This window comes from Acinetobacter sp. NIPH 542 (genome assembly GCF_000369825.1).
In the GTDB taxonomy this organism is placed as follows: domain Bacteria; phylum Pseudomonadota; class Gammaproteobacteria; order Pseudomonadales; family Moraxellaceae; genus Acinetobacter; species Acinetobacter oleivorans.
Map to the genome: position 1 here is coordinate 2136488 of NZ_KB850206.1, position 57671 is coordinate 2194158.

Consider the following 57671-nt stretch of genomic DNA (forward strand, 5'->3'; position numbering starts at 1 on the left):
GAACTGGGAAGTAACCGCCTTTAACACGTGGACGGTGACCAGAGTTACCAGACTCGTAATCTTTACCAGTAGACCAAGCAGCTTCTTCAGCGATTAATGTATGACGAGCGCCAGACATATCGATGTCCCACTTCACTTCGTCAAATACAAAGAATTCTGGTTCTGGACCAAAGAATGCAGTATCACCGATACCTGTAGATTTTAAGTATTCTTCTGCACGGCGAGCAATCGAACGTGGGTCACGCTCATAACCTTGACCAGTTGAAGGTTCAATAACGTCACAAGTCACAACTACAGTTGGTTCAGCAAAGAACGGGTCGATGAAACCAGTTTCTGCATCTGGACGTAAGATCATGTCAGATGCTTCAATGCCTTTCCAACCAGCGATTGAAGAACCATCAAACATTTTACCGTCTTCAAAAGTATCTTCATCAATAGAATCAGCTGGGTAAGTTACGTGCTGTTCTTTACCCTTAGTATCAGTAAAGCGAAAATCGACCCATTTTGCGCCACTTTCTTGTATGAGTTGAAGGACCTTGTTCGCCATGCTCATTTTGCTCCAATGAAATTTTGTTGCACTTGTTAAGTGCGTGTTAATTGCTGGTATTTATATAGCAATTCTCATACCAACTTTATAAGACTTACCTAAAACATTGAATTGCTTATAACTATCCATGATTTAGGTCCCTTGTCTTGAACCCATTATACTGTTTGCATAGTTAAATGCACCATATTCAGACATTTTCAAATTATGGCATACAAGAATAGCTCGCAATCGCCCTAATTTAGTGCAAAATTGTTGCGCCAATATGAATCATCGCATCAATATCTAACAGTCATTCATGATCATAATACTTTCTAATATATAAAGCTGACTTTCTTATTACAATGAATGAAAATAATAAAAGATGACTTATAAAATTTTAACCTTTAGCTGCCTCTTCTATATCTATTCATGCCTTTGCCAAAAGTTCTAATGCAAATATCTCTTCAAAAAATACTTCTCAAAAATTTAAAAAATTCACCGATCGAATCATTCCTTACCTCAATAAATACTGAAGTTTTATAAAATTAGTTTTCTTTCGCTTATCAAGTTCTCTGCCGTGAAATAGGTTTTGGTCAGCTTTGGTGCAGTAAGAAACCAAAGTTTTTTTACCATTTGTTATATACCTTTTTTATACATGACCAACTTGCTTTTCAATTTAAAAAAATCTAAAAAATAAAACATAACTTTTTTTTATAACTAAACAAACTAAAAGTTTGGCTTATTAAACTACAAATATCTTCAAAGGATTTGAAATGAAGCATGAACTCGAACAATGTGACACCGCTTTTTTCGGCCATCCAAAACCCTTAAAAACTTTATTTTTTACAGAGCTATGGGAACGCTTTTCTTACTATGGAATTCGCCCCTTACTCGTTCTTTATATGGTCGCGATGGTCAATGATGGGGGTTTAGGTCTTGATCGTCCTACTGCCGCCGCAATTGTTGGGTTATTTGCAGGCTCTATGTATTTAATGACCGTTTTAGGTGGTTGGATTGCCGACAACTGGTTAGGTCAAGCACGATCCGTCTGGTATGGTTCCCTCATTATTGCATTCGGTCATTTATCAATTGCGCTTACACCCATCTTCGATCAATTCTTTTTTTATTTCGGTTTAGTCCTTATTGTTCTTGGATCAGGTTTATTTAAAACCTGTATTTCAGTGATTGTCGGAACATTATATAAAGCTCAGGATAGTAGACGAGATGCCGGCTTCTCCATTTTTTATATGGGGATTAATATGGGGTCGTTTATTGCCCCGCTTATTACAGGTATATTGGCTCGCGATCATGGCTGGCACTTAGGTTTTGGGATTGGCGGCCTTGGAATGTTGATTGCATTACTTCTCTTCCGTGCATTAGCCATTCCTCAGCTACAATCATTCAACCAATTGCGTCAGCAAACTGACAATTGGAATAAACCTGTCGTAGAAAATAGAAATGCGCCAAAAATTGCTTTCTCCTTTTTACTATCTGTTGCATTCGTTATTGCTCTTACTTTCTTTGGCGTTATTCATATCAATCCAGTCGCGGTAGCAACTTATTTAACAGTCGGAATCGGCGTTGGAATTATCGCTTATTTTATCTATTTATTATTTTTCCTTGGTTTAGAAAAACATGAAAAATTTAAAATTATTATCTGCTTTGTCTTATTAGCAACATCAGCTCTTTTTTGGTCTGCCTTTGAGCAAAAACCAACATCTTTTAACCTATTTGCGCAAGATTACACAGACCGTATTGTTTTCGGATTTGAGATTCCAGCAGTATGGTTTCAATCAATTAATGCTCTGTTTATTATTATTTTTGCCCCAATTGCAGCATGGCTTTGGGCTAAACTTGGTAAGTCAAATAAAGACCCAAGTTATATCAGTAAATTTATTATTGCACTTTTACTGGCAGCAGGCGGTTTCTTGTTGATGTCATTTGCAAGCCGTTTTGCTATTGCAGGTGGATTAGTTTCACCATTTTGGTTAGTAGGTACTTTATTTCTACTTACTATCGGCGAACTTTGCTTAAGCCCGATTGGCCTATCTACCATGACTAAACTTGCACCTGATGTTATACGTGGTCAAATTATGGGTCTATGGTTCACAGGTTCAGCTTTAGGTAATCTTATCGCTGGTTTAATTGGCGGGCATGTATCGGCAGATGGCATTAATCATTTACCTACCTTATTTATGCGATGTGTTTTAGCGTTAGTGATTGGCGCAATCGTGTTATTTTTATTAAAGAAACCTATCAATAGATTAATGAACAAAAGTACCAGTAAAGTTCAACCTGAGTTGGAAACTATATGAGCGTTTTAACTGTTCCAGAAAAACTTGAGAAACTTCGTGAACTCATGCGCAATCAGCATGTAGATGCTTTGATTGTGATGAGTGCCGATCCACATATGTCAGAATATTTACCAGACTACTGGAAAGCAAGGCAGTGGTTAAGCGGTTTTAGTGGTTCGGTTGGTACGCTCGTCGTGACCCAAAACTTTGCTGGCCTCTGGGCAGATGGTCGCTATTGGGTACAAGCTGAGCAACAACTTGTTGGAACTGGCTTTGATCTTCAAAAATTAACAAGTGATGAATCTTCAACACATCTCGCTTGGATTGAAAAAAATCTACAACCAGAATCAGTCATTGTGGTAAATGGGCATACTTTATCAATTCAGCAATTTAAGGCACTCGAACATACTGCACGAGTTAATAATTATAAACTCGAAACCCAGCAAGATTTAGTCGGAGAGATTTGGTTAAACCGCCCAGAACTTCCATCAAAGAAAATTCATTTCATGCCTGAAGGGCTAAATGCCCTATCTCGTAAAGAAAAAATTCAGGCTATTCGTGAAACTTTACATAGCAAGAATATTGCGGGTCATTTCATTTCATCTTTAGATGATATTGCATGGATCTTAAATGCACGTGGGCAAGATGTAGAATATAACCCTGTGTTCCTTTCACATTTATATATCAGTGCAAAACAAACTGTTCTTTTTATTGATGCTGAAAAAGTTGATGTAAGCATTCAGCAAGCTTTGGCAACCGATGGTATTGAAATTCGTAACTACGAAGATACAGCTAAGTTTTTAGCAAATATTTCAGATGCCTCGGTACTGTTAGATCCAGCCAAAGTCTCGATTTTTCATGAACAAACCATCGCAAAAGATATTCGGGTTATATATGACATCAACCCGAGTACGCTTTTTAAATCGCGTAAACATGAAAGTGAAATTACTCATATCCGTCATGCAATGGTTAAAGATGGAGTCGCGCTTTGCCACTTTTTCCATTGGTTAGAGAAAGCACTTCATCACGGTGAAAGTATTTCAGAACTTAGCATTGATGAAAAGATTACAGCTTTCCGTGCTCAGCAAGAGGGTTTTATAGGGCCAAGTTTTTCAACGATTGCTGGCTTTAATGCTAATGGTGCTCTACCCCACTACCGTGCAACTGAAGAGCACTACTCATTCATTGAAGGTGATGGTCTATTACTCATTGACTCAGGTGGGCAATATGTAGATGGAACAACGGATATTACTCGTGTTATTCCTGTAGGCACGCCAACAGTGCAACAAAAACGTGACTACACCTTGGTTTTAAAATGTCACATTGCTTTGGCAAAAACGATTTATCCAGAAGGTTTAGCTGCTCCTCTACTCGATTCAATTTGTCGTAATACTTTATGGCAATATGGTTTAGATTATCGACATGGAACAGGCCACGGCGTAGGCTTTGCGCTTAACGTTCATGAAGGTCCGCAAGTTCTTTCTTATTACGCGCCTATACATGCTTATAGTAAGTTGCGTGAAGGAATGATTATTTCTAACGAGCCGGGCTTATACCATGAGGGACAATATGGTATTCGCATTGAAAATCTGGTTGCAAACAAACTTCACTCTGGATTTGAAAAAACTTACGGTGAATTCTTGGAATTTGAAACGCTGACCCTTTGCCCGATTCATTTAGATTGTATCGTTGTTGATATGCTAACGAATGAAGAGAAAGATTGGTTAAATCGTTACCATCAAACTGTTCAAGAAAGACTAGTTGAACACTTGTCTGGCGATGTTTTAGACTGGCTGATTTATAACACTAGAGCGATTTAATCTTCTTTTTTAACTCAGGCAGAATAATTTTCTATTTCTAATAACAATCTTATTTTGCCTGAGTTGTAGTTATCTTTATTTTCCAACAAATTAAGATGTATCAAAGCTGATTGAGTTAAATAAAGTTCTAATAAGAAAGTGCCGTTTTTTTCTAAAAAATAAAGTGAAGCGAAATTTTTCATCAATAGCCCTTCAACTATTAGCCATCAAGCAATTTTTAATTTTTATTAGTGATTACGAAACATAATGGTAACTATAAAGAGGTAGTTTGAAGAAAACTTTGTAAGCACTATGCTATTTTTAACCGTATTCAATGTTTCTTTGAATTAAAGGGTTTCCCTATGCAGGTATCCAATTTCGCAGTCACACGTGATGATCATTATACTGTTTCTACAGATCCTTCTAAGCTAGACATAGAAGTGATTCATTCTTTTTTATACCATTCAAAATGGGCAAAAGGGATTGATTTAGAAACAATACAAACCGCCATACAAAACAGTTTATGCTTTGGGTTATATGATCCGAACAACCAACAAATTGGTCTTGCTCGAATCATTACAGATTATGCAACCTTTGCTTATGTAAAAGATGTTTTTGTGATCGATGAATTTCAAAAAATGGGCTTAGGGCTATGGTTAATGGAATGCTGCTTAGAACACTTGCAAACACTTAAACTTCGCAGAATTATGTTACTTACCAGTACAGCCTCAGGTTTCTATAAACAAATGGGCTTTACTCCACTGAATCAAGAAAATTTTGTGTGGCAACTTTTGCCTGATAACACGGAGGCAGTTTCAAATTAAATTATCGATTTTCCCTACTCTTTTTTAGTTTAAGAAATACATCAACTTATAATTATTAATATGCTTTTGCTAGCAATAGAGCATGAAGTTATTACAAGACAAGGAAATTCTGGTACATTAGCCGCTTAGATAGCGGCTTTATTTTTACCCAAAATTTTAGTGAGATACTAAAAGCGGGTAATTAAACGGGTAAAAATTTAAACTGTTATTTAAATAAATACCATATATCAAGAGGTTAGACTCAAAATGCTTCTAATGATCGACAATTACGACTCTTTTACCTACAACATCGTCCAGTATTTTGGCGAGTTGGATCAGGAAGTAAAAGTTGTTCGCAATGATCAAGTCACATTAGAGGATATTGAACGATGGCAACCAAAATACCTCGTGATTGGTCCTGGTCCTTGCTCTCCAAGCGAAGCAGGTATTTCAATTCCTGCAATTAATCACTTTGCCGGAAAAATTCCTTTGCTTGGCGTGTGTTTAGGACATCAAAGTATCGGGCAAGCTTTTGGCGGAAAAATTGTAAGAGCCAAAACGGTGATGCACGGACGTTTATCTGATATGTACCACAGCAATAAAGGTATTTTCAGTAATCTGCCTAGTCCATTCTCGGCAACTCGTTATCATTCATTGGTGATTGATCAGCAAACACTGCCTGATTGCCTTGAAGTAACGTGCTGGACCAATGAAGCAGATGGCTCAATGGAAGAAATCATGGGTGTTAAACATAAAACACTACCTGTTGAAGGTGTGCAGTTCCATCCCGAGTCGATCTTGAGTCAACATGGCCATCAAATCTTTAAAAACTTTTTAGATATTTATGCATAAGACAGCCGTAAATAGATTATTTTAAAAGTAATTTGATAAGAACCCTGAATAAAAAAAGCCAACTGCGATCAGTTGGCTTTTTTCATGGCTGAATCAATTACAACTTTAACTGTTGCACAATTGATCCATCTTGTTTAGCCACCAAAGATTCGCAGAGTTGAATACGTTCTTTGGTTTGTTTCAATCCTCTTTCTACCCCAACCAATTCTTTAGTTCGTGGTGCAAAAAAGTCATTTAACTGTACTGCCTGTTGTTGGGTACATGCTGCCCCACTGAACATTGCAGGAAAACGCCCAGCCGAAGATTTACCTAAACGATCAAATACGGCGTCATGATTTACCTTAAACCAAGACCATAAGCCACCTTGTTCATCTCCATAATTATTGATGGAGTTAACCACAGTACGAACTTCACCGACTTTAACACGCGGGTTCAAAATCAACTGTCGTGCTTGTTGGCGTGTTGCTTCTTGATTTGCTGAACCTAGGGCTGTAAGAATCGCAAGACGTTGTGTCGGTTGAGTCACGCGTTGTAACTCTCCCGATAAACGATCAAAAGCAGCTTGGCCTTTTTCTTGTACACGAACAGCTAAAATGGTTGGTAATAATTCAGGTGTTACTTGCGCAAAGTTAAGCTGCTTTTGAGCAAAGAGTGCATCTGACTGTTTTAACAGTTGTGTACGGACTTCGGGAACTTGAATATCTAAAGCAAGAAACTTAACTAACTCGCTACGCCATAAACTGTCTTCGGCTGATTCATCTTTTTTGTTTACATAACCCAACTGATTTAATTTTGGTAAATATAAATTGGCCAAGACTTTTCTAAAATGTTCACGTTCAGCTTCCGTTTTCAACACATGACGATGAATGGTACTTAACTGAGAAAACAGCGCTGTACTAATTTGTCGGCTATTTGAATTGGCAAATTTCTTGGCAGCATCTACGACAGCCAATAAATTAATATCGCCATGGTTAAATGCCGCTGAAATCGCGTAGGCGTAGGCCAACTGTTCACTGTTAGAAAGCTTCTCTGTAGCGGCAGTTAGACGAGTAAACTCTTTTTGAGGCAAACTGAATTGGTAATACCCTGCCGCATCTGCATTTGGAATATACCAACTGCCAAGGCTAGCACCTTTGAGTTCAATCTTAGCTTCTGCTTGGTCTACCAGCTCACACTGGACCTTACTGGCTGCATTTGGAACTTCATAACGTACACATAACGGTACGCCCCAGAGGCTTCTTGCATCACCTTTTGAGCCCACAGGTAAATAACGAGTTTGCTTCACATTTAAAAAGACTTTATTGCCTTCTTGCTGTAGTGAAGTATTAATTAAAGGTACACCCGGTTGATCAAGGAAACTTTTCATCGCTTTGGCAAAGCGCTCACCTTGCTCAGACTGCTCTGCTAAAGCGCTAATTAAATCATTGGCTGTCGCATTACCATATTGGTGCTTATTAATATAATTGCGTACGCCTTGTTTGAATTTTTCTTCGCCCAAATAGCTTTCAAACATATTTAAAACAGCCGCACCTTTTTGGTATGTAATGCCATCAAAAGCAGTTTGAATATCGGCATTGCTTAAAATAGGCTGACGAATACGACGTACACTCACTAAACTATCACTTTTCATCGCATCAGCAGTATCTGCAATACGTTCTAGGTCAGCATTAAATTCGGGATGTAGTTTTTGAGTGATTTTACTTTGCATCCATGTGGCAAAGGATTCATTGAGCCACAGATCATCCCACCACGGCATCGTGACCACATCACCGAACCATTGATGTGCCAGCTCATGTGCATTGACATTAAATGAATTCTGTACAAAAGAGACTGGTGAGTCCTTATCTAATAACATTAGATAGTCTCTAAAAGTAATTAGCCCCGGGTTCTCCATGGCTCCAGCTGCAAAGTCTGGTGCTGCAAGTAAATCTAACTTGTCAAATGGATAACCAAAGGCAAAATAATCTTCTAAAGTTTTTAAAATGGCTGGCGTTTCAGATAAGGCATGCTGCATTTTTTCAGCTTTAGCATCAGGCGCAATACCACGTAACTGGATTGGCTGCTTACGCCATGAGGTCGCCCCAATATCTGGCCCTTTTTGTAATTGCCACGGTCCAACAGCCAGTGCAAGTAAATACGTTGGTAGTGGTTTGGTTTGTGCAAAACTGAGTGTTTTCCAACCCGACTTTTCTGCTTGCTCTGACGTTTGTTGGGTATTGGCAAAACCTGAATATTTGCTTGGAATCGTCAAACGAATATTAAACGGCGTTTTAAAACGTGGCTCATCAAATGACGGAAATGACTGGCGTGCACTAATTGCTTCCATTTGTGTCATCACATAAGGCTTGCCTTCAAACTCGATTTTATAAATACCGTCGAGCTGTTGGTCATACGCCGCATTAAAATCTAGAACGAGTTGATACTGGCCTGCTGGCAAGGTCTTGGCAAATTTAATTTTACTCACCCCATCAACCTCGGAGGCTTGCTCATATTTTGCTTTGGTTTTAGCACCCTCTGCCGATGTGATATTCACATCTTTCACCGTCAAAGATTTACCATGAATCCAGATGTGATCTGTGGCTTGAGCCAGCTTTAAATGGATAGTGGTTTTACCGGTATAGCCTTTTTGTGCGGGATCAATCTTAAAATCTAAATCATAAGATTCGGGTATAACCCACTCGGGTAATTTACCAATCGGGATTTGTTCACTGTTATTCGATGCAAAAATCTGTGTTGCCGATAAAGATAATAATGTTGTAAGTAGTAATCTTTTTTTAAATGAAGGCTTGACCAACATAAGGGGTTTTATCCTCTGTAGTTTTAAATAAAAAGATGCAGCAATTGCTGTACCACTTCGCTGCATCCATACATCATTCTTAGAATTTATAGTTAAACTCCAACCAACCTTGACGGCCGAATGGCGAATATGATCCTACCGGATAATACGGCCAACCGCCTGTGTCATCTCGTTTCACTTTGTCAAACAAGTTATTAATAATGATTGAAGCAGAAGCTTTTGGAGAGATTTGATAAGTACCGCTCCAGTTCACCAAATACGTTGGGCTTAAGTAAACAGTTTGGTCGCCGTTTGGAATTTTGCCATAACGATTAACTAATACTGTTGATGCCCAATCACCAAAGCTCCAGCTGAGACTGGTATTAAAACGGTCACGCCAATCCGGAATAGTTAAATCTTTTAAGTAATCATCTTTCTCGCCATCTTTTGATTGTTGATATTCATGTTCTAGTACACGGCTATAATTGATTGTCCAGAGAAAGTTACCAAAGCTGTCTGTTTTCCAGCGCCATCTGCTAGTGAAATCAATCCCACGGGTATGGTCTGATGCAGCATTAATCGGAACGATATTTATATTCTTAATCACATTTGGGTCGACAACTGCATTTGCAGGGTTACGCTCCACACGTGCTAATGCATCAATACAGGCTGCAGAGTTAATATCTTGGTTGCCTAAACGACAATCTGCTTCTAAGCGTAGAATTTTGTCCTCACTTAAGTTGGTCACAAGATTATCAATTTTGATATCCCAGTAATCGACGCTGATATCAAATTTATTGGTTGGTGACCAAACAAAGCCTGCACCATAAGATTTACCCTCTTCAGGTTTTAGCTCTTTGTTTCCGGTTAAAGTGTAGTTCGCCCCAGGTGCGTAATCTTTAAAGCTACATTTATCTAAAGGTTGTCCCGTTTGGCTACAACGTAAATAATCGGTCGTACTTGGGAAATAACCTTTTTGCTTATTTAAAAACAAATAGTTCATATCTGGTGCACGAAAGCTGGTCGCGTAGTTACCACGCACCAATAAAGTCGGATGTGGTCTAAACTCGAGACCCGAACCGAAAGTTAGCTTATCAATACTGTTATCTGACAAAGCATAACGGTCATAGCGTCCAGACAGGGTTAAATTTAACGGTTTTGCTAAGGGTAAGAATAATTCTGCGCCAAGTGCTTGGCGGGTACGTGTACCGCCATATTCGCCACTAGAGCTTAAATTATAATATTCACCATTTTCGATCGCCTCATCTGGCTTAATCGAGAAGCCTTGACGCCCAATTTCAGCCACAGCCGCAAGTTTGGCAGTTCCTGCAGGTAGCTTAAATACGTCACCATTCGCGCTTAAGGTTAAACTTTGTGCCCACGACTTATCTTTTTCTTTTGTTGTGCCCGAAATACTTTCAAATTCACTTGCTGTGAGTGGTCGACTTAAACGATCTAAATGAGGTGAATAAATAGGAATGCCATCTGCATCTGTACCAAGTTGCTGACCTAAGAAATATTCATCAACATTCGAGCGTAATAAGCCTTGACGGCGTAGCTGACTGGTATAAATAGAACCATTATAGGCTGCTTCATAACTCCAGCTCGTCTCTCCAATATCGCCTCGAATTCCAAAATTTAAGTTAGAAGAAAGTTCTTTCCATTTTTTATTTATTCGTTCTACCCCACCTAATTCTTCAGGTGCAAAACGGCGATTCCAAATTTCATAATTTCCCGAATCTTGATTTAGGAAATAACCACTCGTTGCAGCTAAAGAAGTCCATGTCGGACTACGGGTATTGTTTTCAATTTGATTTGCCCCAATCAAAAAATCTGCAAATAATTGAGTTTTATCATTTAACTCATAATCTAAACCGAGATAACCATTTTGACTGCGATTTTGAGTTTGAACAGTCCAATAAGTCGGTCGAGCCAAACCACTGGCACAATTGTCTGCCCCTGCTTGTCCAATATTATTGACTGATCCGTTAAATAAACCATTAAAGGCCTGACACCCACCAATTGAAAGATATTTACCAGTATCAGCATTTTTACGACCCACAATAGTGTCTGGTTTTTCTCCTAAACGAGTTCGGCTCTTCATAAAATCTCGATCGGCTGCCCATATCGGTTCACGGCCGCTGAGTTCAATCCCATATACGAGACTAAGCTTGTCTAAAGTTTTACTACCACTCAGTTGTAAACGTAAATTTTCACCGCCTTCTTTGGTTCCGCCTGCCTTGATATTAAATTGTGTGCCGTCTGTTTTCTTTTTCAGAATAATATTCACCACGCCTGCAATCGCATCTGAACCATAAATTGCAGAAGCGCCACCGTTTAATATTTCAATACGATCAATAATCGCAGTTGGAATATTGGCTAAATTTACGAAATTGACAGAGCCATCATAAGGTACAGGATAGTCTGCAACCCGATGTCCATTAATCAAAGTTAAAGTATGATTAGGCCCTAAGCCTCGTAAACTAATGGCATTAGCCGCAGGTGTAAAAGTATTTCCATAATCGGCACCTTGTACAAAACCCGTGTTCTGCGTCAAATTATTGAGTGCATCAAATGCATTACTAAAACCTTGTTTTTCAATATCGGCTGCGGTAATTACGGTGACACTGGTCGGGCCATCTTTTTGTGCTTTTGAAATCCTTGAGCCTGTTACTGCAACACGAACTACTTTATCTGGTTTAGCTTGGTTTTGTGGTTGCTCTACAGTTTCTTGTGCATAGCTTTCTAATGGATGAAAAAGTGCAATAAATACAAAAATAAATGAGCGCTTATTTTTTAACGTCCCTAGATATTTCAAGTTATTTAAATACATATTTATTAGTAGACAAAATAAAGATTGCCCTAATATATCCACTTTAATTTGATTGATTTATACACATTTTTCCTAGGTATATTTGCGTTTAAGATATACCAAATGGTTAATTATTTATCATAAAAACTCACAATAAACTAAAACCTTTTTCCATAAATAAATTCTGTTTATTAATCAAACTAAAGTAAGAAACGAGCAAAATTTTTAAAACTATGATCGAACAACAAAAATCTTTGATTATTTTCTGCTAACATAGCTCCCCGTAGCTAGTGAATCATGGAACGCAACAAGCCGAACCTTCCACTCTTGATCAACTTCACCTAAAAATTTCAATCATTAATGCTGTAAATCATGACTATGAATATCCAACAGGCGCTCAACCACATTACCAAAAACATTCATTTGACTCAGCCTCAAATGGAAGACATCATGCGCAGCATCATGCAAGGTGAGGCAACTGAAGCACAAATTGGTGCTTTAATGATGGGCTTACGCATGAAGGGTGAAAGTATTGATGAAATGACTGCAGCTGCACGTGTCATGCGTGAATTTGCGATTAAAATTGATGTCAGTGATATCAAACATTTAGTTGATATTGTGGGGACTGGCGGCGATGGGCAAAACTTATTTAATGTCTCTACGGCTTCAAGCTTTGTGATTGCGGCAGCCGGTGCAACCATTGCAAAACATGGTAACCGTGGTGTTTCGAGTAAATCAGGCTCATCAGACCTACTTGAACAAGCAGGTATTCATCTTGATTTAGATATGCAACAAACCGAACGCTGTATCCGTGAAATGGGTATAGGTTTCTTGTTTGCACCAAACCATCATAAAGCAATGAAATACGCTGCTGGGCCACGTCGTGAGCTTGGTGTCCGCAGTATTTTCAATTTACTGGGGCCGCTTACGAATCCAGCGGGCGTGAAACGCTTTGTGATTGGTGTATTTTCAGATGAACTTTGCCGCCCAATTGCTGAAGTTATGAAGCAACTCGGTGCTGAACACGTGATGGTCGTTCATTCAAAAGATGGTCTTGATGAAATCAGTCTTGCTGCTCCTACTGCTGTTGCCGAACTGAAAGATGGTGAAGTTACTGAATGGACGCTTAATCCTGAAGATGTCGGAATTGAGTCACAAACCTTAAGTGGTTTGGTGGTTGCTGATGCATCGGCAAGTCTAAAATTGATTAAAGATGCTTTAAGCAAAAATAAATCCGATATTGGTGAAAAAGCAGCAAACATGATTGCGCTTAATGCAGGTGCAGGTATTTATGTAGCTGGCATTACCAAGACTTATGCTCAGGCTGTTACATTCGCGCAAGATATTATTTATGGCGGACAAGCTTTAGAAAAAATGAGTGTTTTGGCTGAATTTACCAAAACATTAAAACAATGTCAGGCAGATTAAGGACTTCTCATGATTAATATTCAAAATACCATTTTAGGTAAAATTGTTGACCGTAAACATGAGGAACTTGCTGCGCGTTTAAAACAACGTAATTTGCAAGATGTTGAAGAATTAGCAAAAGCTGCGACTCCAGTGCGTGGCTTTGCAAATGCTTTAAAACATAAACGTCCGGGTGTGATTGCTGAAATTAAAAAAGCGTCTCCATCAAAAGGAATTATTCGCGCAGATTTTAATCCTGCTGAAATTGCAGAGCAATATGAACAAGCTGGAGCAGCATGTTTATCGGTATTGACCGATGTTGATTTCTTTCAAGGTGCAGATGAAAATATTGCGATTGCCCGTAATCATTGTGCCCTACCTGCTTTACGTAAAGACTTTCTGATTGACCCATATAATGTAGTTGAAGCACGTGCTTTGCATGCTGACTGTATTTTATTAATTGTTGCATGTTTGTCTGACCAGCAACTCGAAGAAATGTCTAAAACTGCGTTTGAACATCAACTCGATGTATTAGTTGAAGTTCATGACGAAGAAGAAATGGAACGCGCTTTAAAGCTTTCTGAGCAATGTTTATTAGGTGTGAATAACCGTAATTTAAAAACGTTTGATGTGGATTTAAATACATCCATTCGATTGAAAAAATTACTTCCGGCCTCACGTTTATTAATCACTGAAAGCGGTATTGCGACACCAGATGATGTGCGCATGATGCAAGAGCATGATATTCATAGCTTCTTGGTCGGCGAAAGTTTTATGAAACAACCACGTCCAGATCAAGCTTTTACTGCCCTTTTTGGACAACCTCAAACGGTTTAATGAAGATATATGAGTAATAAAGATTCATCGCTTTCTAAAGAGCAACAAAAGTTATTGAAGCAATTTAAAAAGCAAATCTCCAATCCTCATTCAAGCAAAATCGCAAGTCAGCCTGAGACCAAACAACCTCAGGCTGAGTCTGAAGAATTGGAAAATGCAAATCTGTTTCAAAGCGCTGTAGCAGGTGTTAAGCCCATCAATAATAGTAATATTGCTGATGTTAGAGTTCCTCGCGCCAGAAAAGTTGATGCTCAAACATTAGCTAAACGTGCAGCTGCCGAAGGTGGTCGTGACACTGAGCATGCCGAACTATCTGATACACAAGCTGCTTTAAATCCTGTGGCAAGCCAAGCAACGTTAAGTTATCGCATTGCGACTCTTCAACATAAGGTTTTTGAAGACTTAAAAGCAGGCAAGATGCGTTGGTTTGAAGCTGTAGATTTACACGGCTGTACCATTGAGCAAGCACGTGACGCAGTTTTACAAATTATTCAGATGGCAAAAGATGAAAATCAAAATGTCATCAAAATCGTGCATGGCAAAGGCCCAGAAGCAGTCTTAAAAACCTATGTCAACGGATGGTTACGTCAACACCGCGATGTTTTGGCTTTTGTAAGTGCGCCAGAAAATCAAGGTGGCACAGGTGCCGTTCTCGTTCTGCTTAAACGTGCAGAAAAAAATCCAAAATTCGAACAAAAGAAATGATCTTAAAAGATCATTTCTTTACATCAAACACCTGCAATAATTGAGCAACTACTGCAACAGCAATCATTGCAGGTTGTTTCGCTGAAATTCCTTCTATCCCGATCGGGCAAACCAAACGTTGTAATGTTTCCTGAGTATAACCACGTATTTGCATACGCTTTTCAAAAATAGCCCTTTTACTTTTTGAGCCAATCATCCCAACATAAGCAAATGGTTTTGCCTCAGGTTTCAAGGCTGTAAAACACAGTTGCAAATCTAATTGATGATCATGAGTTAAAATTAAAACTGCACCTGAACGGTCAAAATGCTCAATTTCGGCTTCAAGCGTATCAGTCGTTAAACATTGCACCTGTTCCAGTAAGTCTGATGGGAAAATATCATCCCTCGAATCAATCCATTTCACCCGAACACCAATAGGCAATAAACAACGGACAATTGCTTCCCCCACATGCCCTGCTCCACAAATCAGTACTTGCATGGCATAAGGTTGAATCTGCTGCCCAAATTGCCATTCTTCACTACTGCCAGAATGAAACTCGAAACTTAGGTGTTGTTCTATATTCATAGTCTGCCAAGTGGACGCATATTGATGCGAGACCGTACGCCATACATGCTTTCCGGCTCGCCATGCTTGCAAACTCACAGATAAATCCGATGCGATCTCAGCGGATGATATTTTTTCAAACAATAACCACATTACTCCGCCACAACACTGTCCCAGCCGAGCACTGAGGTTAAAGCGTTCAATACGCCTCACATAAGTTTCCGTTTCTTTTAACATTGCTTTAGCAATATCAATAGCCTGAAATTCTAAATGCCCACCACCAATCGTATCGGACTGCTGCCATTGCTGTTGCAAATTAAACCGTAATAACATGGTTGCACCAACTTCTCGTGGTGTTGAACCATCAGCGCGGACCACTGTGACCAATACCATAGGTAGAGCATCGACTTGCCACGCTACAAAATCAGTCCACCATTGTAAATGTTGCATAATCTTCTACATTTTAGCTTGTGGGCGAGCAGCCAAAGCTTGTCCCCGTCCAATCGCAATTGCACGTAAAATTTCTTCGGCAGTTGCTGGAGCATTGAGTACGAGCGGCGCATTTTCTGGAATAGCTGCCTGTACCGCCTGACGAATTGCAGAAAAAACAGATAATGCCAACATAAATGGAGGTTCACCTACCGCTTTGGAACGGTAGATAGTGTCTGCCTGATTTTGATTATTAAACAGTTTGATATTAAAAATATGAGGAATATCCACACTGGTTGGGATTTTATAAGTTGAAGGTGCATGGGTAAACAAGCGGCCTGCGTGTGGTCCTTGTGGCTGCCAATATAGCTCTTCTGTCGTGAGCCACCCTATCCCTTGTACAAAACCACCTTCAATTTGCCCAATATCAATTGCAGGGTTAATTGACCGTCCGACGTCATGCAAAATGTCGGCACGTAATACTTTCATTTCGCCAGTTAGCGTATCTATTGCGACCTCACTGACCGCTGCACCATAGGCATAATAGAAAAATGGACGCCCTAAATGGTTGACCTGATCATAGTGAATTTCTGGCGTTTTATAAAAACCGCTGTCCCATAGTTGTACACGCGCCATATATGCCCGTTGAACCAAATCAGGAAAGGTCCATGAATGACCATTCGCTGTTGAAACCATACTATCTTCAAACTGGACTTGGTCAGCATCACTGTCACTTATTTCAGCTGCAAGTTTTGCCAGACGCTCACGAATTTTAATACAGGCATTTTGAACCGCTTTACCATTTAAATCTGCTCCACTCGATGCTGCAGTTGCCGAAGTATTTGGCACACGAGAAGTATCGGTTGCAATTAAGCGAACACTATCGATTGGTAGACCCAGCTCATGCGCAGCAACCTGACGTACTTTGGTATATAAACCCTGTCCCATTTCTGTACCGCCATGGGTAATAGAAACAGTACCATCCATATATACATAGACCAGTGCACCCGCCTGATTGTAATGCACGGCGTTAAACGAAATACCGAACATTAATGGGGTTAACGCAATACCACGCTTAATGATGTCATTGCTCTGATTAAAGGCATGAATGCTCTGTTTGCGTTTCGCATAATCACTACTTTGCAATAATTCGGCTACCAATTTTGGCGCAACATTATCACGGACTTCTGCCCCATAGTGCATACGGTCACGTCCAGAACCGGACTGCTCGGCAAAGAAATTACGCTGCCGAATTTCAACTGGGTCACAACCTAAATAACGAGCAATATCATCAATAATATTTTCAATCACAAACATGCCTTGCGGTCCACCAAAACCACGGTATGCGGTATTGGACACAGTGTTGGTTTTACAACGTAAGTTACGTAGCTCAACTGCATTTAAATAATAGGCGTTGCCAATATGGCAAATCGCACGTTCATTTACTGGCCCAGAAAGATCAGCCGAAAACCCACAGTTTGAAGCCAGTTGTACCTTTAAGCCTTGTAAAACACCACTGTCATCAAAGGCCACAGACCACTCATAAGCAAAACCATGACGTTTTCCTGTAGCACTCATGTCATCATCACGATCTAAACGTAATTTACAAGGACAGCCTGTTTTTTGTGCTGCCAAAGATGCAATGCATGCCCACTGCGCCGACTGTGATTCTTTACCGCCAAAACCACCACCCATACGGCGACTTTCCACACTGACCTGATGCATATTCATGCCTAATGCATGACAAATCAGCAGCTGCATTTCGGTTGGATGTTGTGTCGAGCAATAGACTTTTAAGCTCTGATTTTCTTGTGGAATCGCATAGGAAATCTGACCTTCTAAATAAAAATGCTCTTGGCCGCCAAGCTCAATCGCACCTGAAAGTTGATGGGCTGCATTTTGAAATGCCTGTTCAACTTCACCATGACTAAATTCAACAGGCGGTAACACCCACGATTCTTTTTCAATCGCATCATGAATCGTTAAAATTGGAGTTTCAGGCACATACTCAATTTTTGCTAAGCGAACTGCCTGACGGGCTTGCTGATAACTCTCAGCCACAACCACAAACAAGGCTTGGCCATAAAACTCAACCTGCTCTTCGGCAAAAATTGGATCATCTTTTACAATGGGTCCCCAATTATTTTCAACCTCAATATCCTTTGCCGAAAAAACTGCATGGACACCGTCAGCCTGACGTACTGCATCCAAATCAAACTTACTGATTTTACCTTTAGCACAATTTGAAAATCCGACCGCCAGATGCAGGGTATTCTCAAGCTCTGGTAAATCATCGATATAGGTCGCCTGCCCAGTCACATGTAAATGGGCGCTCTCGTGTGGAATCGAGTCGCCTGCTTTAGCGGATTTTTTAGAAACTCTTAAGTCAATGGTTTGGTTCATGTTAGATCTCCACCATAGCAATCAAGTCATTCACACGAGTAATCGTTTTAGACAGGACTTTTTCTACATAAAAACGCTGTAAACAGTTTTTCGCGACGTGTAACCGATATGCCGAGCTAGCACGTCCATCATCTAAAGGTTGATAGTCTTGCGATAATGCCTCTTGAGCCTGAACGATCAATTCTGCTGTAAGTTGCTGACCTTCCAATATGGCTTCTGCATATTTTGCACGTTTGGGAATAGCAGCCATGCCACCAAAAGCAATTCTGATATTGTGAGCGACATGATAAGTATCTAACTCACATGAAATGGCCGCACATACCGCAGAAATATCTTGCTCAAAACGTTTAGCAATTTTATAGCTAGCAAATTTAAAACGCGTCTGTCCTTCGCGAAGCGGAATAACAACTGCTTCAACAAACTCACCAAGCTGTAATGCTGATTTTTGATAATCTAAATAAAAGTCTTCCAGTCCAATTTCACGAGTCTGTTCACCTACGCGCAAAATTAAGTGTGTACCTAGCGTAATTAATGCTGGCATTGAGTCACCAATAGGCGAACCATTGGCAATATTTCCACCTAGGGTTCCTGCATTTTTAATAGGCATTGAGGCAAAACGACGCTGTAATTCTTGAAAGTCAGGATAAAACTCTGAAATTTTGATGAGTGCATCACTCAAACTGACATTTGCCCCAATCGTTAAAGTATGGTCTGTGACTACAATCTTTTTCAGCTCTTCCACCTGACCAATATAAAGCATATCGCCCAAATCACGGCCCTGCTTTGTTACCCACAAACCGACATCTGTACTACCTGCAACAATTCGTGCTTGCGGTAACTGCAAACGTAATGCGGCAAAATCCAGCAAAGTCTTTGGTGCAAAGAATTGTTGACCATGATCATTTAAATGTAATGCAGGTAATATTTTGATCTCTTTTAATACATCAATTATTTTTTGGCGTTCTAATACAACACGTGGATAGTCATAAGCTTTTTGTGCTGCATCTAAAATAGGACGATAGCCTGTACAGCGACATAAATTTCCAGAAAGATAATCACTGATTTTATCTTTGCTTGGAGAATGTTGTTCATTTTCGTACATTGACCATAGCGACATGATAAAACCGGGCGTACAAAAACCACATTGTGAACCATGCATATCCACCATTGCCTGTTGTACCGGGTGAAGTGTTCCATCTTGTGCAGGCAATAAATTATGCAGATCTTCTACTGTAAATAGGGCTTTACCATCTAAAGTCGGTAAAAACTGAATACACGCATTCACACTGCGCAATTGCAGATTGTCATTGACCAACTCACCAATCACTACGGTACATGCACCACAATCGCCCTCAGCACAGCCCTCTTTTGTACCAGTCTGCCGAGTCTTACCCGATTGAGTATATTCTCGCAAGAATTGTAAGACTGTCATTGTGGGTAATACATTTTCTACTTGTTGCTGACTACCACGAAAAAAAAAGGTGATTGGACGTTCTGACATGTTTTATCCTTATGCTCTATAGTACGGCATATTTGCAAATATGATGCCATCAGGCGATCATTTATAACTTACCCATATTAGTTGCACATTTCATGCTCAAATAATTGACTATTAACGATAAAAAACATGAAATTTATTCACCATTTATCTAATGTGCGCCGAACAGGATAAATATAGTGCGACGAGTTATGAACATCAGGGCATGTTTCTGATACAATGCCGAGCTTGTCTAATAGAGTAAATTTATACGCCTTATGTCAATGCAGCAATCGTACGCAAACATTCTGACTGCCGTCGGTGAAGACCTTAATCGTCCCGGCCTTAAAGATACGCCTGTGCGTGCGGCTAAAGCTTTTTCATATTTAACTTCTGGCTATAGTAAAACTTTAGAAGAAGTCACCAATAATGCGGTTTTCCCATCAGATAACCATGAAATGGTATTGGTGAAGAATATTGAATTCTATTCGCTTTGCGAACATCATCTCCTCCCGTTCTATGGCCGTGTTCATGTTGCCTATTTACCAGAAGGCAAAGTTCTTGGCTTATCTAAATTTGCACGTATTACCGAGATGTTTGCTCGTCGTTTGCAAATTCAAGAAAATTTAACTCAGCAAATTGCTGAAGCTGTCGCTGAAGTGACTGGCGCACGTGGTGTTGCTGTCGTGATCGATTCAGCACATATGTGTATGATGATGCGTGGTGTAGGTAAACAGGAATCTACAACTCGTACAGTTTCTTTTGTCGGAGATTTTAAAACTGACAAAGAAGCACGCCGTGAATTTTTAAGTGCAGTACCAGAAAGCTATTAATCTGGTAACTACTGCAAAAAAGCCCGACTCAGTTGGGCTTTTTTTATATTTAGATAAAGCACTTACTCTATAAAACATAACAATCAAATTATGTGATTTTTGTTATAAAAGTACACATCTTTAATTTTAAATAATTTATGAGTTAATCATGCAATTTAACAAAATTTCTTGCTTACTTTTATCCCCTCTTTTTATTTTTAATACCTCAATTTATGCAGGGAATACACCAAAAGAGCAAGAAATTAAGAAACTGGTTGATCAAAATTTTAAACCGTTATTAGAAAAATATGATGTGCCTGGGATGGCTGTTGGCATCATCCAAAATAATAAAAAGTATGAAACGTATTATGGTCTACAATCCGTTCAAGATAAAAAAGCCGTAAATAGCAGTACCATTTTTGAGCTCGGTTCAGTTAGTAAATTATTTACTGCTACAGCTGGTGGATATGCCAAAACAAAAGGAACAATTTCTTTTAAAGACACACCCGGAAAATATTGGAAAGAATTAAAAAACACACCGATTGACCAAGTTAACTTACTTCAACTTGCTACTTATACAAGTGGCAACCTTGGCTTACAGTTTCCAGATGAAGTCCAAACAGATCAGCAAGTTTTAACTTTTTTCAAAGACTGGAAGCCTAAAAACTCAATCGGTGAATATCGACAATATTCAAATCCAAGCATTGGTTTATTTGGAAAAGTTGTTGCTTTGTCTATGAATAAACCTTTTGACCAAGTCTTAGAAAAAACCATTTTTCCAGATCTTGGCTTAAAACATAGCTATGTAAATGTGCCTAAAACTCAAATGCAAAACTATGCATTTGGCTATAACCAAGAAAATCAGCCGATTCGAGTTAACCCCGGCCCGCTAGATGCACCTGCGTACGGCGTTAAATCGACCTTACCTGATATGCTGAGTTTCGTTAATGCCAACCTCAACCCACAAAAATATCCGGCAGATATTCAACACGCAATTAATGAAACACATAAAGGTTTCTACCAAGTAGGTACGATGTATCAAGCATTAGGTTGGGAAGAGTTCTCTTATCCAGCACCGTTACAGACTTTATTAGACAGTAATTCAGAACAAATCGTGATGAAGCCTAATAAAGTGACAGCTATTTCAAATGAACCTTCAGTTAAGATGTTCCACAAAACTGGTTCAACCAACGGTTTTGGAACCTATGTCGTGTTTATTCCAAAAGAAAATATTGGTTTAGTCATGTTAACCAATAAACGTATTCCCAATGAAGAACGCATTAAAGCAGCGTATGCAGTGTTAAATGCAATAAAGAAATAATCTTTTGCTAAAACAAAAAAGGGAGAAATGATTTCATTCATTTTTCCCTCTTTTTATTCGTAATGCTATTTAAAAGAACCAAACGTAGCCTAAACTAGATTTCATCCAGTCTTGATGATTTTGTTGTTCATAATCCCAGTTTAATCGAACGGCATTATTGCTATTAATCACATATTGCCATTGAGTATTTACTCTCAAATTCCATTGATTTTGGTCTTCCCAATAGGGCAATTCAATTTGCACTACAGAGTTGAAGTGTTCAAACCATTGATTCATACAACCTAAAGTTGGCCCCATTCCTACGCGCCATCCTTTATCTAGATTTGAGCCTGCTTGTAGGTAGGTTTGTAGTTGCCCATAGCAAATATGTTTGCGCTCATAGTCAGCAAAGCTATATCCAACCTGAGCATTAAAATTCGCTACGCCATGCTGTTTTTCTTCACTAAAAGTACCATCATGAATCGCTTCCTGACGCCAACCTAAATTAAATCCCCAACTCAGCGGCGTTTTAAAAGGTTGAATCGGGTTATAAGAATTTACTTCTAGCAGATCAAGATGTTCTAGCTTTAAATGATCATCTCGCCACTGTGCATTACCATTTAAAAAGAGTAATTGAGTTCCCGCACGATATCCGCCTTGAGGATCTATCAAGTCATGATAGGCTTGGCGATGACCAAGTTCGATAAACTTGTCTCCTTGCACCTCACCTGCTTTGACTGAAATATTACGTGCATTGTGACCTTGAGTTGGCTCTTTTGTTGGTCTTTTAGGTTCTTGACGCTGTTTGTCTAAATCAATCTGGCTTCTGAGTGCTAAAAGCTGGCGCAACTGTGGCTGAGCAACGCTTTCTTCTATTTTACGGCTCGTAAATTGAAGATATAAATCATCATAAGCCATCTCTAAAATTTTAGCCTGATCTTGCTCACTAAATGATTTTAAAATCTGAGAAGACTGCTGAGTGGGCATCATCGCAATTTGATGGGCCACTTTTGCTAATGAGGCACCATGCTGATGAGCTTGTGCCAATAATTGGGTTTCCAAAGCTGGTCGATATACAGGAGCTTTGGTGAGCCCTTGCTGCTGCATCGATTTAATGGTTTCCATCGGGATGGAAGCATGAGTGAATTTCTCTTGCAGGTGAGACTCAGGTTTTACTAAATCAACCAACCCTAACAATCGATAGGCGCAGTTATCACTCACAAAGTAATAAGGAAAGCTCACATGTTGCATTTCCCAAATATGGCTTACTAAAAACCGTGTTTCTTCAGGTGTTAAATTTAGCTCATATTCCCATAAATCACGGCTTTCAAAATCGCCGTACTCTTTTACTTTACGGTAATAAGGCATCAGTGAATATTCACCCGGATATTGCCCTGTTAAGCCTTTCCATGCATATGACCAGTTGTCGTTTCCAGCCACAGTTGCTGCATAATTTACAGCGTAGGAAACTAAATTTAATTGTTGCTGATCTTTCGGGTCTAAACGCAATAAAGTATGCCCAAACATGGAGCTCGGATTCCCCATAAAATCTGTCGCATAAATTAATGTCGCTTTATGAGGCTTAATCTGTCCAATCCAGTTTTCAAGTTCTAAGCACTTCACTTGAGGCAATTCACTTTCTTGAATGCCTACTTTTTGTATGAGCCATTGACTGCGTGCTGGAAATTTACAGCGAATCGACTGATTATCTTGAGCAGGCATGAATAATGCCGAGATGTCAGCTTTCAGTTCTTCTTTTAAATTATTTTTCCCATTTTCTGCCATGAAATAGCCAGAATAAGTGACATCACTTTTATGGTCTTTATTGGCATACATGAGCCGTTGCCATGTAATGTCTTGATCTAAGTTTTTCTGTTCTGCAATTGACCAATATTTTTGAATAGATGGATTTATATCTGCTGAATATGCAGTATTCACTGCCAAAGAGGCAAAAACTAAAACAACTGACTTCATTAAGCTCATCAATTTTTATCATTAAATATAAGAAAAACCCTGCCAGACGACAGGGTTTTCAGTTTCAAACTTATACGTAAGCTTTTAAAACGTCGTCTTTAGCCATTACAGTTTGCAGTGATGCTAAAACTTGAAGGGTATTTTGGTTATTTGCAGAATAGATTTCACCAAAGTTTGCTTTTGAAACTTTAAAGAAACGGTCTTTGTCTTGAGGTTTGATTTGCATTAACTCAGCAAGTACGTTCAGGCTTTCACCTTGGCCTACAGCCATATCACGTGCTAAAGCTTCTGCATTTTCATTTGTGAATGTTACAACTTGCGCTGTTACTGTCCCGCCTTGACGGCAGCCTAAAGTACCGAAAGTGATCCCTAATAATTGGTTAGTAAAAATACCGTTTGTTGTTGCAGCAAGAATTTTAGGCGCTACTCCTTTTTTACCAGCCCATATTTGTGTACCTGCACCACAACCCACATCGTTGTCAGCCATTGCAACACTTGAACCAGCTGCTAATAACGCAGCTAAAGCTAATTTTTTTAACATAGATGTAAATCTCCAAAAATCATTATTGATTGTTTCTTATGTGTTGTATTGTTATGTGTAATTCTTATTACACGATATTAAAGATAACGAGAAGGCTGTGATTTAGCAATTAAAAAATAAACAATATGATAAAAAGTGCAAAAGAAAAATTATCTTAAATTCCAGTTACCTTGATTATCCCTGTTGCCTAGTATTTTAAGCACCAGTACTAAACTTAAAAGTAATAATAAATACCACGACCCTAGCTTGCCCCAACCGACCATATGCCAAGCATCGACCTGACTTGGATAAAGCCAGATTTTATAAAATGTACTTATATTTTCAGCAATCCAGATCAGAAACGCGAGTGTAAACAAAACAGGTAACATCGGGATTTTAAATTTATGTTCATTTAACTGGAAATAAAGTTTTGTTTTCCAAAAAATAAAAATACTAATCGCGAATAAAATATAGCGAATGTCTGGAACAAAAAATTTACTCATAAAATTTATATATGAGAAAAATGCCAGTAACAGCATAGCTCCAAAACTTGGAAGTTTTTCAAAAGACACTTGAAACAGTCGTATTGAACGTGCAAAAAAACTACCTACAGCCGAATACATAAAACCTGCAAATAAAGGCACAGTTAAAATTTTAAATACGGCGGGCTGTGGATATTGCCACGATGCAATCGCAGGATGCGTTAGAAATATTTCCATAACCATCGCCATAACGTGGAATAAAGCGATGACCTTGGCTTCTTCCCATGACTCCAGTTTTAAATAGAGTAAGCAAATCTGAATTAAAAGTGCATAAGTCAGTAAATAATCATAACGATAGAACCCCATGTATTCATGGCTTCCCATCGGTGCTGTTAAAGCAAAAGCAATTAAAAGCAAAATACCAAACAAGGCTGCCGAAACAGCCTTGCCGATAAATTGAAACGGTAAAGTTAGATATTGCACAAAAACTATCCTAGATATTTAGCACTATACTCATGCACTGTATCTACAAAGATTTTTGGTTGTGCAGGATCTACCCATTGAGTAATCCCATGGCCCAAGTTAGCAATGTAACCGGTCTTTTCGCCATTTGCGTAGGCATCGTCTATCATCAATTTCACTGCTTTCTCAATTGAAGCAGCTGAACCGTATAAAACAGCCGGATCAAGATTCCCTTGCAGAGCGACACGTCCAGCCACAGTAGTTCGAGCCGTATTTAATGGTGTCGTCCAATCTAAACCTAAAGCATCTGCACCTGTGGTAATCATTGGCTCTAACCATTGACCACCACCTTTCGTGAACACGATGATAGGAATACGTCGACCATCTTTCTCACGTTGTAAACCTGCAATGATTTTATTCATGTAGTTTAAAGAGAATTCGACATATTCACGGTGTGCTAATGCCCCGCCCCAGCTATCAAAGATCTGGATGGCCTGAGCACCTGCATCAATTTGAGCATTTAAATAGTCAATGACTGAGTCTGCTAAATGATCAAGCAAAGCATGCAAAACTTCTGGTTGAGCGTACATCATCTGCTTGGTAAAACGGAATTCTTTACTTGAACCACCTTCAACCATATAAGTTGCTAGCGTCCAAGGGCTACCAGAGAAACCAATCAGTGGAACTTGACCACCTAAAGCAGAACGAATTGTGCTTACCGCATTCATCACATAATCAAGATCTGATTTTGCATTTAACTTTGGTAAATTTGCGACATCTTGTTCAGTACGTACAGTCTTTTGAAACTTAGGGCCTTCGCCAGTTTCAAAATAAAGTCCTAAACCGAGTGCATCTGGAATAGTTAAAATATCTGAAAATAAAATTGCTGCATCTAAATCATAGCGACGCAAAGGTTGTAAAGTCACTTCACAGGCAAAATCTGTATTTTTACATAAAGATAGGAAATCACCTGCTTGTGAACGTGTTTCGCGATATTCAGGCAAATAACGCCCTGCTTGACGCATCATCCACACTGGTGTGGTATCTACAGGTTCGCGTAACAAAGCACGGAGGAAACGATCATTTTTCAAAGTCGTCATTACCAATCTCTATCTTCTTTATGTGGCAGCATCATATCAAAAACAGAGACATTTTTATAATTTCAATTTCACACAAAAAACTCGTCAATCTACTAAAAAATGCATATTTACACAAAAGTCTACTGCAAGCCTTGGGGTTTTCTGCAATACTTGCAACATGTTACATTGGGGTCATTGGATATTCTTTTAATCACTAAATTACCAATCTTGGGCTCATAGAAATGAGTTATTGGTAATTTTATGCACTTTGAGATTAGATCAATCCCCTATTGCTTATATGAAAATTCTTAAGGTTGAATTACATGTTTGTTCGCTCATTACTCGCTATGAGTTTAAGTTGTATTATTGCTAATGTTGCTTTTGCTGCTTCAACAACTGAGCAACCCCTGAACCCTAAAAAGGTATCAGCTCCTGTAGAAGATCCGATTGATCCTTTAGCAGTAGATGCAGCTTCAACTGTAAAAGCTCAAGCTTCGACACAAATTACCGCTCAAGAACAAAACGACTTAAATCGAGCGTCAACAACATTACAAAATTTACAGAAAACTGAAGATCCAAATGCTGAATCAGGCATCGCGGCGTCTACTCCAGCTGTTGCTAAAAGCACTGCTGCGTCTACGGCTCCTGCGACAACCGCTGCATCATGGACTTTAGATAGCTTAAATTCGGCAGAATGGTCTGAAAATATTGGTAAAGGCCAACTTCCAGTTTATGCGCGTGCACATGTAATGCTCAATAATGCACATGCTTCGCCAGGTGCAATTGACGGCATGAGCGGTAAAAATACATTAAAAGCAATTTCTTCATTCCAACAAATGAATGGTTTATCACCTACTGGTGACCTGACCAAAGAGACTTGGGATGCATTGGTTGCTAAACAAACCAAGCCAGCATTTATTGAATACACGATTTCTGATGCTGACTTAAAAGGCCCATATGCTGAGTCGATTCCTTCTGACTACGCATTACAAGCTAAAATGAAAGGTCTGTACTACACACGTGTAACCGAAATGTTGGGCGAGAAGTTTCATATTGATGAAACTTTCTTAAAGAAAATTAACCCAACTGCGACATTCAAAAAAGCGGGTGAAAAAATCATTGTTCCAAACGTACGCAATGATTTACCAGAAGATATTCATTTGATTATTGCCCATAAAGGTGCAAAACAATTGTATCTCTTCAATAGCCGGAACCAAATGATTGCCTCATTTCCTGCAACAATTGGCAGTACTGATACGCCTTCTCCGGCCGGTACTTACAAGGTAGTTGGTGTGGCTCGTAACCCTTGGTACAGCTACTCACCTTCGAACTTCGTACAAGGTAAAAACTTAAAACCTCTTTCTTTACCACCTGGCCCGAATGCTCCAGTAGGTAATATCTGGATTGGTTTAAGTAAAAAATCTTTCGGTATTCACGGAACACCAAATCCATCTTTAATTTCTAAAACAGCATCACACGGTTGTATCCGTTTAACAAACTGGGATGCAAACGATTTAGGAAATAAAGTACGCTCTGGCGTAACTGTTAAATTCCTTGAGTAATCCATATATTCTTTAAAAGACCTGCCTTCATGGCAGGTTTTTTTATTCTTAAAAATATTGATCAATAAAAAACTTTACAACCATATCAATTATGCAACGACATGTTGCAGTTAGCCTATTTTTCTAGTCTCCATAGAACATTAATATATTTCTCAAGAGATAAATAAAAAATTTGGGAGATTAAATCATGAATACTTATCTACATCGTGGTGAAGATCGAGGACATGTAAAAGCGGGTTGGTTAGAGTCTTATCACAGCTTTTCATTTGGTAGCTGGTACGATCCTAAATATATGGGTGTTAGTGCATTACGTGTGATCAATGATGACAGAATTGATGCACATAATGGTTTCGGTACGCACTCGCATGACAACATGGAAATCTTAACCTGTGTGCTAGATGGTGCTATTTCACACCGTGACACCATGGGAAATGAAGGCCAAATTAAAGCAGGTGAATGGCAACTCATGAGTGCCGGCACAGGTGTTGCCCACAGTGAAATCAACAACACTGATACGCCTGTACATTTATTACAGATCTGGATTATTCCAGACGTAAAAGAAGCTGAGCCAAATTACCAGCAAATTAGCCTTGACCCACGTAATGATCCAAACAAATGGCATTTAATCGCAGGGCCTGATGCAAATGCACCGATGCATATTCGCCAAAATACAGAGATAAAGTCAGCTGTATTGGAAAAAGGACATGAGTTAAACGTTGAACCAGTTAAAAAAGTGAACTATGTTCACGTGATTTCAGGCGTAATCCTTATTGGTGATCAAGAAGTCAAAGCTGGCGATGCTTTCGTGTTTGAAGGTAAAGCGACAATTCAAGCAACTGAAGATAGTCAATTTATCTGGTTCGATTTACCTTAAATCATTAAAAGCCCTTTGCATAAAAGGGCTTTTTTAATCTCCACCGCCGCCGCTATCGCAGCTACCTGAATCTGAAGATGATGAACAATCATTTGAATAGCTTGAGCTATGATGACTAGAACTATTATCGTGAAAATGATGTGTTGAAGAAGATGAATGATCGTGTTCGCCAGATGACGAATTGTTTTTTAGATTTTTGAGTAGAGCAATTAAGCAGATCAGTCCAATACTAGAAAAAATTGCAATAAATATAATTATAAATAACTTCAAATAACGACCTCCTACTAAAGCAACATAGATGTGTGTTGTGTTCCTATTTCATTATTTAAATGAGTCATGCTGAAGAAACAAGTTATTTTTTGATAAGTTAAAATATTAGCTATAAAAAACTTTGGCAAAAGACGCGATATATTGCTCAGCCTTCGCCTCATAATTTTGAAAACCCGCATCAAAAACCCATCTTTCAATTTCAGATTTTTTGACTAAATTTTGCAAATAAAGCTGATGATGTTTGTCTAATTCTTCTTTTAAACTTCTTAACATCAGTTCATTTAAACCAGCGGGAGGATTCAGACCTGTATCTAAAATACTCGGCGCAAATGCCACACTTTTGAGTTCCAATTGATGCGCTGTTCTTACAACAGTTTTTATCGCAATCTCGATTCGCTCTAAGGTAAACTCTTCTGGTGCCCCCATGCCTATAAGCAAAACTTTAGTTGCCTGTATGGTTGAAGGAGTTTGATTTATTAAAAGAGCATCATTCAATTTCGCACTGAACCAGTTATTTTTTCGTATTTCATTTAGTCTGCCATTTAGTGCTTCATCTAAATGTGCCAAACCGCCCGAAAAAGAAAGGTTATTCATTTCATGTTCAAAAATACAAGCACAGGAAAGTTCAACCTCGGCCGAAGCACAGTCCCAAGTCACTAGTTCGATGTCTAGATTTTGGTAACGTCCAATTTTAGTTTGCTTTAAATCTGTGCTCATATTTTTTCTCTTCTATTTTTACCAGCCATATTTAAGTTCAAGGCCTAAATAGTTTGCGTCTTTACCACCTGCTTTCTTAATGGTATCTCCGACTTCAAAGTGCACTCCTTCGGCAGCAACAGACAAATTAGAATTTATTTTCTGATCTGCTCTCAGTTGAATATATGCCCCTGTCCAGCTTGAACCTTGGCCTGCTGTGTTTGCCATGCTGTTATTACCTTGGAAATAAACTGCATCATTGGTGGTTTCACGCCATTGAAAACCTAATGCACTTAACAGAGTAAGTTTATCCGAAGGCTTAAGTGTCAGAGATGGTTTTATGTGAATAATATTGCTGTAGCCACTGTAACCCGCCAAAGTAAAGTATGAGCCGTTTGCAAAGAGCTGGTTAAAAGTATTGAGTTCATTATCGTTGGCGTTTTTATCACCTGTGGCAATATCAAACTGGACGCCTAAACGTGGTGACCAAGCTTGCTCTGCAAACGTGTAGCCTGTAATGCTACTGAGTCCCCATGCTTGAATAGTTTGTCCGCCAATCCTTCCATGCTGAAACATGCCTTCAACATCCCAGTCGATATTATCCTTTTTACCCATATGGCGAACGTCATATAAGTCTCGAATTTCATTACCCTTAACACTTGTAAAAGATGCATTATCCCGTTCATAACGTGAGTAATAACCAGATAACTCACCTCCCCACACATTTTGTTTATCTACGCGAAAGCCACTAAAACTTAAATTGCTTTTCGAGTGATCGTTAAAAGTTGAATCTTTTTCAATTTGAACAGGTCTGGTGAGATATCCTAAAACTCTCCAATCGCCATATTCATAATTCGACCAAATGCCATCAAAGGCTTGCCTAACATTTGGCCCCTCACGATTTGAAATAAAGCGCTGTAAGTCAAAAGCCATCTCTTGACGACCTACTCTAAATTTAAAAGTTCCATTATTTAAAGGACTCACCCACGCAATAAAAGCTTGCTCTACATCGAGTCTATTTTGATCGGTACTGCTAATATTCTTTTTATCAAACGCTCGTGCATCACTGAGCTGAGTAAATAATTGTAAATGATCGCCAAAACGGGCATCGGCATGAACCTGTAATCTTTGAATTAAATAGCGGTCGGCTTGATTATTTCCGCTGCCAAATCTCGCATTATTATTGACTTCAAAACGCTCACGAATATTCGCACCCAATGACAAATAATTATTATCGCCAAAGGGTATATATTTGAAATCATCGCCTATTTTCTTTGGCACACACGGATTTTTTAAAACGTCCCAATTTTCTTGCCAACGATTGGTTGAGATTTTTGGGCGAGTTGGACATGCATTTGTGTTTGAAGCCTCATTTTCTGCATGCGCAAATTCATAAAAAAATAAACTCCCCGTAAGCAAGACGCTCATTTTTATAATTTTGAGATAATTTTCTGAGGTCTTAATGCGATATTTTCTATCATTAGAAATAGGCTGAGCCATATGGTTATCCACGGTAATAAACAGGTCATTGCAGAGACTTAGTCTTTTACACTCACACCGCCCTTAGGCCATATGAGTGTCGGTTTCTCACAATCATTAAGCGAATAAATTACTTTGTAGCGGCATGAATTTCGGCAATATAACCACCCGGGAATTGTACCATCGCTGCCTCACGACCCTCTGATTTATAGGTATTCACCAATACAGATACACCCGCTTTTGTGGCTTTATCTAAAGTTTCAGATAAATTTTTGACTTCATAACCCGTCATATCGTGTCCATATGGATATGGAAGATGACCATCTGTGACTAACACTGTCATTTTGCCGAAATCAGATTCAACGCGAATACGTCTATACGTTTCATTTGGGCGTCCAATCTCTACACCAGCTGCTTTAGGATTATCTGAAACCACTTTACCGTGCGAGAAATTAACGAACTTTTTAACAAAAGAATCGGCACTTTGTTTTGAAACATAAATACGATTTTCTGGAACGGTTTCTAATTTGTTATAGCTCGGTTTAGTCGTGTGCCAATAGAGCTGCATATTTACACCACCCGGCCATTGAATGACTGCATCACGCCCGATTGGGTCAGGAAATGCATCAACAATCACATCTGCGCCATTTGCTTTGGCAGACTGGACGGCTGCATCCATATCTTTGACTAAATAGCCTGTTCTTTCTAAACCAAACGGATATGGAATTGGCGTTTTAAAACCAAATACAGACAGTGTTCCTACTGGAGTCAGTACAAGCTGGGAAATGGTCTGGCTTGGTGTTGGTGTCACCTGAAAAACGCCCTGTTTAGATTTGGTCCCGCCAAAAGTCGCGACTAAGCTGTCGGTAAATTTATCGAAGTCTTCGGGGTTAACATATACATGCGTTGTATCGTATTGAGGAGCTACACCGGGCGCCTCACTTTTTACACTGGTTGTTGTTTTGGCAAAAACTTGAGGAACAATGGCAACATTGGTGCCCACTAGCATTGTGCTTAAAAACAAGGCTGATAATGATTTACGCATAAAAGACTCCGTAAGAATTAAGTGCTACAACTTATTGTGACTTTGTTTGTTGATTAGAAAGAATGGTGACCATCACTAGAGCTGCAATGAGACCGAGATGTTCAAAGAAACTATTAAACGTGCTAAAAAATGCTGGACCTGTATGATTCCAAAAATCGTTGGCAACCAGCATCGCTATTGCGGTTAGACAGCCTAAAGCTCCGGCTCCTAACCAGACAAAACGATTAAAAATAACCAAGAGTGAACCCACAATTTCAATCGCAATCGCTGTAGATGCCCAGAGCCAAGCAGGCTGTAAACCGAAACTCGCTTGTTCCTGAATCGCCGCATGAAATCCAATTAATTTATTCATTCCACCGACTAAATAGGCGGAAACTAATGCAAGTCGAAGAAGTGGGAGCAATCCATGAATTGATAAGATCTTTTTTACCCACACAGGATTATTATTAATTAAGTCACTCATCTATTTACCTCATTGGCATTTCGATTTTTTAACAACCCTACAAAGTTATAAAAATATTAATATTTATAAGAACCATGATTTTAATTTAGATATTTAAAATGATTATTTATATGATCCACCAAAAAAATTAATAAGCAGACTATATAAAATCAAAAATAAGCGTAAACTACTAGACACCTATTTAAATACAAACTGTATCCTTAAAAGATACAATGATTGATAAGTAAAAATTCATAATATAGTTTAGCGAAACACCAACTTAGCCTTTCAAAATTTAATGGATAAACTAGACTGTATTTATACTTTCATTAGCGTTGTTGAAAGTGGAAACTTCAGTAATGCCTCTAGAAAATTAGGTATTACTCGAGATCAAGTTTCTAAAAGAATTTTTTATTTAGAAAGTCTATTTGGTACATCATTGTTTATTCGTAACACTAGAAAGATGGACCTCACCCGCTCAGGGGAAAAGTTTTATCAACGGTGTAAAGTTATTGTTAAAGAGCTAGATTTAGCTGCTATTGACTTCATCTATGATCAAAAATATCCTGAAGGTATATTAAAAATCAACGTTCCAGATGCTTTTATTCAGACATGCTTTTCAGAAATTATTTCCAATTTTCTAAACCAATATCCTAACATCGAAATTGACCTATTATTTTCAGAGAAATCAATAGACATTAATGAAAATAAATTTGATATTGTTTTAAAAGTTGAAGAAGAAATTAAAGACGTAAATAGTTTTACTCTAAACCGCTATAAAAGAAACTTCTATGCAACTCCTGCATTTTTAAATAAATATGGAAAACCTAAAAGTATAGAAGAATTAAGAAAACATAATATATACTTATATTCAAGATCAGACTTACAAAATAAAATTATTAATTCAGCTCCTCAGTTAATCTGTAATAATATAGAAATCCTTTTAGAGCTATGTAAGAAAAACAAAGGTATTTTATTTATTCCCGATTTTTTAGCAAAAAAATATGAAGATGATGGCGTTATTATTAATTGCTCACAAGACATCTTTTCATTAGAACTTCATTTTTATGCGACTACACCTTATGGCTCAAAAATTCCAAAAAAGGTTGAACTTTTCTTAGAGTCGTTGAGGCAACATTTTTCAAACTTAGAGCATTTTCAGTCATACAAAGCTATCTCTCAGTAGATCGCTTTTTTTCTTATAAGTATATAAAAAAAGCTCTAATCACGATTAACACTAGTTAAATATTTTTGTTATATACTCAACAAAATATGTTGAGTATATAACATGAATATATCATTACTCATATCTTCACTCCCTACTCAGAACTCAACCGCTCGTATGAGAGTCTGGCGTTCACTCAAAGCAAGCGGAGCCGCAACTATTCGTGATGGAGTGTATCTATTACCCATTACGCATTCTGAAAAGTTTGAAGCTATCGCGCAGGATGTAATTTCCGAGCAAGGTTCAGCTTATATCTTTCAAGCAGAAGCGCCATTAAACCTTGAAATTGTTTCTCTTTTTAATCGTAATGAAGAATATGAAGCTATACGTAAACAGCTTGTTGATTTAAATCAGAATCAAAATGAAAGTGAAAAAAAAGAATTACTTAAACAAGTCCGAAAATTAAGAAAGAGCTTTGATGCCCTTGTAGAAATTGATTATTTCCCTAGCGAAATCCAAGGGCAAACGCTTAATGAACTGGTTTCACTCGAACATTCTATTGCTCGACTTGGTGAAATCAATGAACCCGTTTTTACTCAAGCAAAGATAAAGAGACTTCTAAAAAAAGATTATCAAAATCGAGTCTGGGCTACCCGCAAGCATCCATGGATAGACAGATTAGCGTCAGCTTGGCTCATTAAAAATTTTATTGATGAATCCCCTCAGCTTATATGGCTAGAGTCTCCTTCTGAGTGCCCCGCACATGCGCTTGGTTATGATTTTGATGGGGCAGCTTTCACGCATATTGATAACTTCGTTACGTTTGAAGTTCTCTTGCATAGTTTTGAACTTGAAACACCTGTATTAAAAAAGATTGCGGAAATTGTGCACTATCTTGATGTAGGTGGTTTTGAACCACCAGAAGCAATAGGCATAGAAAAAGTAATTCAAGGTTTACGTAGTCAGATCAGCAACGACGACCAATTATTCGAATTGGCCAATTATATTTTTGATGGCTTATATGCCGACTTAAAAAGAGAATGCTCATGATACAAGAAAAAGAAAATTCACTGGATTCGCCCGTTGAACCTGTCAGCTTCTGGCGTGCATTTCTGTTTTGGCTCAAATTAGGATTTATCAGCTTTGGCGGGCCAGCAGGACAAATCGCAGTTATGCATCAAGAGCTTGTTGAACAAAAGCGCTGGATTTCAGAAAAACGTTTTTTACATGCGCTTAACTATTGCATGCTCTTGCCCGGCCCAGAAGCACAGCAGTTAGCGACCTATATTGGTTGGCTTATGCACCGTACCGTTGGAGGTATAGTAGCGGGTGTTTTATTTGTACTTCCATCGCTGTTTATCTTGATTGGACTATCATGGATCTACATTAAATTCGGTGATGTTCCCGTCATTGCTGGCCTGTTTTATGGAATTAAACCCGCAGTAGTCGCTATTGTTTTTCATGCGACTTATCGAATTGGTAGTAAATCACTTAAAAATAAATTTTTGTGGTTAATTGCTGCTCTCGCTTTCCTTGCCATCTTTGTTTTAAATCTACCATTTCCACTTATTGTTTTGGCAGCAGGACTCACAGGTTATTTTACTAGTAAGAAGTATCCTGAGCTATTTTCAAACAATGCTGGACATAAAAATAGCCAGAAAGATTATGGTATTGCTTTAATTGATGACGACACTCCAACACCAGATCATGCAAAGTTCAGATGGTCGCATCTGACTAAAATTCTGATTATTGCAGCGCTTCTTTGGTTTATTCCCGTGCTTGGGCTTGGCCTTTGTTTCGGTTGGGATCACGCATATACCCAAATGGCATGGTTCTTTACTAAAGCTGCTTTACTTACTTTTGGTGGTGCATATGCGGTACTGCCCTATGTCTATCAAGGTGCTGTGAACTATTATGGATGGTTAAGCCCAACACAAATGATTGATGGTTTAGCACTTGGTGAAAGTACACCAGGCCCATTAATTATGGTCGTTGCTTTTGTCGGTTTTCTTGGTGGCTTTAACCATGCCTTATTAGGTTCAGAACACTTATTTTTAGCAGGCGCAATCGGCGCGACTATTGTTACTTGGTTTACCTTTCTATTCTCATTTGTTTTTATTTTGGCAGGTGCGCCTGTTATCGAATCAACGCATAACGAGCTTAAATTTACTGCTCCATTAACTGCAATTACTGCTGCCGTAGTTGGCGTGATTTTAAATTTGGCACTGTTCTTTAGTTACCATGTTTTATGGCCTCATGGATTTGGTCAAGCTTTCAATTATGAAGCGGCTTTAATTGCAATTGCTGCATTCATTGCCCTATTCCACTTTGAAGTAAAAGTGATGTATGTCATTTTAGCAGCAGCTATTTTCGGTCTATTTTTATACATTGGAATATAAAAACTTTGTGATATAAAAAGAGTAATCATTAGGCTTACTCTTTTTTATGTTGCTGCTTAAGAACATGGTGAAAGTATCTGAATGCCTTGTTTAATCTGAGCAGTTTCATATTAAAAACCACTCCAACACCATATCTCTTTCATCCAAACTGTTTGAACTTAAAGTCTGTAGCATCAAACCATCTATCAGGTTTAGAACCATATTTGCATCGGGTTTGAGTGCTCTGCTTTCCAGACTAAAGACCAGATCAAAAAGTTCTCTAAGCAGCCATTTTCGATATTCAACTGCCATGCCGTAGGCTCTTGGATAAAGCTGTTTTATTTCAAAAATGGCTTTAAATAAAAGATGGTAAAAGCTATTCACATCGACATGTAAGCAGACAATTTCTTTGATTTTATCGACAGTCTTTGGGTAACAGTGTGAATAGACAATTGCCAGCACTTCTTCTTTCAGTCGGCTTTTTTGAAGGGTTAAGCATGTTTCAACAAGGCGTTCTTTTGAGTGAAAGTAGTTATAAAAAGTGGCTTTGGGAACTTTAGATTTTTTGACAATTAGGTCTACGCCTGTATTGTGAAATCCATTGATATTAAATAGATCTACTGCTGTATGTAGCACTTTTAATTTTTTTGAAGATGTTTCTAAATTTGGCATAGTTTTACCGTTATAAATTCTTGTTGTTTCTAAACGAGATACTTTTTTGGGAGAAAAAAAGGCATAGCAAAGCCCATAAAGACTGTGCTTGGCACATCTCAAGTTTTATTGTTGATTAAGTTTTTGAGCCGTAATGACTTAAAGCCTGAAAACCCTAAAGGTTATCAAGCTGCTTTAAATTTTTAAGTTGTGTCGTTATAGCTTTTGGCAAAGACTGCCAAGAAATTAAGAATGTGCAAAGCCAACTCCTTTTTATTGGGAGTTCTGCCAGACATTTATAGAATTATGGTGGCAGAACGAAAGAGGGTTGACAGACTGGCTTCAAGAACCCAGCACGCACGAAGGCGTCCCCCTTCCGTCCTACCGCAACAAAAGGGAGACGAACGGGTCTACATTAAAAAAACGAGTTTTTTCAATGTACTTGAAGAACAGCCTGTCAAAGCCGGCTGGCAATGTGGCCAGCAGGCAAAGGATAGTGCTCTGCCCTTTAGCAGTCAAGCACACAAAATGACATTTGTTTTAAATTAGATCATTAAAAAGTAAGGATAAATAATAAGATAGTTATTGTTTAAGAGGGGTTTATAAAGTTGGGGAATTTTGAGATATAGCGGTTTAGGAAACTAGAAATGCGCTAGTGCGGCTTCCGCCACCTGCGCTTTATTATTAAAGTTATTGTTTAATTGAGTATTTGCAATATGCCCTAAAGCTATGAGGTTTTTCAATTTTTAAAAGAACGCTATCCTGCAACGTTAAATGTACTGCGTGGATAGATTAATTTATTTTATCAATTTTAAAAATTTTACCACTTAGAGTACTTTGAAAAAACATTTCAAAACCCGGTCGTATATCTTCACCTTCAACTGTAATGTATTTTAAATTAGAAAAACATTGAGTATTGGCGAAATAATTATCTACTGTTGCCTGAATGACGTATTTAATTCCAAACTGGTCTTTAACACTGATATTTTGTTTAAGCATGACGATATCCTAATAAAATTATGGCAGAAATAATGGACCCGCCTAAATATCCAATAGCAAACTGAGTTTTAACTAACTCTATAATCTAATTTAAATAGTTGATTTATAGACGCATAAAAGGTGCGACCATCTAAATTTAAATCAACTTCAATTCCAGAGGAAAGAAGAACTCTTTTACCAACTTCAACAGTTTTAAAACCTTGACGTGTATTTTGTATTCTATTTAGAGGAATTAAAGACACTAAAATTTCTGTACCATTTTTAGATTTTGCAATTAAATCATTTATTTTTAACAATTTATATCCTAAATTAAAATTTACTTATAATCTTAAAATAATTTTAAAATTAATTTAAAGTGAAAAGCACTCATTAGTGCTTTTCATTTATGACTGCTTATAATTATTTATAGAGCAACAATATTGACAGCATTTGGGCCTTTTTGGCCTTGTGCAACACTGAATTCAACACGTTGACCTTCAGCAAGAGTTCTGAAACCTGAGTTAGCGATTTCGCTAAAATGAGCAAAAACGTCTGGTCCTGATTCTGGTTGGATAAAACCGAAACCTTTAGCTTCGTTAAACCACTTAACAGTACCTTTCATGATATTTGAATTAGACATAATACATCCTAGTTTTTTTAAAAATTTAAACCATTTTATTGGTTATGAGTAACATCGAAATAATAAAGAATGGAGCTGAAAATCTGAAAAAAACGAAGGATTATGACTAATACTGCGGTACTTAGAGAAGATTTACCAAACATGACTTTTTCTAGTTATGTTCATTGTATACGAAAAATAAAATTAATCAAGTTTTCTAATATATATATTTATTTTATTTATAAAATAAGGTGAAGTTGTGGATTCTAGGTGTTTATAAGGGGGGTGCTCAATGCAGGCAGGCAAAGGACTGTGCTCTACCCTTTTGCAATCAAGCAAATGACATTTGTTTTAAAATAGATCATTAAAAAGTAAGGATAAATAATGAGTTGGTTATTGTTAAGTGGGGGTTTATAAAGGTGGGGGTTCTGGGAGTTACAGCTTTATAGAGCAAAGTTTTGAGGGTGTAACCTTTTTAGAAAGTACAAAGGTTACAGATTTCTGAGGTTACACCGCCCAATTAACTTATAAATAGAAATTAGACTTAATCTATTTTCATAAAATATAAATCGGTGCCTTTTGCAATGACCTGCTCTTGAAACGGAACCATCACAATACAGTTCGCTTTGACAAACGGTTCAATTTGATATGGCTGCTGTTGCTCAATAATTTCTAATAAATATTCACCATTTTCTTGAGCCTTATAACTTCCCCATAACAATTTTCTGTTTGTCGTATCAGGAACAATCTCTATGTCAGCTTTACCTTTAAAGTAAGCATGATCAAAAAAGTCTGAGATGTGCTTATTCAAAATATATTTCACAAAAGCATGCATCAGAATTGCAATATCTTGGATATCACCCGGTAAATTAATAATAGTCGCTTTATCTTCTGTAACAACTACTCGCATACCTTTATGATTACCGCTTTCATCATATATCTGCACTGTCTCACGACTAGGTGGAGTCCTATCTTTGCCTTTTAGAATTTTAATTTCATTCGCTGGTATACAACGAGTATTCAAAGCCGATGACATGCTGCTTTGATCAAAGATAGGAAGTTTTTCAAGCTGAAATAAAGCAGAATGGTTATTTTGATATGTGCAGCAAAGAATGACATCAAAATTCGAGGTTTGTTCTTCAAAGAACTTTATATAATCGTCCCTGCTTGTCGTTAATGAGTCATCTAAAGCTGGGTCATTATCTTTTTTAAGATTATTAAATGCTGCATCGAAACGTTCAGGTTTAAGCAATTTTATTTCTACGTGTTCATATCCCCATGTTTTCAAGACATCTTTAACATAGAGACTTTCCTCACTCATTTCATCTTTATCAAAAGAATGCATACTTACAATGAGAATTTTAGGATTCTTATATATAGATAATTCTTTGATTCCAGCCCGTCTTAAGGCAATTAATTTTTCAGGAGTTAGCTTTTCATCTTTTTTTAAAATCACATCGCCTTGTTTAAATATACTGCCCTTAGGAATAACACCATGCATAGCAGGAATGGAGCCAGTAATTTTTTTAGCATCGGTATCAGAAAGATCTAATCTTTCATCTTGTTCAGCAATGACTGCATCTAAAGACTCTGGTAATTTTGTATAGGCAGGAATCTCTAACAAACTTGGAGCTTTTAGGTCTAATTTATATGGATTAATAGATCGATAAAGTTGTTGTCCCCAATAGTACCAATGAGTAATTAATAAAGGGCTTTCTTTACTTGCAGTTTGAGTTATTTCTGAATTAATAGCCCATCCTGCATATCCTGATAAATTATGTAGAGGATAGTCCTGTAAAGCATACACATCACTTGCATTAACTTGATTTATTGCGTCATCCAGCTCTACAGTTTCTTTTAAATCGCCTTTTGGCAAATTTATATTGATGTGATAAAAAATGTCCGTTAAATGATTTGGTAAGTTATCGGGTACTGGAAGTTTTTTTTGCATAAATATAATTCCTGGAAGTACCTCAAATAGGAGGTACTTCGCTAATTTTAATTATTAATCAACATTAATAAAGAACTTATCGCCATCTAAAACGCGTTCAGTATTAAAGAAAGATCCTAAGCGACTACCAGCTCTACGGTTGTCAGATGCATCAATTTTTTTCACTGAGGCCCCACTACCACCTTGGTGAGTAGCAGCAAATGGGAACTCATCACAATCACAATCAGTTGCGACTTCATCTGAATCACCAGTAAAGAAACATTTTGAACCCACCGTTGGTCCATATTTAACTTTGCACATTTTTACAGATTCGGCACGATTATCTTTACGTGTTTGAGCATCTCGCAAGCGAGTTAAAGCCGATGCACTTGAACTAGGAAAAACCGAGTTGGCTGAGCCTGCAATAAATTTACCTGGCTGTCCAGCGGCAAATGCTTCTTTAATATGCTTTGCAGACTCATCTACATCTGGATCAGTAATTTTAATTGTAGTAAGAACAGGAGGTACATCCGGATATACACATCCTTTCGTATTTGCCTTAGCTTTACCTATATCACAGCGAACACCCGGACTATAAATACCTGGATCATAACTTGCAGCATCATTAAATGACGCGTTTGCTTTAACAACTTGAAAAGACACACTAGGAGATAATGATAACGGGTTTGAAGAAGCTAACTCTGTATTAGACGGCGTGAAAGTTGTTGTAGATTCTAAAGATAACCCATTTACTAAATTAATTGGATTGCCATAGACAGTCTTTGCTGTGCAGTTATAACAGTACAACTCAGGTCGTACTTTTAGAGAATCGCCAGGTTGCCCTATAATTTGTGTGCGCAGTTTATATTTAAAAGTCCAAGTTAATGCATTTTTTGGATTATCAGAATAAACATATGCAACCACTTTCGCAGTACCTACATTTAATCCTTTTGCATCAGTCAATGGAATTTCAAATGGTTCGGACTCTAAACAATGCGCCCCTCTGTTTATATAGCTATCTAGATCTTTTCCAACTTTTTTACAAATTGGTGATACATCCAAAGCACTAGCAGCATGGCTAGTTGTTACTATGAATACTGAAGCTAAAGCTATTATATATTTAGTTATATTTAACATGAAGTTTCCAATTTTATAAATTTAAAAAATCACTCCAATAAGCCATTTTGGCTTACCAAAATGAGGGAAAATAATATCACAATTAAAAAATAAGTAAATTTATTGATTAAAATTGATATGTTACATTTACCAATTGGTATTTTTAAAATTTTAGAGCATAAAAAAATAAAACACTATTCACGTAATTATTATTCACAGACTTATCTAAACACCTTTTGTTTAAACTATTTTATTAAGCTTTATTTCAATGCATTTAAATAAAAATTATATCCAAACGCTTAGACATCATTGTTTTGAGCCGCTCCTATCTTGGTCTTCAAAAGAAATTTTTAATTATTTTCTGCTTAAGGATTAATCAGCTGTATGAATTTATGAAAAGCAATAAAAAAAGCCCTAAACCATTACAGTTTAGGGCTTTTTAAGTCATGTAAAGCTATTCGAGTTTATATGACTTTAATGTCTTGGTAGGTATATCCAGACTCGAACTGGAGACCTCTACGATGTCAACGTAGCGCTCTAACCAACTGAGCTATACACCTAGAATGGAAAGCATCATATTCATTTTTCAGAAGCAAAACAAGTGATTTTCAATTGAAAAAAATACAAATGAGCAGACTTTAAGCAACCTTTTTTCATTTTCCAAAAAAAGAAAAACGGTACATGGTTTAACCACATACCGTTTTGTTTAGCTGAATATCAAGCTCAACTTAACAAGGACATTTCTTTAAAGTACCGCCTGCCGATGGATAACGGGCATCGACACAATGACGATAGAAAGTCTTTGCATCCATTGGTGTTAAATCAGGATGATGAGCTTTCATGTGCTCCACATAAGTCTGATAGTCTGGCACGCCAACCATCAGTCGAAAGCTTTGCTGCAAACGCTGCCACAAGGTTGCAATACGCGACCAGTTCTTTGGAGAAAGCAACAGCTCTTTTTGTGAGAGCACTGTCATTTTGATAATTTTCGCAATAATGACAGTTCCATTTTTTGCAAATTTAAAATTCATCACTACTCTCCTCGTGGGGTGACCACTTCCGGATCAGCATATACGGCAGGCGCTTCATTTACAGTTGGTTTCGGGCTTGCTAAAGCACGGCGTATAATACCAATTGAAGCAATTACCATCACAATCGCAACGATCATAAAGAAACCACAAAGCACAGCATTAATCTGATTCGACATCACAATGTTTTGCATTTCAGCAATACTTTTAGCTGGTTTAATAATTTCACCACGAGCAATCGCATCAGAGACCTTATGTGCTTGCGCTAAGAAACCAATCTTAGGATTTTCGTGGAAAATCTTTTGCCAACCCGCAGTCATACAGGTCACGAATAAGAAAATTGTTGGGATGATTGTCACCCAAACATATTTTTCTTTTTTCATTTTAAACAAAATGACTGTACCCAAAATGAGTGCCATTGAAGCCAACATTTGGTTACCAACACCAAATAAAGGCCATAAGGAGTTAACACCACCGAGTGGATCAATCACACCTTGATAGACGAAGAAGCCCCATCCACCGACTGCAACCGCAGTACCGACCAAGTTACCAAAGAATGAACCTGATGCTTTAACCGCAGGAATAACAATACCAACCGTGTCTTGCACCATGAAACGGCAAGCACGTGTACCCGCATCTACAGCAGTTAAAATGAATAACGCTTCAAATAAAATCGCAAAGTGATACCAGAACGCCATCATTGAACGGCTATTGAAAATTTCCGAAATGATATGTGCCATACCAATCGCAAAGGTAGGTGCACCACCCGTACGCGATAAAATCGAAGATTCTCCGACTTCCTGTGCCAACACAGTTAACATTTCAGGAGTAACGACAAAGCCTAAATTACGCACAGCTTCTGCCGCAGTTTCTACAGTTGTACCCAGTACAGCTGCAGGTGCATTAATTGCAAAGTACACACCTGGGTCTAAGACAGTTGCACAGATCATCGCCATAATACCGACGAATGATTCCATGAGCATACCGCCATAACCAATCACACGAATATCCGCTTCGTTATCGACGAGTTTTGGTGTTGTACCACTTGATACAAGCGCATGGAAACCAGAAATCGCACCACAGGCAATGGTAATAAATAGGAATGGGAATAAGCTACCCGAGAAAACAGGGCCAGTACCGTCAATAAAATGAGTCACTGCTGGCATTTTCAGTTCAGGTAATGCAATGATAATACCGACTGCTAAACCGAGAATTACACCAATTTTAAGGAATGTTGATAGATAATCACGTGGCGCTAACAATAACCAGACAGGTAAGACTGAGGCGATAAAACCATAAATGATTAAGCACCATGTAAGCTGTGTTCCTGTTAAGGTGAAAAACTCACCCCAGTAAGGATCTGCTGCAACATGTCCACCGTAAACAATTGCAAGCATCATTAAGACGAAGCCAATAATCGAAACTTCAGCAATACGTCCCGGACGAATAAAACGCATGTAAACGCCCATAAATAATGCAATTGGAATAGTTGCTGCAATCGTGAAAACACCCCATGGACTATGGGCAAGTGCTTTAACCACAACTAAAGCCAATACCGCTAGGATAATAATCATTACCCCAAGCGCACCAAGCATTACAACGATACCAGCAAAAGAACCCAGTTCCTGTTTTGCCATTTCACCAAGCGAACGACCGTCTCGACGCGTTGAAATAAATAAAACTAAGAAGTCTTGTACTGCACCCGCGACAACCACACCGACCAGTAGCCAGATTGTCCCTGGTAAAAAACCCATTTGTGCAGCCAAAATTGGCCCGACTAATGGCCCCGCTCCCGCAATTGCAGCGAAGTGGTGACCAAAAAGTACATATTTATTGGTGGGAACATAATCCAGACCATCGGCTAAACGGTGGGCTGGGGTTAAACGTCTTGGGTTTAATTCAAATACTTTAGTTGCAATAAATAGACTATAAAATCGATATGCGATGCTATATACACATGCTGCAGCCAGTACAAGCCAAACCGCATTAACATGTTCACCACGACTGAGTGCCAGCATCCCAAAAGAAATTGCACCTATAATTGCCACTAGGCTCCAGACCAGCTTGGAGGGAAGCGTAGATTTCGCTTGCATTGTGTCCATTCTTAACCTCTCAATAAATAACTACAGCATTTTTATATTGTTATGTACTGTTCTATCAAATCCTTGTGACTGTACTCCTCCTTTAATTTTTTTCCTCTTATACTTTCGCATAAAAAAAGGGATGATTTACATCATCCCTTCGATAATAGTGTATTTTTTAACTATTATGCACGCTCTAAATAATCGCCAGTACGAGTATCTACACGAACGCTTTCTTCTTGCTGAACAAATAACGGAACACGAACAACCGCACCTGTTTCAAGCTTAGCTGGTTTACCGCCACCGCCAGATGTATCACCGCGTACGCCTGGATCAGTTTCAACAATTTTTAATACAACGAAGTTCGGTGGGTTTACTGTTAAAGGTACGCCGTTGAACAACATAATCGTACATTTTTCATTTGAATCGTCTTTTAACCATTTTGCAGCATCGCCCATTGCAGTTTTGTCTGCAGCGATTTGCTCAAAAGATACAGGATCCATGAAATTCCACATTTCACCATCGTTGTATAGGTATTCCATTTCAACTTCAACAATATCAGCAGCTTCTAAAGAGTCACCTGATTTGAAAGTTTTTTCTAATACTTTACCAGTTTTAAGGTTACGTAATTTTACACGGTTGAACGCTTGACCTTTACCTGGTTTTACATATTCGTTTTCCATGATTGAACATGGGTTACCATCAAGCATAACCTTAAGGCCTGCTTTAAAATCATTTGTAGAATAATAGGCCATGAAAGGCACACTCCAAACTTAACAAGTCAACTATGCGATATAATGCGTTGTTGCATTATCTTAATCGTGTCAAATGATAAACTATTTATACCAAGAGCAAAACTGGCAATCACAACTGAGTGACCTTATTACTGATCCGTCGGAGTTGCTAAGCCTACTCGAGTTATCCTCTGATCAGCTATTATCAGGTGCGATTCTGGCTTCTGAACAGTTTAAATTGCGTGTTCCTCGCGCGTTCGTCGGAAAAATGAACGCTAAAAACCCTTTTGACCCGCTTTTGCTACAGGTTTTACCTCATCATTTAGAACTTGAAGAACATCCTGAATTTGTAACAGACCCTTTGGGTGAAGAAGCAGCAAATCAATTACCCGGTGTATTACATAAATATAAATCACGTTTTTTACTGACTTTGACGGGTGCTTGTGCCGTACATTGCCGTTATTGTTTCCGTCGTCATTTCCCCTATCAAGAAAATTTACCGAAAAATGATGATTGGCTAAATATTAAAAATTACATTGAAGCGAATCCGCACATTAATGAAATCATTTTAAGTGGTGGAGACCCTCTTACGCTTTCTAACCGTAAATTCGCACTTTGGCTAGAACGTTTATCATCTCTCAAACAAATTAAGATTCTGAGAATTCATTCACGAGTTCCAATTGTGATTCCAAACCGGATCGACGAAGAGCTGATTTCTTTATTAAAAAACAGTAGGCTGCGTATAGTTCTGGTGGTACACTCAAACCACGCTTCTGAACTCGATGACTTTACCTGTTCAAAATTGTTGCAGTTATCTGCCGAGCACATTACTGTACTTAATCAGGCAGTATTGCTTAAAGGCGTTAATGATTCTGCACAGACATTAATTGATTTAAGTTATCGTTTATTTGAAGCTCGCGTTATGCCTTATTACTTACATGTTTTAGATAAAGTAAAAGGTGCACAACATTTTGATTTAATACCATCTGAGATAGATGATATATATCGTGATGTGTTAGCGAACCTACCGGGGTATTTGGTTCCTAAACTCGTCAGGGAAATTGCGGGCGAAAAGAATAAAACACCGCTTTTTGGGGCAACAACATTTTGAGTTATATAATAAGTGATGATGAATAATGCACTATCGGACATTTTTCACAATCAAACCGAACTCACTCGTGAGCGGTTAAGCTTTTGTGAAGCCAATATTAAAGATCTTAATGAATGGGTCACTACCCTTTCTATTATGCAACTCGGCGATACGTCAAAAGCATTATTCACCGCCATTTTAGAACTCAATGAATTAAAATGTAGTGAAACCTTACGTTTTGATCTTATACAAACGCTTCATCCCACCATTAATAACGTTCTTGCGAGTCTAGAAAAAAACTTTTTTAACCAAGGTGTGATTAGTACAGACCGTAACGAACATATTATTGAGTTAGCGATGTTGATGCGTTGCTATTTCGCCAGTATTTATTTAAATATTGCACAAAATAGCCATGGGCAATTACAGCATCAAAAGTTTTCTCTATTTGCCTATAAGCAAAAAAAGAATTTGCAAACGGCACGTACCTTATCAACTTTTCATGCACTGCAACAATTAACGAGTCTCTTATATCAGCAGCATATGCTCTATAGTGAGCCTCTTAAAGGACAGTGGCTGATTGCACATCAGCTCTACGAAACCGCTGTTCAACATAAATATCATCTCATCAATATTAATCATATTCAGGGTATCCACCACCCTCTAGCAAATATTACCCAAGCTTATGCTCAGCTAATTTTGCTCGATATTTTAAATACGAACCAGATTCGCCAATCAGAAATTCAAGCCTTATTTCAATGTAGTTTTGACTGGGCAAGAATGATTCAAATTTTGCCGAAAGATACTGCCTTAACTAAATATGTGGTTGACCCAAGTAAAGACCATCCGCCAGTCTATAACACCAAACGTAGTTCTAACTTTAGCCCAAGCATTTTTATAGGCACACAAGCTTTACTTGAGCATGTCACTGCAACCATGCATAAAAATGCGCAATATATTTCTAAAAATGAAAAGTTTTATTTAAGCCCAGCTTTAAAGTTTCATGTTCAAACAATTTTGGGTACGACGGCTCAACGCCGTCATGAACGTTATGAGTACAATGCCGAACTACAAATTTGCTTTGGTTTAAGTACGGCTCATTTCTATCTAGCGAAAGCAAAAAACTTTGAAGAAACGCTACAACTTAACAATAATTACAACTTACAAAGTGAGTCTAAAGTTTTATCCAATTTAGAGAAAAAAGAACAACAAACCACATCCTATCAACGCCTAAGTCGTGAAAGCAAAACCATTTATCAAACCACTGTTCTCGATATTAGTGTCAATGGATATCGTATTAAATGGTCTGGGGAAGCACCGAAAAATCTAAGAACCGGTGAATATATTTTAGTTAAAGAAACTTTGCATGGACAATGGCGCGGTGGCGTAATCCGCTGGATTAAACAGTCGACAGAAAAATCTCTAGAGTTAGGTCTAGAAATTTTGTCACAGGCGATGTTCCCTTGTGCAGTGCATATTCAAGCTGAGCGTCATACACGCAATTATCATCCTGCACTATTACTACAAACACAAAATCTAGAAGAAATACAAAATACGTTGATTTTACCGGGGTCACAAATTTTTAGAGAGCAACAAACAATTCATTTACGATTGGGGACAGAAGAAATCAAAGTGTATCTACTCAAAGCACAACTCATTACTCAAAGTTTTATTCAATTTCATTTCGAGCTTCTGAATGAGCAGCAACAAAATCTGCTTGATCAGTTCATGATGAAAAAGAATAGCAACTCTAGCAGTCAAGATTTATGGGAAGCACTAAAGTGAGAAACTCTTTATTATCTAAAAAGTTAAAACGTACTGAAACACGTTTACTCATTATTGATGACAACCAGCTACGTTATAACCAGATTTTAAATTTATTATTGGGGAATAATTATCAAGTTCATGCGTTATTACTTGATGATCTAAAAAGTTTCGAAAAACAGTTAAATACGCCTTGGGATGCTATTATTTTTGGTCGTGCTTATGACCTAAAAATTGAACAAACACTCTCCCTTATTCAAGCATCTGAGCAGCCAGATTTACCTGTTTTATTATTGCAACCTGAAGATTATCAACCTCAGCAATATCAAGCCTATATTCATAAAGGTATCTATGACGTAGTTCCATTAGAGCCATTAGATTATTTTTATATCACGCTTATTCGGACCTTGTCGTATAGCCACTTATTGCAAACTGAACAACGCCTGACCAATGAATTGGAAACTATTCATTCTCATACACAAACATTGGTTAATAACAGTCATAAAGCAGTTGCCCTCTTTCAAGAAGGCATGCACGTTAAGGCAAATACAGAATACCTCAACCTTTTTGGCTTTAAGCAAGAAGAAGAGATTATCGGCCTGCCCATCTTAGATGTTTTACAACCCAATGATTTAAATATTTTTAAACAAAGATTTAAGAAGATTTCATTAGGTCAATTTGATCAGGCCCGTTTTGAAATCCAGAGTCAACATGCAGCAATTTCAGGTAATAATGCTTTAAAACTTGAATTTATTCCGAGTCAAGAAGAAGACGCCGTACAGTTAACCATTGACTATCAACTGGATTTACAAACACCTGCAAATACAGCATTTTCTGAAAAAAGTTACGGGTCCACTGCGCCTTGGCAACAAATTAATCGACAACTATCAACACACCCTGCTCAAGCAAATGCATTGGTTTTATTCAGACTAAATCAGTGCCCAGAACGAGTGTTTCAACTAGACTGGCAAACACCAGGGCAATATTTTAATCAGCTGCAAAGTTTTCTGAAAGAACAGGCTCAAATGCCGATTTTCAATCTTGAACTTGGAGCCTATCTTGGCGTTTTGCAAGCCGAAAACAGTACAGTCCTTAACTCCCAATTGGCTAGTCTGCAAAGTTTGCAAAAAGAGCATTTATTAACAGTTAATGAACTTAATTACTCAGTACAATTCAAACTGAGTTATGTGCAAATTACAGAACCATTAAATGAAGCTAGCTTTGCAAAGCTTCTTGATCACACAAATCAGCAAGCCTTACCTAAAGCCAAGCCAGAAATTGAGATAACGCCAACAATCGATCTTATCCCTTCTGAACCTATCAGCTCGTCTCTGTCACTTGATTTAAGCCTTCATGATGTTGATGCTCCAATGCCCTCACCGTTATTGCAGCAGTTAAAGCAACAGCTAGCACGGGGTGAAATTCATTTAAAATATCAGCAGATTTATGATAAGCATGATCAAGAAACCCATAACTACGAAGTGACGAGTGGTTTTATTGCAGATGAACAGTGGCATGATTTAAATGATTTAGCCGCTTTGCGAGATGATAGTGAACTTTCGATTCAATTAGACCGTTGGATTTTGGTCGAGGCTTGCAAGCAGCTACATAATTTCATTACGCAGTACCCGAAAGCCAAGCTGATTATTAACTTGAATATTGATATCTTACTCAAAGATAAATCAGCCCCTGAACTCATTTCGAAATTACTCACCATTATTGGTAGTAAGCAAGAAAGCCCGTTGATTTTACAATTTTCAGAGCAAGCGATTCAGCCACATCTTGCAATTGCACAGCAACTTATAGCCCGCCTACGTCAACACGGCGCAGAAATTTCAATTCGGGATTTCACATCTTCTATGTATAGTGAATCGATATTGCAACAACTTGATGTTCAATATTTAAAATTGCAATCGAAGAAGACAGAGCTATTAAATTCAGATGCTGGTTTAGCGCAATTACAAGAAAAGATTCTAAACTATTTGACTGTAAAACCTGTTGGGATTTTACTTGCCGATCTTAATGATATGAACTTATTTGCTAACGCTTGGAATGTGGAAGCACGTTTCTTACAAGGTCGTTATTTCCAGAAACGACTTGATCGATTAACAGACGTACAAGACCAATAATGCTCTTGTCGTTCATAAACAAAAAACGGGCATAAAGCCCGTTTTTTGTTTCGTTTTTCAGTATTAACGCTTGATAGAGCGAGACATACCAGAGAAACGTTGTTTGAATTTGTCGATACGACCACCAGTGTCTACATTCTTTTGCTTACCAGTGTAGAAAGGGTGGCAAGCTGAACATACGTCAAGGTAGATAGTTTCTTTACCTAAAGCAGAACGAGTTTCGATTACGTTACCGCAAGAACAAGTTGCAACTAATTTTTCATATTTTGGGTGAATATCGGCGCGCATCGTCGATTACTCCTAATTGTAGAAAGGCTTAAGCTGCCATCGCAATTGATCACTCTCAATATAAATCGAGGAAAGCTCAAAATGAGCAGATCAACACCACAACAGACCATTCTTTTGGCCCACCGAAACCTCTAGGGTTAGAGCTAAGCACAACAAGTGGACAAGATTATACGCCAAATATTTTTTATTTGCGAATTAATCTTTAGATTTAGCCCAGTAATTTGCAATTACCCCACAAACCATTAATTGGATTTGGTGAAAGATCATAATAGGCAACACAATCATGCCTAAAGGCTGACCAATAAATAAGATTTGCGCCATCGGCACACCACTTGCCAACGTCTTTTTTGAGCTACAAAAGAAAACCGTGACTTGATCTGCTCGGTTAAATCCAAAAGCACGAGGTAGATACAGTGCTAATAACATAATAACCGTTAAAAGAACTGAACAAGCAACCACTAAAATAAGCAAGGTTTTCCAGTTTACCTGATGCCAAAGACCTGCAACCACTGCCCCACTGAACGCGCCATACACCACCATCAAAATCGAGCCTTGATCGAATGCTTTAACAATACTTGGAACTTTTGCCATATAAGGAAAAATATAAGGACGTAATATTTGCCCTAAAATAAATGGCACTAACAGCAACAATGTAATTTGTATAATTGAAGCAGTCGGATCGAACCCATGTTGACTTTGGCCTAAAATAAAAAAGCTCACCAACACTGGTGTAATAAACATACCAATCAAATTGGAAAAAGATGCGCTACAGACCGCGCCAGCGACATTCCCTTTTGCAACTGATGTAAATGCAATAGAAGATTGAACTGTAGAGGGTAAAAAGCACATAAACAGAAAACCCCAGTACAGCTGCTGGCCGAGTAGAGGTAACAGAATCGGTTTAGCTAACAAACCAAGCACGGGGAAAATAAAAAAAGTAAATGCGAAAACAAGTAAATGCATTTTCCAATGCAAAACGCCTTCAATTACAGCCTCACGGGACAGCTTTGCACCATGCAAAAAGAATAAAATTGCAATCGCGACAGTAGTCAGTGTATTGAAATATTGCGCTGCTTGACCACTGACTGGAAAAAATGTTGCTAGCAGTACCATTCCAACTAACAAAATTGTAAATCGATCAAGTGCCAATAACTTCAACATAGCCACATCCTATGATTATTTTAGATAATAAAAAACCCAGTTGATAAATTGACCATCTGGTCAAGCGTTCATCATACTGGGCTAAAAAAATAAAGCTAGACTTTTAAGACCTAAATCTTAAAGTGTCATAGTCAATTTTTAGTTATTTGTCGCATTAGCATCTTGTTGAATCAACTCTATTTTATAACCATCTGGATCTTCAACAAATGCAATAACGGTAACACCACCTTTCATTGGGCCCGCTTCACGCACAACTTTGCCACCACGTGCTTTAATTTCTTCACACGCTTTATAGGCATCGTCAACACCAATCGCAATATGACCATAGGCATTGCCTAACTCATAACTTGATGTATCCCAGTTGTGGGTAAGCTCAAGCACAGTATTGGTTTCTTCATCACCGTAACCAACAAATGCCAGTGTAAAGCGCCCTTCTTCATAATCACGCTTACGAAGTAACTTCATTCCTAATACTTCGGTATAGAACTTTAAAGATTGTTCTAAATTGCCTACTCGCAACATTGTATGAAGCATTCGCATATATTATCTCCTAGGAAACTTTTATTTTGATGATTGATTAGCCAACAACTTACCTACCCAAATCACGAGTAATAAAATTGGTAATCCCATCAAAAATGTAGCCGTAAAAAAGCCTGAATAACCGATATGATTCACTATTGTACCTGAGTAACCACCAATCGTTTTTGGTAACAACAGCATTAGCGAGCTAAAAATAGCATATTGCATGGCAGTAAATGACACACTCGTTAAACTAGAAAGAAATGCAATAAAAACTGCCCCAGCTAATCCAGAGGCTAAGTTATCAAATATGATGCCCATTACTAACCAAACTTTGCTATAAGGAACAACTACTTTTCCTTTCAATTCAATATCAATATTTTTATCAATCGGAATCGCAGGAATATCAGATAAACTCATACGATAACGAGGCTGATTCTTTTCTAGTTGCTTTTGATAAGAATGATTTAAAGTTAAAGTATGCAATTGCTTATTAGCTTCATAATTTGCTACTACTTGTATTGAATTAAGTTTAGCAAGATCATTTCCAGGAATAATAACACTCCAATCATTATCTTTAATCTTACCTTCTATTTTATCTTTTGAATTCAATAAAATACCAACCGATTTTAGTTCACTATTTTTAGGCAGATTCAATAAACTACCATGAAGAATTACATCTTTTTTCAGCTCATCTTTATATAAAAGATTATCTCCACCAATTGCTTGAATATAAATATCTGGTTGTGATTCTGAGCTAAATAGTTTTAATGGAAGGTTTATCTTTAAGGGTTCAGTATATCCCACAGGCTGAGAATCAATTGAGACTTTATTCTGAGCTGTTGTTAATGTATTACTTGGGAATTTTAATGACCAATTTCCTACTTCATCAGGGCTTGTAGTATAAGTTTGATCCCCAATATGAACCTGAACATTTTGCATAGTGGCACCAGACTTAACTAATCCAACAAAAATCAAGTTAGTAGTGCTTGCTAAAATTGCTCCTAAGAACATCATTTTCATCACATTATAGCGTTGTGCTAACATTCCTCCGAGGAAACCACCCAATATGACAAAGAAAATTGCAAAAAACTTATTAAACCAAGCAATTTCTTCTTTATCAAAATTTAAGTCTAAATAGAATAAATTAGCCATTACACCAGCAACGACATCTGAAATACGATAAAACCCTATTAACAATAAAATTGCTAAAGCAACTTTTAATCCATATCGTTTAAAGAAATCTAATAAAGGTGACAACCATGTTTCTACAACAATTTTTTTATTAATTAGACCAAATTTAATTAAACCTAGAATTACAACAACAGCAATTAATATACTAATTAAAAATTTAACAACTAAAAGTAAAAAACTTAAAAAAGCATCTTCGATAGAAAATGAATCAAAAATTAAACCGATTTGATAAAAACTAATTCCAAAAACGATGGTTGAAATAACAAAAACCGCAAATAACTGAAAATAATCTTTAGCTTGATAGTGATGTTGAATACGCTTAACTTGAGGCTCATGAATAAATAATGTTGTAATTATTCCTATACCCATTAGGCAGGCCATTAATAAATATGTAGTTCTCCATGCTTCATATATATAGTTACCAACTGCGGTACCTAGAGAAGCCGCAAATAATAATGCACCTAATTGCGTGATGATTGTAGCAGTACGATATCCAGCATTATAAGTTGAGGCTAAAACAGTTTGTACATTAGGATCTTCAGTTAATTCAATACGGTAAGCATCCACAATAATATCTTGCGTAGCTGAAGAGAAGCCAAGAAAAATAGCCGCTCCTGCCATAATAGTTAGATTTGAAAATGAACCAAAGCCAGAAGTGTTCGGTAATGGATTTGTAAATGCCATTAAACAAATTGCGCAGATAACCAAAATCTGTGCAATTAACAACCAACTACGCCTTAATCCCATTTTTTTTGTTAAATAAGGAAGTGGTAATTTATCTATTAATGGAGCCCAAATAAACTTGAATGAGTAAGCTAACGCTGCCCAAGAGAACATCGTAATAGTACTTCTGTTAATTCCCGCTTCAGTCAACCAGAATGATAAGGTTGAAAAAATTAGAAATATGGGAATTCCTGAGGAAAAGCCTAAAAACAACATAATAATTGCTCGGCGATCCAAGAAGGCCATAAAAGAACTTTTCCACCCTTTTGATTCAGCACTCATTCGTTTTTTATTTTCCATAAATTATAAATGTGCCTATTCAAACCCTTCTTACAATTGCTTTCAAGATTCTTTATGCAAACATTTTTGTTTTGGCGATAAAAACCGCAAGTTTGCTTGATATTTTATGCTAAACCTGTATACCTTTAGGCTTCAACCTTCGTTTTCTTTTGCTGGATATCAACAGTGACACAAAAACTTGATCAAGTGACTATTTCAACTTTATCACTCGCTAAAACAACCACCACAAACGTCACAGTAAATGCATTTCCTTCAGCTTTTGAGCAACCTGATATAAAAATGACCTTAGATAAAACCGTTTTAAAACCTGAACAACTTACACATATCCCCGATTTTGAAAAAATTCCAGCTTCAACTAAACGCATCAAACCTCTTAATAATTTTTTAGGTCAAGATCGTGCCAAAGCATCTGTAGAGGCGGGAATTTCTTTACCCTACTCAGGCTATAACATTTTTGCAGTAGGAACTGCTGGTTTAGGCAAACGTACTATGATTAAACGTTTGTTACAGCAACACGCCAAAACAATGCCAACGCCTGATGACTGGGTGTATGTCTATAATTTCAAACAAGCACGTCAACCTATTGCTCTACGCTTTCCAGCAGGTCAAGGAACTAAGTTTCAACAAGCACATGATCAAACTTGGCAAATTATTTTAAAGCAACTTGAACGCCGTTTCAGTGCAGAGACTTATCACAATCGTATTGAACGTATCCGTCAGGAAACAGGTGATGTACAACAACAAGCGCTTGTTGAACTAACCAAAGAAGGCGAAGAGCTTGATTTAAAACTCATTTCTCGTAATGAGAAACATGGTTTTGTTCCCGTACAAGTCAAAGATGATCAGGTTCAAGAACTTACCCAAACAGATATTGATGCATTAAATAGTAAGCAACGTGCTGAAATTGCGGCCAATATTCGCTATATGGATAAAAAGCTGGATCGCCTTGGTCTACATTTAGGTGATTTAGAAGATGATGCACGCGACAAAGTGTCTGTATTAAATCGGGATATTGCAACGCAAGTTGTTATGCCAAGAATGGAGCTTATTTTAAATAAATATGGTCAAGTGAAAGGACTTGAAGATTATTTAAAACAATATGCCCAAGATATTATTGATAATGTTGAACTGATCTTAGAACAAGATGAAGATGATTTTACTCCATCAATGTTCAATCGTGTTCCAGCACGTTATCAAGCCAATGTGATTGTTTCAAATAAACCAAATAGTGGCGCTCCTGTTATTTTTGAAGACTTCCCAACGCACTATAATTTACTCGGCCACGTTGAACAGCTCACCCATAATGGCACAATTACTACAGATTTCACGCTCATTCGTCCAGGTGCTCTACATCAAGCGAATGGTGGTTTTTTAATGCTTGAGGCCGAGCAATTACTCGAACAGCCTTATGCATGGCAAGGTTTAAAGCGTGCCTTAAAATCAGGCCAACTCAAGTTATCTTCTCTTGAACATATGCTGACGTTAACAGGCTCTATCTCGATAGAACCTGCCGCGGTTCCGCTTGATATTAAAGTGGTTCTTATGGCAGAACCTGAAATTTATTATGAAATTTTAGAAGTAGAACCAGAGCTTGGTAGTGTATTTAAAATTCGTGCAGATTTTACTGATACATTACAACGTAATGACGAAAATGAACAAGCCTACATGCAGCTCATTGCTGACTATGTACAAGCGGATAAATTGCTTCCGTTTGATCGTAGTGCTTTAGCAGCTTTACTTACTGATTCAAGCCGTCAGGCTGAAGACCAAAGTTCACTGTCTTTACATGCTTCAACCCTAGGTGACCTGATTCGCGAAGCACATCATCATGCATTTAAAGCAAATGAGAAGCTAGTAACCGACCAGCACATTAATCTCGCTCTACAACATCGCCAATACCGCTTAGGCTATTTAAGAGAGCTTTACTGGCAAGATCTTTCACGTGGTACACAATTAATCGAAACGTCGGGATACCGTTTAGGTCAAATCAATGCCCTCTCCGTCATTCATTATGCAGATGTTGAGTTTGGTTTACCTTCACGTTTAACGGCATCTGTTTATCAAGGTGGCGGTGATATTCTTGATATTGAACGTAGTGTAGAACTTGGTGGCTCACTCCATGCCAAAGGCGTGCTGCTGATGTCTAGCTTCTTGAAAGCTCACTTTGGTCGTGAACAGATTTTACACTTCTCCGCTGCGCTTGCATTTGAGCAGAGCTATGGTCAAGTTGATGGCGATAGTGCAACTGTTGCCGAGCTTTCCGCGTTGATTTCTGCGATTAGCCAGATACCAATTGATCAATCATGGGCAATTACCGGCTCAATGAACCAATTAGGGCAAGTTCAACCTATTGGCGGCGTAAATGCAAAAATTGAAGGATTCTATGATGCATGTAAGCTACAAGGTCTGACAGGTAAGCAAGGTGTCATTATTCCTCGCCAAAACATGCAGCATTTGATGTTACGTCAAGATGTTATTGATGCTGTTCGCAGCGGTCAATTCCATATACATGCCATTGATACGATTGATCAGGCACTTGAAATTTTGATGGCTCGTCCAGTCGGTACACTCGATAAGAAGGGTAAATACAGCAAAAATTCAATCTATGCGGCAGTAATGGAACAACTTGAATATTGGCAAGCCATTGAAGATGGTGCTGAAATTGAAGAAGAGCCAAAAAAGAAAAAGAAAAATAAGAAAAAAATTAAGAAGCATGAAGAACTTACTGCTGATGATCTGCCACAAGAAAATGCAGAAGAAGTTGCTACATTAAAACAGAAGTAATAAAAAAGGGCCTGTAAATACAGGCCCTTTTTACGTTTAGACTGGCAAAATTAACGAACGATCTGAATCGCTCGTCCTCCTGCTAACTGGCTAAAATATTGTTTAAGTGCTTCAACACAACGTTGAATTTTCATTGGTTGTTGATCATGCTTGGCAACCTCTGCATACAATGTAAACGTTGGTAATTTCCAATCTGGCATGAGTTCAATCAAAGAACCATTTTTTAGTTCTTTCTGAGCATCTAAATATAAAATTCGTGCAATACCATGCCCTTGCTGACATAACGCTTTTGCAACTTGTAAATTATTACTCTGCAAACGGCTTTGCATTTCAATATTGAGCGTTTCACCTGTTTTTACATGTTGAAAATTAAAATGGCGC

At 38.0% G+C, this 57671-nt stretch carries 47 protein-coding genes and 1 tRNA gene (2 of these 48 running past the window's edge); 18 read left to right on the top strand and 30 right to left on the bottom strand.

The window, feature by feature from the left end; translation table 11 throughout:
* On the bottom strand, nt 1-553 hold the beginning of the coding sequence (glnA, locus tag F886_RS15480) for a type I glutamate--ammonia ligase (RefSeq protein WP_171056845.1). Its footprint begins 863 nt before the window's first position; 553 of the gene's 1416 nt are visible here — the first part of the coding sequence; it begins with the start codon at nt 551-553; its stop codon lies beyond the left edge, outside the window.
* 728 nt (nt 554-1281) lie between these two features.
* Here glnA and F886_RS15485 point away from each other — a divergent pair.
* The 4 genes from F886_RS15485 (at nt 1282) to F886_RS15500 (ending at nt 6274) form a co-directional block, all read left to right on the top strand.
* The gene (locus F886_RS15485) at nt 1282-2841 is read left to right on the top strand and encodes a peptide MFS transporter (protein WP_081402194.1); all 1560 of its coding nucleotides are present in this window, start codon (nt 1282-1284) and stop codon (nt 2839-2841) included.
* Complete coding sequence (locus F886_RS15490; protein ID WP_005307191.1) at nt 2838-4640, top strand: aminopeptidase P family protein; 1803 nt, start codon at nt 2838-2840, stop codon at nt 4638-4640. Before F886_RS15485 ends, F886_RS15490 begins: the two co-directional genes overlap by 4 nt.
* A gap of 341 nt (nt 4641-4981) precedes the next feature.
* Nucleotides 4982-5443 (top strand): GNAT family N-acetyltransferase, encoded by a 462-nt coding sequence (locus F886_RS15495; protein ID WP_005307197.1) that lies wholly within the window; start codon nt 4982-4984, stop codon nt 5441-5443.
* Between the two features lie 246 nt (nt 5444-5689).
* On the top strand, nt 5690-6274 hold the full coding sequence (locus tag F886_RS15500) for an anthranilate synthase component II (RefSeq protein WP_005307201.1): 585 nt from the start codon (nt 5690-5692) through the stop codon (nt 6272-6274).
* A 97-nt stretch (nt 6275-6371) separates the two neighbouring features.
* Here F886_RS15500 and F886_RS15505 read toward each other — a convergent pair whose 3' ends face one another.
* Complete coding sequence (locus F886_RS15505; RefSeq protein WP_081402195.1) at nt 6372-9137, bottom strand: M1 family metallopeptidase; 2766 nt, start codon at nt 9135-9137, stop codon at nt 6372-6374.
* A gap of 13 nt (nt 9138-9150) precedes the next feature.
* Nucleotides 9151-11883: a TonB-dependent receptor plug domain-containing protein gene (locus F886_RS15510; RefSeq protein WP_005307204.1), complete on the bottom strand. Its 2733-nt coding sequence runs from the start codon at nt 11881-11883 to the stop codon at nt 9151-9153.
* A 357-nt stretch (nt 11884-12240) separates the two neighbouring features.
* Between F886_RS15510 and trpD the strand changes: the two genes are divergently transcribed.
* The 3 genes from trpD to F886_RS15525 are packed head-to-tail and all read left to right on the top strand — an operon-like array spanning nt 12241 to nt 14811.
* The gene (gene trpD / locus F886_RS15515; protein WP_081402286.1) at nt 12241-13290 is read left to right on the top strand and encodes an anthranilate phosphoribosyltransferase; all 1050 of its coding nucleotides are present in this window, start codon (nt 12241-12243) and stop codon (nt 13288-13290) included.
* Between the two features lie 9 nt (nt 13291-13299).
* Nucleotides 13300-14106: an indole-3-glycerol phosphate synthase TrpC gene (trpC, locus tag F886_RS15520; RefSeq protein ID WP_005307209.1), complete on the top strand. Its 807-nt coding sequence runs from the start codon at nt 13300-13302 to the stop codon at nt 14104-14106.
* 9 nt (nt 14107-14115) lie between these two features.
* Nucleotides 14116-14811, top strand: a complete 696-nt coding sequence (locus F886_RS15525) for a Smr/MutS family protein (RefSeq protein ID WP_005307211.1) — start codon at nt 14116-14118, stop codon at nt 14809-14811.
* 10 nt (nt 14812-14821) lie between these two features.
* Here F886_RS15525 and xdhC read toward each other — a convergent pair whose 3' ends face one another.
* From xdhC to xdhA, 3 genes are read right to left on the bottom strand one after another with little or no spacing between them, the layout of a single operon-like run.
* A complete protein-coding gene (xdhC, locus tag F886_RS15530; RefSeq protein ID WP_005307213.1) occupies nt 14822-15805 on the bottom strand; it encodes a xanthine dehydrogenase accessory protein XdhC in 984 nt (327 codons plus the stop codon).
* A 6-nt stretch (nt 15806-15811) separates the two neighbouring features.
* Complete coding sequence (xdhB, locus tag F886_RS15535) at nt 15812-18187, bottom strand: xanthine dehydrogenase molybdopterin binding subunit (protein WP_005307214.1); 2376 nt, start codon at nt 18185-18187, stop codon at nt 15812-15814.
* 1 nt (nt 18188) lies between these two features.
* Complete coding sequence (xdhA, locus tag F886_RS15540) at nt 18189-19688, bottom strand: xanthine dehydrogenase small subunit (RefSeq protein WP_005307216.1); 1500 nt, start codon at nt 19686-19688, stop codon at nt 18189-18191.
* 260 nt (nt 19689-19948) lie between these two features.
* Here xdhA and folE point away from each other — a divergent pair, with 260 nt between their 5' ends.
* Nucleotides 19949-20497, top strand: coding sequence for a GTP cyclohydrolase I FolE (folE, locus tag F886_RS15545; protein ID WP_001187844.1), 549 nt, complete (start codon nt 19949-19951; stop codon nt 20495-20497).
* Nucleotides 20498-20645: 148 nt separating this feature from the next.
* The gene (locus F886_RS15550) at nt 20646-21797 is read left to right on the top strand and encodes an extended-spectrum class C beta-lactamase ADC-134 (protein ID WP_005307218.1); all 1152 of its coding nucleotides are present in this window, start codon (nt 20646-20648) and stop codon (nt 21795-21797) included.
* A 69-nt stretch (nt 21798-21866) separates the two neighbouring features.
* Here the strand turns inward: F886_RS15550 and F886_RS15555 are convergent, their stop codons facing one another.
* The 4 genes from F886_RS15555 to hemE form a co-directional block, all read right to left on the bottom strand.
* Nucleotides 21867-23759 (bottom strand): Lnb N-terminal periplasmic domain-containing protein, encoded by a 1893-nt coding sequence (locus F886_RS15555; protein WP_081402196.1) that lies wholly within the window; start codon nt 23757-23759, stop codon nt 21867-21869.
* A gap of 61 nt (nt 23760-23820) precedes the next feature.
* Nucleotides 23821-24291 carry a DUF3015 family protein gene (locus F886_RS15560; RefSeq protein ID WP_005307224.1) on the bottom strand — a complete coding sequence of 157 codons (471 nt, stop codon included), beginning with the start codon at nt 24289-24291 and terminating at the stop codon, nt 23821-23823.
* Nucleotides 24292-24440: 149 nt separating this feature from the next.
* Nucleotides 24441-25235: a DUF817 domain-containing protein gene (locus F886_RS15565; RefSeq protein WP_005307226.1), complete on the bottom strand. Its 795-nt coding sequence runs from the start codon at nt 25233-25235 to the stop codon at nt 24441-24443.
* 5 nt (nt 25236-25240) lie between these two features.
* On the bottom strand, nt 25241-26314 hold the full coding sequence (gene hemE / locus F886_RS15570; RefSeq protein WP_005307229.1) for a uroporphyrinogen decarboxylase: 1074 nt from the start codon (nt 26312-26314) through the stop codon (nt 25241-25243).
* Nucleotides 26315-26616: 302 nt separating this feature from the next.
* Here hemE and F886_RS15575 point away from each other — a divergent pair, with 302 nt between their 5' ends.
* The gene (locus F886_RS15575) at nt 26617-27855 is read left to right on the top strand and encodes a L,D-transpeptidase family protein (RefSeq protein WP_005307232.1); all 1239 of its coding nucleotides are present in this window, start codon (nt 26617-26619) and stop codon (nt 27853-27855) included.
* A gap of 187 nt (nt 27856-28042) precedes the next feature.
* Nucleotides 28043-28729, top strand: coding sequence for a pirin family protein (locus F886_RS15580; protein WP_005307235.1), 687 nt, complete (start codon nt 28043-28045; stop codon nt 28727-28729).
* A 33-nt stretch (nt 28730-28762) separates the two neighbouring features.
* On the opposite strand, the gene F886_RS20020 is transcribed toward F886_RS15580, so the two are convergent.
* The 5 genes from F886_RS20020 to F886_RS15600 form a co-directional block, all read right to left on the bottom strand.
* Entirely contained in the window at nt 28763-28999 is a 237-nt protein-coding gene (locus F886_RS20020; protein WP_081402197.1) for a hypothetical protein, read from the bottom strand.
* Between the two features lie 105 nt (nt 29000-29104).
* Entirely contained in the window at nt 29105-29716 is a 612-nt protein-coding gene (locus F886_RS15585; protein ID WP_005307237.1) for a M17 family peptidase N-terminal domain-containing protein, read from the bottom strand.
* An 18-nt stretch (nt 29717-29734) separates the two neighbouring features.
* Nucleotides 29735-31195, bottom strand: a complete 1461-nt coding sequence (locus tag F886_RS15590) for an alginate export family protein (RefSeq protein ID WP_005307239.1) — start codon at nt 31193-31195, stop codon at nt 29735-29737.
* A gap of 109 nt (nt 31196-31304) precedes the next feature.
* On the bottom strand, nt 31305-32219 hold the full coding sequence (locus F886_RS15595; RefSeq protein WP_005307242.1) for a hypothetical protein: 915 nt from the start codon (nt 32217-32219) through the stop codon (nt 31305-31307).
* A gap of 31 nt (nt 32220-32250) precedes the next feature.
* The gene (locus F886_RS15600) at nt 32251-32682 is read right to left on the bottom strand and encodes a DoxX family protein (RefSeq protein ID WP_005307244.1); all 432 of its coding nucleotides are present in this window, start codon (nt 32680-32682) and stop codon (nt 32251-32253) included.
* A gap of 277 nt (nt 32683-32959) precedes the next feature.
* Here F886_RS15600 and F886_RS15605 point away from each other — a divergent pair, with 277 nt between their 5' ends.
* The 3 genes from F886_RS15605 (at nt 32960) to chrA (ending at nt 36225) form a co-directional block, all read left to right on the top strand.
* Nucleotides 32960-33847 (top strand): LysR family transcriptional regulator, encoded by an 888-nt coding sequence (locus F886_RS15605; RefSeq protein WP_005307247.1) that lies wholly within the window; start codon nt 32960-32962, stop codon nt 33845-33847.
* A 102-nt stretch (nt 33848-33949) separates the two neighbouring features.
* Nucleotides 33950-34876 (top strand): chromate resistance protein ChrB domain-containing protein, encoded by a 927-nt coding sequence (locus F886_RS15610; protein WP_005307249.1) that lies wholly within the window; start codon nt 33950-33952, stop codon nt 34874-34876.
* Nucleotides 34873-36225 (top strand): chromate efflux transporter, encoded by a 1353-nt coding sequence (gene chrA, locus F886_RS15615; RefSeq protein ID WP_005307251.1) that lies wholly within the window; start codon nt 34873-34875, stop codon nt 36223-36225. The genes F886_RS15610 and chrA overlap by 4 nt, the downstream gene beginning before the upstream one ends.
* A gap of 105 nt (nt 36226-36330) precedes the next feature.
* On the opposite strand, the gene F886_RS15620 is transcribed toward chrA, so the two are convergent.
* The 10 genes from F886_RS15620 to efp form a co-directional block, all read right to left on the bottom strand.
* Nucleotides 36331-36876: a TetR/AcrR family transcriptional regulator gene (locus F886_RS15620; protein ID WP_005307252.1), complete on the bottom strand. Its 546-nt coding sequence runs from the start codon at nt 36874-36876 to the stop codon at nt 36331-36333.
* A 771-nt stretch (nt 36877-37647) separates the two neighbouring features.
* A complete protein-coding gene (locus F886_RS15630) occupies nt 37648-37854 on the bottom strand; it encodes a hypothetical protein (RefSeq protein WP_004643550.1) in 207 nt (68 codons plus the stop codon).
* A gap of 68 nt (nt 37855-37922) precedes the next feature.
* Nucleotides 37923-38150 carry a hypothetical protein gene (locus F886_RS15635; RefSeq protein WP_005307255.1) on the bottom strand — a complete coding sequence of 76 codons (228 nt, stop codon included), beginning with the start codon at nt 38148-38150 and terminating at the stop codon, nt 37923-37925.
* 107 nt (nt 38151-38257) lie between these two features.
* Nucleotides 38258-38473: a cold-shock protein gene (locus F886_RS15640; protein ID WP_003650532.1), complete on the bottom strand. Its 216-nt coding sequence runs from the start codon at nt 38471-38473 to the stop codon at nt 38258-38260.
* 523 nt (nt 38474-38996) lie between these two features.
* Entirely contained in the window at nt 38997-40403 is a 1407-nt protein-coding gene (locus tag F886_RS15645; protein WP_005307256.1) for a molybdopterin-binding domain-containing protein, read from the bottom strand.
* 54 nt (nt 40404-40457) lie between these two features.
* Nucleotides 40458-41519 carry a NucA/NucB deoxyribonuclease domain-containing protein gene (locus F886_RS15650; RefSeq protein WP_005307258.1) on the bottom strand — a complete coding sequence of 354 codons (1062 nt, stop codon included), beginning with the start codon at nt 41517-41519 and terminating at the stop codon, nt 40458-40460.
* A gap of 462 nt (nt 41520-41981) precedes the next feature.
* Nucleotides 41982-42058 (bottom strand) — tRNA-Val (locus F886_RS15655).
* 168 nt (nt 42059-42226) lie between these two features.
* Nucleotides 42227-42532 carry a YbdD/YjiX family protein gene (locus tag F886_RS15660; RefSeq protein ID WP_004790909.1) on the bottom strand — a complete coding sequence of 102 codons (306 nt, stop codon included), beginning with the start codon at nt 42530-42532 and terminating at the stop codon, nt 42227-42229.
* On the bottom strand, nt 42532-44628 hold the full coding sequence (locus F886_RS15665; RefSeq protein WP_005307262.1) for a carbon starvation CstA family protein: 2097 nt from the start codon (nt 44626-44628) through the stop codon (nt 42532-42534). Before F886_RS15665 ends, F886_RS15660 begins: the two co-directional genes overlap by 1 nt.
* Before the next feature lie 164 nt (nt 44629-44792).
* The gene (gene efp / locus F886_RS15670) at nt 44793-45362 is read right to left on the bottom strand and encodes an elongation factor P (protein WP_004790907.1); all 570 of its coding nucleotides are present in this window, start codon (nt 45360-45362) and stop codon (nt 44793-44795) included.
* A 73-nt stretch (nt 45363-45435) separates the two neighbouring features.
* Between efp and epmB the strand changes: the two genes are divergently transcribed.
* From epmB to F886_RS15685, 3 genes are read left to right on the top strand one after another with little or no spacing between them, the layout of a single operon-like run.
* Nucleotides 45436-46452, top strand: coding sequence for an EF-P beta-lysylation protein EpmB (gene epmB / locus F886_RS15675; protein WP_005307267.1), 1017 nt, complete (start codon nt 45436-45438; stop codon nt 46450-46452).
* Nucleotides 46453-46467: 15 nt separating this feature from the next.
* A complete protein-coding gene (locus F886_RS15680; RefSeq protein WP_005307270.1) occupies nt 46468-48213 on the top strand; it encodes a hypothetical protein in 1746 nt (581 codons plus the stop codon).
* A complete protein-coding gene (locus F886_RS15685) occupies nt 48210-50321 on the top strand; it encodes an EAL domain-containing protein (RefSeq protein ID WP_081402288.1) in 2112 nt (703 codons plus the stop codon). The genes F886_RS15680 and F886_RS15685 overlap by 4 nt, the downstream gene beginning before the upstream one ends.
* Before the next feature lie 63 nt (nt 50322-50384).
* Here the strand turns inward: F886_RS15685 and rpmE are convergent, their stop codons facing one another.
* From rpmE to F886_RS15705, 4 genes are all read right to left on the bottom strand, one after another.
* The gene (gene rpmE / locus F886_RS15690) at nt 50385-50609 is read right to left on the bottom strand and encodes a 50S ribosomal protein L31 (RefSeq protein ID WP_004652835.1); all 225 of its coding nucleotides are present in this window, start codon (nt 50607-50609) and stop codon (nt 50385-50387) included.
* Nucleotides 50610-50804: 195 nt separating this feature from the next.
* The gene (locus tag F886_RS15695) at nt 50805-51776 is read right to left on the bottom strand and encodes a bile acid:sodium symporter family protein (protein ID WP_171056844.1); all 972 of its coding nucleotides are present in this window, start codon (nt 51774-51776) and stop codon (nt 50805-50807) included.
* A 132-nt stretch (nt 51777-51908) separates the two neighbouring features.
* Nucleotides 51909-52310, bottom strand: a complete 402-nt coding sequence (gene gloA / locus F886_RS15700; RefSeq protein ID WP_005307276.1) for a lactoylglutathione lyase — start codon at nt 52308-52310, stop codon at nt 51909-51911.
* Nucleotides 52311-52331: 21 nt separating this feature from the next.
* Nucleotides 52332-54506: an AmpG family muropeptide MFS transporter gene (locus tag F886_RS15705; protein WP_005307279.1), complete on the bottom strand. Its 2175-nt coding sequence runs from the start codon at nt 54504-54506 to the stop codon at nt 52332-52334.
* Between the two features lie 165 nt (nt 54507-54671).
* Here F886_RS15705 and F886_RS15710 point away from each other — a divergent pair, with 165 nt between their 5' ends.
* Nucleotides 54672-57290, top strand: coding sequence for a Lon protease family protein (locus F886_RS15710; RefSeq protein WP_005307281.1), 2619 nt, complete (start codon nt 54672-54674; stop codon nt 57288-57290).
* Between the two features lie 50 nt (nt 57291-57340).
* Here the strand turns inward: F886_RS15710 and F886_RS15715 are convergent, their stop codons facing one another.
* On the bottom strand, nt 57341-57671 hold the 3' portion of the coding sequence (locus F886_RS15715; protein WP_005307284.1) for a LysR family transcriptional regulator. 599 nt of this gene lie beyond the right edge of the window; the window shows 331 of its 930 coding nt (coding positions 600-930); the start codon falls outside the window, past its right edge; its stop codon occupies nt 57341-57343.

Coding starts and splice junctions, on each gene's coding strand:
- F886_RS15490 (WP_005307191.1), top strand. CDS start 2,838: ATGAGCGTTTTAACTGTTCCAGAAAAACTTGAGAAACTTCGTGAACTC.
- F886_RS15495 (WP_005307197.1), top strand. CDS start 4,982: ATGCAGGTATCCAATTTCGCAGTCACACGTGATGATCATTATACTGTT.
- F886_RS15500 (WP_005307201.1), top strand. CDS start 5,690: ATGCTTCTAATGATCGACAATTACGACTCTTTTACCTACAACATCGTC.
- F886_RS15505 (WP_081402195.1), bottom strand. CDS start 9,137: ATGCAGCGAAGTGGTACAGCAATTGCTGCATCTTTTTATTTAAAACTA.
- F886_RS15510 (WP_005307204.1), bottom strand. CDS start 11,883: ATGTATTTAAATAACTTGAAATATCTAGGGACGTTAAAAAATAAGCGC.
- trpD (WP_081402286.1), top strand. CDS start 12,241: ATGAATATCCAACAGGCGCTCAACCACATTACCAAAAACATTCATTTG.
- trpC (WP_005307209.1), top strand. CDS start 13,300: ATGATTAATATTCAAAATACCATTTTAGGTAAAATTGTTGACCGTAAA.
- F886_RS15525 (WP_005307211.1), top strand. CDS start 14,116: ATGAGTAATAAAGATTCATCGCTTTCTAAAGAGCAACAAAAGTTATTG.
- xdhC (WP_005307213.1), bottom strand. CDS start 15,805: ATGCAACATTTACAATGGTGGACTGATTTTGTAGCGTGGCAAGTCGAT.
- xdhB (WP_005307214.1), bottom strand. CDS start 18,187: ATGAACCAAACCATTGACTTAAGAGTTTCTAAAAAATCCGCTAAAGCA.
- xdhA (WP_005307216.1), bottom strand. CDS start 19,688: ATGTCAGAACGTCCAATCACCTTTTTTTTTCGTGGTAGTCAGCAACAA.
- folE (WP_001187844.1), top strand. CDS start 19,949: ATGCAGCAATCGTACGCAAACATTCTGACTGCCGTCGGTGAAGACCTT.
- F886_RS15550 (WP_005307218.1), top strand. CDS start 20,646: ATGCAATTTAACAAAATTTCTTGCTTACTTTTATCCCCTCTTTTTATT.
- F886_RS15555 (WP_081402196.1), bottom strand. CDS start 23,759: ATGAGCTTAATGAAGTCAGTTGTTTTAGTTTTTGCCTCTTTGGCAGTG.
- F886_RS15560 (WP_005307224.1), bottom strand. CDS start 24,291: ATGTTAAAAAAATTAGCTTTAGCTGCGTTATTAGCAGCTGGTTCAAGT.
- hemE (WP_005307229.1), bottom strand. CDS start 26,314: ATGACGACTTTGAAAAATGATCGTTTCCTCCGTGCTTTGTTACGCGAA.
- F886_RS15575 (WP_005307232.1), top strand. CDS start 26,617: ATGTTTGTTCGCTCATTACTCGCTATGAGTTTAAGTTGTATTATTGCT.
- F886_RS15580 (WP_005307235.1), top strand. CDS start 28,043: ATGAATACTTATCTACATCGTGGTGAAGATCGAGGACATGTAAAAGCG.
- F886_RS15585 (WP_005307237.1), bottom strand. CDS start 29,716: ATGAGCACAGATTTAAAGCAAACTAAAATTGGACGTTACCAAAATCTA.
- F886_RS15590 (WP_005307239.1), bottom strand. CDS start 31,195: ATGGCTCAGCCTATTTCTAATGATAGAAAATATCGCATTAAGACCTCA.
- F886_RS15595 (WP_005307242.1), bottom strand. CDS start 32,219: ATGCGTAAATCATTATCAGCCTTGTTTTTAAGCACAATGCTAGTGGGC.
- F886_RS15600 (WP_005307244.1), bottom strand. CDS start 32,682: ATGAGTGACTTAATTAATAATAATCCTGTGTGGGTAAAAAAGATCTTA.
- F886_RS15605 (WP_005307247.1), top strand. CDS start 32,960: ATGGATAAACTAGACTGTATTTATACTTTCATTAGCGTTGTTGAAAGT.
- F886_RS15610 (WP_005307249.1), top strand. CDS start 33,950: ATGAATATATCATTACTCATATCTTCACTCCCTACTCAGAACTCAACC.
- chrA (WP_005307251.1), top strand. CDS start 34,873: ATGATACAAGAAAAAGAAAATTCACTGGATTCGCCCGTTGAACCTGTC.
- F886_RS15620 (WP_005307252.1), bottom strand. CDS start 36,876: ATGCCAAATTTAGAAACATCTTCAAAAAAATTAAAAGTGCTACATACA.
- F886_RS15630 (WP_004643550.1), bottom strand. CDS start 37,854: ATGCTTAAACAAAATATCAGTGTTAAAGACCAGTTTGGAATTAAATAC.
- F886_RS15640 (WP_003650532.1), bottom strand. CDS start 38,473: ATGTCTAATTCAAATATCATGAAAGGTACTGTTAAGTGGTTTAACGAA.
- F886_RS15645 (WP_005307256.1), bottom strand. CDS start 40,403: ATGCAAAAAAAACTTCCAGTACCCGATAACTTACCAAATCATTTAACG.
- F886_RS15650 (WP_005307258.1), bottom strand. CDS start 41,519: ATGTTAAATATAACTAAATATATAATAGCTTTAGCTTCAGTATTCATA.
- F886_RS15665 (WP_005307262.1), bottom strand. CDS start 44,628: ATGGACACAATGCAAGCGAAATCTACGCTTCCCTCCAAGCTGGTCTGG.
- efp (WP_004790907.1), bottom strand. CDS start 45,362: ATGGCCTATTATTCTACAAATGATTTTAAAGCAGGCCTTAAGGTTATG.
- epmB (WP_005307267.1), top strand. CDS start 45,436: ATGATAAACTATTTATACCAAGAGCAAAACTGGCAATCACAACTGAGT.
- F886_RS15680 (WP_005307270.1), top strand. CDS start 46,468: ATGATGAATAATGCACTATCGGACATTTTTCACAATCAAACCGAACTC.
- rpmE (WP_004652835.1), bottom strand. CDS start 50,609: ATGCGCGCCGATATTCACCCAAAATATGAAAAATTAGTTGCAACTTGT.
- gloA (WP_005307276.1), bottom strand. CDS start 52,310: ATGCGAATGCTTCATACAATGTTGCGAGTAGGCAATTTAGAACAATCT.
- F886_RS15705 (WP_005307279.1), bottom strand. CDS start 54,506: ATGGAAAATAAAAAACGAATGAGTGCTGAATCAAAAGGGTGGAAAAGT.